Consider the following 57,671-nt stretch of genomic DNA (forward strand, 5'->3'; position numbering starts at 1 on the left):
GCTATTTTCAAGAAAATAGCCCCGAAACAGGTCGCGGGTTTTCAGGGGAGGCGTGCTCCTATCCTACTCTATATTAATAAGCACTGGCTTGGTCCAGGGCTGCAATATCTTCGTGGCTGAGTTCCAGTTGGGCGGCTCTGGTTAAATCTTCTAACTGCTCCAGGCTGGTAGCGCTGGCGATGGGGGCTGTGATGCTGGGCCTTGCCATGAGCCAGGCCAAGGATACCTGCGCTGGGTTGGCGTTGTGTTTGGCGGCAATTTCGTCCAGGGCGTTGAGAATGCCGAAGCCACGTTCGTTCAGGAAGCGTTTTACGCCGCCGCCGCGTTGGCTCTTGTTCAGGTCTTCTTCAGAGCGGTACTTACCAGTGAGGAAACCACTGGCCAGGGCGTAGTAGTTGATTACCCCAATGCCGGCTTCCAGGCACAGCGGCTCTAAGTCAGCTTCAAATTCCTGGCGGCTATAGAGGTTGTACTCGGGTTGCAGGCTCTGGTAGATGGGAAGGTTGTGCTGTTGGCTGGTTTCCAGCGCCTGCTTCAGCCGGTCGGCTTTGATGTTAGAGGCACCAATGGCCCGTACTTTACCGGCTTTGATCAGTCGGTCATAAGCTTCCAGCGTTTCCTCAAACGGGGTGCTGGCATCGTCTACGTGCGACTGGTACAAGTCAATAAAATCGGTTTGCAGGCGGCGCAATGATTCTTCTACCCGCTCAAAGATGTAGTCTCTTTTAAGCCCTTTTTTATTGGGGGCAATCTCCCAGCCCACTTTGGTGGCGATGACCACTTTGTCACGGTTGCCGCGGGACTTGAGCCAGTTCCCAATGATGGTCTCCGACTCACCGCCATTGTTGCCGGGCACCCAAACCGAGTAGCCGTCGGCGGTATCAATCAGGTTGAAGCCAGATTCGGTGAAGGCGTCCAGCAGCTGAAAAGAAGTTTTCTCGTCAATGGTCCAGCCGAAAACGTTTCCGCCGAAGGCCAGGGGGGCTACTTCCAGCCTAGATTTTCCAAGCGTACGCTTTTTCATAGTATGAGGATTTATATATGGTGCTAATCAGGGAAAACCCGCTGAGTTAACCATGGGGCAACTCAGCGGGTTTCTATAGGTTATTCTCTTTCCAGAGAGATTGGTTACGCTACAGTCACGAAAAATTCATTGGCGGGGCGACGCACCTTTTTGGCCGAGGCCAGAAAATCTTTCTCGGTATCGCGGTAGCCCAGGGCCAACAAGGCAATGCTGCGCAAGCCTTTCTCACGCAAGCCCAGCAATTCATCCAAAGCTGCTGGGTTGAAGCCTTCCATAGGAGTGGAATCTACCTTCTCAGCGGAGGCAGCTACCAGGCCGGTTCCCAGCGCAATGTAAGCTTGTCTGGCGGCCCACTGGAAGTTCTCCTCGGCGGTTCTGCTGTTGATCACCCCTTTCAGGCTTTGCGCAAAACCTTCCAAGGTCTCAATGCCTACTCCTCTTTCATCCGCGATTCTTTGCATGTACTCGGTCACCTGTGCTTCGGTAAGCGTATCCCAAACGGCGAAGATGAGCAGGTGCGATGCTTCTACAATCTGCGGTTGGTTGGCGGCTTTGGCCTGGATCTCTTTCCGGATCTCGGGGTCTTCCACTACCAACACGTTATAAGGCTGAAATCCCATAGAAGAAGCTGAAAGGCGGATGGCCTCCAGAATGGTATCCAGTTTCTCCTGCGGAATCTTCTCCCCGGTCATGCGCTTGGCGGCATATCTCCAGTTCAAATCTTGAAGTAAGTTCATCTGTTTAGAAAATATATGTTGCTACGATTGTTGTATAAACAAATTTACGTACCTTTGGTTTCAAATTGATACTGGTTTACATTTAGATACTAGTATCCCTTATGAAATCAATTTGATATGGAAGCAGTTATCAAAACCGAACGCAATCTGTGCATCACTCACATCCTGCCCATCCGGGATGCGCTGGACATTCTAAGTGGCAAATGGAAAATCCCGATTATCGTGGCCCTTTGCGTGCACAAGCGACGCTTCAAAGAACTGCACCGCGATGTGCAGGGCATTACCGCCAAAATGCTCTCCAAAGAATTGAAAGAGCTGGAAATGAACAAACTGGTGAAACGCACGGTGCATGACACCTCGCCGGTAACCGTGGAGTACTCCATCACCGAGTACGGCCACAGCCTCACCCCGGTCATCAATGAACTGCGGGATTGGGGCATGAAGCATCGCGACAAGATCATCTACCACCCAGAACCAGAAGAGGTATAAAACGTTTCGGGGCTGTTTTCTGCAAAACAGCCCCGAAACCTTCCTCCTATCCTAACACTTCCTTCGCCTTCTCCAGGTCTATCTCTTTTTCCCACTTAGACACGAAGACGGTGGCTACCGCATTACCAATAAGGTTGGTGAGCGCCCGCGCCTCACTCATGAACCGGTCTATGCCTAAAATCAGCGCCAGTCCTGCTACCGGAATGTTCCCTACTGCCGGTAAGGTGGCCGCCAGGGTAATGAACCCACTCCCGGTCACGCCGGCCGCTCCTTTAGAAGTAAGCAGCAACACTAATAATAAGGTAAGCTGGTGCCCGAAGTCCAGTGGCGTATCCGTAGCCTGAGCCACGAACACTGCCGCCATGGTCAGGTAAATAGACGTGCCGTCCAGGTTAAAGGAATACCCGGTAGGCACTACCAGCCCCACTACTGGTTTGGCGCAGCCAACCTTCTCCAGTTTCTCGATCAAACTTGGCAGTGCCGCCTCAGAAGACGAGGTGCCCAATACAATCAAGAGTTCCTCTCTGATGTAGCGCAGCAGTTTGAAGATGCTGAAGCCCATCACTTTCATTACGGTTCCCAGCACTACTACTATAAAGAGCACGCAGGTGAGGTAGAAAGATCCCATCAATTGCCCAAGCGCACCCAGGGAAGCCAAGCCATACTTGCCGATGGTGTAGGCCATGGCACCCAATGCTCCCAGCGGCGCCACTTTCATGATGATGTGGATGACGGCAAACAGCGCCGTGGAGATAGACTGAATAGCCACGTACACCGGCCTGCCCCTCTCACCTACTTTTGACAAACCAAAGCCAAACAGCACCGAGAAAAACAAAATTTGCAGCAAATCACCTTTGGCCAAAGCATCCATGATGTTGTTGGGAATGAGGTGGAGGAGAAAGCCCACTACTCCTGTGTTCTCTGTTTTTTCCCCGGCGCTGGTCATGGCCGAGAGGGCATCGGTATCTAAGGTGGCGGCGTTCACGTGCATGCCTACCCCGGGTTTCAGGATGTTGACCACCACCAACCCCAAGATAAGGGCCAGGGTGGTGAGCACCTCAAAGTACAAAAGCGCCTTCACGCCTACCCGGCCCACCTGCTTCATGTCCTGCATGCCGGCAATGCCTGTGACAATGGTGCAGAAGACCACCGGGCCAATCATCATTTTCACCAGTTTGATGAAGGCATCGCCCAAGGGTCTTAACTGGACCGCCAGATCCGGCGTGAAATGGCCCAACAGAATACCTATCACAATGGCACTGATGACTTGAAAATAGAGGCTTTTATAAATTGGTTTTCTCTTTGCGGTAGGAACCTGAATCTTTTGCGACATGTAAAAACGGCGGTTATTAATCTTTAAGAATAAGCACTAATTACGGAAGCCGCAAATGAATGGCCCCAAGAATATCCTGCTTATTTCGCCTGGAAATTATTGCTTTCCATTTTTAGATCTTTTTCTGAAAAACAGATCTAAAATGGTAGCAGGAATTCAGCGTAAAAACGTACACCAATGAAGGAGGAGGCGGCTACTTCATTGGCACCCTTTCAACTTTATTCTTGGACTCAGCAAAGAGATTTTCCTTTGGGCTTAACTTACCGCTGACACTTGTCGTAATTCTGATGACAATTGTTATCTTTGCCTTTAAATCAGTAGTTTATGGCGGCACTCAACTTTGACACAGACCTTTTTAACACTTCAGTAGACGACCGCGACATCTTGTTGCTGGTTGAGACAGTCCGCCAGGGAATCAAATTTCCACTCTTCATGAAGATCGCCAACCAAAGCCCTTTTGATTTAAGTGAGTGGTCTGTGTTCCTGAATTTATCTGAGCGCACCATTCAGCGCTACAAAAAGGAAAAGAAAACGTTTGACCCTATCCATTCAGAAAAGATTTTGGAAGTCACCCTCCTGTACAAACGCGGCACCGAGGTATTCGGCAACGCCGAAAGTTTCAATGCCTGGCTGGAAGCCAAGAACGTTGCCCTGGGCGGCATCACGCCCAAAAGCCTGCTGGACACTACCTTCGGGATTGGCCTGGTGAAAGACGAACTAACCCGCATTGAACACGGCGTGCTGGCATGAGAGTGTACCGGCTCAGCAAGGGCCAATACAAACATGATCTTTCCGGACGCGGCGCTGAGCTGGCCGGCGGACGCTGGAACAGCAAAGGCACCGCCATGCTGTATACCTGCGAGTCAAGGGCACTGTGCACCACCGAGATTGCGGTGCACACCCCCCTGGGCATTGTGCCCCTGGACTATTGGCTCATCACCCTGGAGGTGCCCGGGGACTTGCCCCTGAAAGAACTTCCCCTGGACCAGCTTCCCGAAGACTGGAAATCTTTCCCTCACCCCAACGCTACCCAACTCCTGGGCGATGCCTTTGTGCGCGAAGGAAAATACGTGGGCATGAAAGTTCCCTCGGCCGTAGTGCAGGGCGACTTCAACTACCTCTTCAACCCGCGCCACCCCCAGTTCAACCAGATAGACCTCCTCAGCACCGAGCCCTTCCCTTTTGACGAGCGCCTGTTTGTGAAGTAGTTTTCTGAAACCAGGCGTAAAACAGGAATCAACTCTCTTCTGTTTTTACACGCTCGTTTGCTGTACGATGAAGGCAAGGCAACGGCTCTAACAGTATCTAATTGAATGCTCCAAAGTCCAAGTTGGGCGCATGCGAAACCCAACACAGGCATTGGGGCAAGTAGTGGCATCTCCCACAACAATGGCCCACGCTCCCTATGAGACAGACTGCGGCGCCCGGCGTCACAAGGAATAAAGAAAGGACTGTCTAAGCATCAGCAGGCTTCTTTTTCTTCTTGATCCTTTTGGTGAGTTGGAACAGCAAGGAGCAACCTAACAAACTTTAGCAGGGCGAGTCCGGACTTCAGCGTTCTGCGTTAGGAAGTTGGAAGTAGCGGCTCAGAAGGAAATTGTGCAAGGTTTGATCAGCAGGCGGAAACATACACGTTTCCCCTTCAAAGGAGGAGGTTGCTGGTGAAGCGTTGTTCGGGTTGTTGGTGAGAACACCAACAACGGCGAAATGGCGAAACGCCTCTGGCGGCTCCTGTTCCGTGTTGCAGCCGCGCTGTTGGTGAAAACAGTAACAACGGCGTAGCCAGTGAAGTAGGATGTAGCGGCTTGAGGTAGATGGAGGCGCAGGTAGTGTTGTGGGTGAGAACACCAACAACGGTGAAACACCAACAACAGTGATGAACTACCAACAACGGGGAAGAACGGCGAAGGCAGGGAACCACCACTACGGCGAACGAAGCAGTGAAAGGAGAGCTGTTTTACGCCCATTTCTTCCAAAAATCAGTAGACCTGTTTTCACTTGCTCCTTAGGCAAATGCGCATTCCCCTCACTCGCCTCTGGCGAGTGTGCGCTATAAGGCGGCGTCTCGCCGCCGGGGGCATTCCCAAATCATTAGCGCTAGAGCCACCCAATCACCACTCCCCCCGCACAGCGGCCAGAGACCTACCCATTTCTCACACGCGCCGGAGGCGAGCGAGGGATGGGTGGAGTACCTCAAAGGCCAGCCCTCAGGCCAGAGGCGTTTTAGATGCCTTTTAAGAAAAACCGCGCTAAAACAGCCCACGCCGGTCTGCGGAGCAACAGGTCGGCGCGGGCTGTTTTGAGAATTTCCCTTGCCCTAAACCGGAACCTGGATGGTGATTAAGGTGCCTTTTCCGGAGGTGGGGGCCGAAATGGAAAGCGTTCCGTTGAGCAGCTTCACCCGGTCCTGGATAGACCGGAGCCCGATGCCTTTCAGGTTGGCCGCCACGTTCTGGATGCCCCGGCCGTTGTCCTTGGCCTGGAGCAGGACCTGGTTTCCTTTTCTGCAAAGCGATACAGAAGCGGCCGTAGCCCCGGAGTGCTTCACAATGTTGTTGACCAGTTCCTGGCTCATCCGGAACAGGGCAATCTCCAGGTAGGGCTCCAGCCTTTGCTCCAGGCCCTCCACCTTGTACTGCAGGAACAAGGCGCTGTCCTCAAACTTGCGGCACATGCTCTCCAGGGCCACCTTCAGCCCGAACTCCTGCAGCAGCATGGGCACCAGCTCATGCGATACCCGCCGGGTCTCGTTGATGGCCTCGGTGAGCAGATTTTCTACGGTCTGGAGCGGTTGGTTTTCTTCCCTGCCGCTTTCCTGGTCTTGTTCTTTGGCGCGGCCCAGGTTCAGTTTGGTGGCGTACAGGATCTGGGCCACCCCGTTGTGCAGCGACTCTGAGATTCTGCGGCGCTCTTCTTCCTGCGCCTCCAGAATGGCCAGCAACAAGGCTTTCTGCTGATTCAGCCTAATCTGCAGGTTTTCCTGCTCCAGGCGGTGTACCTCAGAAAGGTCCAGGTCTACGCCCAGCACTTTCTCCACCTGCCCCTGGTCATTGTGCAGCGCTATTCCTTTTACCTTCAGGATAAGCACATTGCCCGCAATCATTATCTTGAAGGTGTCGCCCTGCGGCGCCCGGCCCTCGCGGAGGCCCTCCACCATCTTCTCAGCGGCGGGTCGGTCTTCCTCCACTACGTACTCCAGATAGGTCTGCGGGTGCACCGGGGTCGCAAGGGGCAACCCGAACAGGCGGTACATGCCCTCTGACCACCGAAGCATGCCGGTTTCCGGTTCATATTCCCAGCTTCCCATGCGGGCTACCTCCTCGGCTTGCCGTAGCAACGCGAGATTCTCCCCAATGGCTTTTTCGGTTTTCTTTCGCTCGGTGATGTCTTCCACCGAGATAAACAATCCGTCGTCCAGTTTGGCGGCCAGCCACCGGTACCAACGCTGCCTGGGGGAGAAGTATTCCTCAAAGTCTACCCTGCCGTTCTGTTCCACAGCTTTCACATAGGCGGCAAACAGGCCAATCTTTTTTGTATACGGATATTGCTCCAGCATCCTGCTTCCTACCACATCCTCGCCCACCATTTCCTGGCCCACGGCGTTGAGCCACACGTACTCAAAATCTACAATGCGGCCGGAGGCGTTGCGGATACTTTTTACCACCACCATGCCCAGCGGCGAGGTGTTGGCGGAGGCTTCCAGCAGTTCCTTGCTTTCCTGCAGCGCCTGGGTACGCTCGGCCACCAGCTGTTCCAACTGGGCATTGAACTCCTGCAACTGCTCCTCTGCCCTGCGGCGCTCGGTGATGTCCAGGGCCATGCCCACAATGAAGCGACGCCCGTCTGTGAGCGTTCCCGGTGAGGAGGCGCTAAAGCTCCAGTGCCGCAGGTCGCCCCTGAGGGTGCGTACCGGGAAATCAAGGTCTACGGTGCGTCTGTGGCCCGTGAACAGGTGCTGCATGTGGCTGCGCACCTGATCAGCCCCTTCGCCGTAGGCCTGGGTGAGCCAATGGTCAAAGGTGGGCACCTCTTCCTGCCGGTAACCGGTCAGCTCGGTCCAGGAGTGGCTTATCTGCAGCACTTCGCCGTCCTCGGCGTGCATAATCACCGGGATGGGCGCGTCTTCAATGGCTCTCCTGAACTGCTCCTCTGATTTCTGGAGGGCTTCTTCTATCTGCTTGCGCTCCGTGATGTCAAAGTTCACGCCGGCCCCGCGTATTGGTTTTCCGTTCTGGTCAAAATAGAACCGGCCGCGGCAGGCCATCCAGTGGATGCTGCCATCGGGCCATTTTACCCGCACTTCAAAGATAAGGTGGCCGGTTTCCTGGGCGCGGGCGAACGCCTTATCAAAGATGGGCAGGTCTTCTTCCAGGATATGCCGCCTGGCAATCTGCTGCCCCCACTCCTCCTGCGGTGCGTCATAGCCAAAGATTTTGTCATGCCTGAAGCTGCGGTGACCCGATGAGTCATTGGTCAAGTCCAGGTCCCAGGTACCCAGTTGGGCAGCCTCTACGGCAATAAACAGGTTTTCCTGGGTTTCGCGCAGGCGTTTTTCGGTTTCTTTCCAGGCGGTGATGTCCAGCACAAACTCTACGTATTCGTTCTCGCTCAGGCGCTTGCCGGCAAAGAGCCCCCACCAGCGCGAGCCATCCGGACGGATATACTGCTTCTCATAAGGCGTGTTCTGGCCTGTGGTAAAGTACTCATCCCTGGATTTTAAAGTAACCTCCATAAACTCCGGCGGCGTTATTTCATCCCAGCGTACGCTGCCGCTGGTAAGCGCCTGGTAAGAATACCCGCTCATGTGCTGAAATGCTTCGTTTGCATCGTGAATGGTGCCTTCCAGGTCGAAAAATAAAACCCCAACGGTAGGGATAGAAATGGCCCGTTGCAACCGCTCTTTTGACTGGCGAAGGGCTTCTTCGGTCTTTTTGCTATCGGTAATATCCACAAAAACATTGATGGCCCCCATCACTTTTCCTGCGCCATCAAACAGCGGGTCAATGTTCACGTTGGCGATGAGACGGGTACCGTTAGGCTGCTCCAGCATTACTTCCAGGTTGCGGAAAGAGATGCCTTTTTCCACGGCATCGGCCATAGCCGTTTGCACATGCAGGAGGGGGGAACCATCGGGCTGCCAGAGCCGGAAGGCACCGCAGAATCTTTCCTGTCCATCGCCCAGCTTGGGCTCGCGGCCCCAGAGTTCAACGGCTCGTTGGTTGTAGTAGGTAATGCGGCCTTCGGCATCGCAGGTGTACACGCCGGCCGGCATGAGCGAAAGGAGCTTGCTTAGTTTTTCTTCGCTTGCCTGCACTGCTTCTTCGGCTTTGGCTCTTTCTACGGCCGCCCAGGTACGTTCGGCTGTTTCCTTAACCAGCGCGATGTCTTCCTCCGTCCACTGGCGCGCTTGCCCGTGCTGAATACCTAAATTGGCGACCCAGCGACCCGCTTTGATGAGCGGGACGCCAATGCTAGCGTACACATCGTGTGCGATGAACGCTGCCCGTACCGTTTCGCTTAACCGCTCGTCTGAAGTCATGTTGTGGATGGCGAAGGCTTCGCCCGTGCGTAGCCCTTTGCTCGCCGCGCCGAATTCGCTTGTCGGAAAACGACCGAGGAGTTGGGGATACGCTCCGCGCACGTAGTTGGCTGAGATACAATATGTCTTTCCGTCGTCTTCAACTTCGGCATACAGCACCCGGTCAACCTGCAACTGTTCGCCGAGTACGCGCATGGCTGTGCGCTGAATTTCAACCGCGTCGGAAAGCGGACGCAGCGCGTCCGCCAGTTTCAATAAATATTCCTGCTCGCGTTCGCGCTGTTTGCGTTCGGTTGTGTCTTCGAAAAGCACACCGACGAGACGGCTGCCGGGTCCGCCGATCCGAGCGTAGCTTGCCTGATACCATTTCTGGGTGTATTCGTTGTAGCTCTCCGTTAGCAGCGGCTCGCCGGTTCGTAAAACCTGGTCGTACGGCTCAAGCCAGTGCGGTTCTACATTTGGAACAAGTTCGCTGACGAGTTTGCCCTGTCCGTTAAGACCCGTGATCTGAAGGACCGCAGGGTTGACCTCCAGTTGAAGATAATCAACCACCTTCCCCGTAGAATCCAGTATCGCTTCGCTAATGCAAAAACCTTGATTGATGGATTCAAACAACGTGCGGTATTTTTCCTCACTTTTACGCAGCGCTTCTTCTGCCTTAGCTCTTTCAATTGCTGCCCAGGTACGTTCGGTAACTTCTTCAATCAGCTTCACTTCATCATTTGTCCAGGTACGTGGAGTGGAGCTTGCCGGAGCAAACGACCATATTACATTTCTTTCACCTTGACGAAGGCAGCAAGAAACAACTGCAGCCAGTTTTATGGCAGCAAAGGATGCTTTATCTAAATCTGAAAGAGTGGCGTCTGTATCCGCATTCTCAATAACAAGTGTTCCTTCCTCAATCTGCCGGACACTTTTGGGAAAATCTGACAGGCGGTAGTCTCCTATAAGAGATGGCAGCCCATTGGGATTATACTCAGCCCCGATCACTGCCCGGTTTCCCGATTTATTTACTGTAGCAATATAAGAACGATCTAGTCCAAAAAATTCGGAGATCAGTCGTAAGCTAGTGTTTTCAATTGTTTCCTTACCTGATAATGTACGCAAGGTGTCGGAGAAATTGAGTAGAAACTCCTGGTGTAGCTCCCGCTGTTTGCGTTCAGTGATGTCTTCAAACACATTGGCCACCACCCGGCTCTCCGGCCCGCCTACTCTGGTGGTGTGCGTGCGGAACCATTGGCTGGTTCCCGCATGGTAGTTTTCATGCCGTAGCGGCGTACCGGTTTTAATGACGGTGTCATAGGCATCGAGCCAGTACTGTTCGGTCGGAACCAATTCGCTGCACAACCTGCCGGCTATGTTTTTAAAGCTGGTAATTCTTTCAAAGGCTGGGTTTACCTCTACGCACCGCATATCAACCGGTTTGCCAGCATCGTCATAAATCATCTCCAATACCGAAAGACCTTCGTCAATGGAATTGAATAATGCCTGGTATTTATCGGTTGTTTTCTGGGCTATTTCATTTTTCAGGCGAAGAATTTCCTGTTCGCTTTTCTTCCGCTCGGTGATATCCTCGGTATTCATCACAAAGCCATCGCCCATCTTCACCAGGGTCTGGTGGAACCATTGGTCATGGAATTGCTCATGCGAGTAGTAATGGTCCAGGTCTATGGTGATGCCCGTTTCCGTTACCTGCACAAATTTTTCAAACAAGCCTGTTTCTACCACTGCAGGGTTCTGTTGCAACAGGCTCTTGCCAATTACATCTCAATAGTGTTCGTTCCACACACGGTTGGTGAATACCCAGGTGAAGTCTACTATCTTTCCGGCCTGGTCCCGCACCGCCTGGAAGGCCTGAATGTAGTACAGGGAGCCGTCCAGGGTGGCTTGCAGCAATTGCTGGTTCTGCTTTACTTCTTCCTCGGCTTTCTTGGGCTGAATGGCATCACGGGTGATGGCCTGTACCGTTTCCCGGCACAGGGTCAGTTCAGTCTGGTCCTCCACCTTTACCAGCAGGTACTGGAGTTCCTCGTGGCCGTTGAATCCGGGCGTGAGGTGCAGGCGCAGGAACTTTTGCCCTGGTTCAGTGGTGCCGTTGGTGCAGGGGAATTCGCTGTGGAGGTGCAGGGACAACTGGTGCGGCTTTTTGCCGGAGAGCACCTGCCGGAAGGCCCCTTCCACTTTTGCGGGGGCAAAAACCTGGCGGCCCAGGTTGCGGGGCAAGGCTACCCCCCCCCCCGAACAGGTTTTTGCCCACCCACTCTTCCCGGCCAGACCGGAAAGCCCGCAGGAAGGCATCTGAGGCGGTTAGTACCTCCAACTCAGGAGACAGCACCAGGTATAGGTCTGGCACGGTCTCAAACGCTTTCAACACTTCCAAAGGCACTACGGCAGCAGACTTCATAAGCAAGGCTGGAACTTATATCTTTTTTCTTACACAAAGGAACACAATTCTCTAAGCCGATATTCCACCATTGATTTACGAACAAATACGGTATTTTAGGAGGAAAACACGTTCTATGGCTTTGAGAGAAAACAAGTTTTTTACTTATTACTTCGCCTCAAGCCTTACAAAGTAGGCAAAAGGCCTTAAACGCGTTTTGAGGCTGATTCTGGGTTAAGAGCCCCAAATCATGATGAAAACAAGGGTAAGTAAGACCTTTCCAAAGGTAATATACCCTTTTCTTAGCAGGTTTGAAAAGCGAAGGCTCTGAATGCCATGGAAAAGGGCCTTGCCTTACGGGAATCTGGCCACCGGAGAACTGCTTACCGTGCTTCTGCCCCGCGGCTGATTTCCGCCAACAGGAAATCAGCTCTGTTTTTATGAACTTTCCGGCGGAAAAAAAAAATTGCAGCCAGTTTTCACCTGTAACTGCCCCGCATGGTCTTAGACCCCGAAACCCTCACGTTAAGCCGCATCATCTGGGAGTACCACCAGTTGCACCATACCCTGCAACCCGCCGATGCCATTCTGGTCCTGGGCAGCCATGACCCACGCGTGGCCGAACGCGGCGCCGAGCTCTTCCTGGCCGGCTACGCGCCCTGGCTTCTCTTCTCCGGCGGATTTGGCAGACTGACGGAAGGCACCTGGACCGAAACCGAGGCCGAAAAGTTTGCCCGCATCGCCCAGGAAATGGGCGTACCCACTAGCCAAATCCTGCTAGAGAACCAATCTACCAACACCGGCGAGAACATTGCCTTTTCTTACCGCCTGCTGCAGGAGAAGCACATACCGGTACGCCGCCTGATCTTGGTGCAGAAACCCTACATGGAGCGCCGCACCTACGCTACCTTTCTGAAGCAATGGCCCGGTGAGGAAATTGAAATCATGGTCACCTCCCCGCAGATCAGCTTTGAAGACTACCCCCTGGACGAAGCCTACCGCGAACTGGTCATCCACATCATGCTGGGCGATCTGCAGCGCATCCAACTGTATCCCGAGAAAGGTTTTCAGGTGTATCAGGAGATTCCAGCCAAGGTATGGGAGGCTTTTGAGCAGTTGAAACGGAGAGGATTTACCAGCCATCTGCTGCCTTCCACTTAATCAATTCCTCACGCAACCAGCGCGTTTTACGCTTGTTTTCAGAAAAGTAGATGCAAATCAAAACCTATATCATAGACGCCTTTACCAAGGAAGCTTTCAAAGGGAACCCCGCTGGCGTTTGCCTGTTGGAGGAACCCCTGCCCATCAACCAGATGCAGGCCATTGCCACCGAACTGAACCTCTCTGAAACGGCGTTCCTGGTCCCTGTGGCGCAGGCGGTAGCCACTTTTTCCATCTGGTACTTCACCCCTACCGTGGAGATCGCGTTCTGCGGCCATGCCACCCTGGCATCAGCCAAGCTGGTGCTGGAGAAACTGGCACTGGAGCAAGTGACCTTTATCACACACCACAACCTGGTGTTGCAAGCGGTCAAAGAAGCGGAGGCTATCCTCATGCAGTTCCCGCTGTTTGATTACCAGCCGCAACCTGTTTTGCCCGCGCTGTTTGAGGCCCTGGGCCTGCCTGCCTCAGAGCACCTTTATTTCTCCGATGCCCTGCAACTGCTGATCCTGGAAGTTCCCGACAAAGAAACCCTGCAGCAGCTCACCCCCAATTTTGCCCAACTGCTGAACTCCACGGAGATCGCCAAAGGCCTGGCCGTCACCACCCGCTCTCCCGACGCGGAGTTTGATTTCTATTCGCGCTGCTTCTGGCCCTGGGTGGGCATCAACGAAGACCCGGTCACCGGCTCCGCCCACAGCGTCCTGGCTAGGTTCTGGTCCGATAGACTGCAGAAAACCGAGCTCCACGCCTTTCAACTCTCTTCGCGCGGCGGATACCTGCACCTTACTATCAAAGATGCCCACACATTGGAGGTTCGCAGCCAGGCTCAGATGGTACTGGAGGGAGTACTGTACCTTGCATGATAGAATTCTGCCAAGAAGCTATACAATCATAAAGCATTGATATTTTACCACTAACATCACTTTAACCCAACCAGACCATGATTCCCAACCGGGATACACCCTCGCTCGCCTGTGGCGAGGGTGAGAAATAGGGCAGCCTCTGGCTGCCAGGCGGGCAAGTCAGGTATGGAGACACAAACTAATCCGTTGCCTAACGGCCAGAGGCTTCTCCATGACTCACCCTCGCCACAGGCGAGCGAGGATATTTTGATTATCGAAAACTCATTCTCGAACTCTAAGGAAGCACCCGTTTTAAGGTTATTTTCCGCAAAACAGGCCAAAAATGTCCTCCTCCCCTTACCTTCACTAAACGCAAACCTATACCACCCACACAAACATGAAAAGCAGACGTCACTTTCTCCGGCTTTCGGCGCTGGGTACCGCCTTTGTGAGCGGCCTCTACCCCATTCACCGGGCATTTTCGGGCACCCTTCAGAAAGACAAAACCAATAAACCGCTGGTGATCTCTACCTGGGACCACGGCATGCCCGCCAACGAAGCCGCCTGGAAAATCCTTTCGCAGAACGGCCATGCGCTGGATGCCGTGGAAGCCGGGGTACGCGTGCCCGAGGCCGACCCCAACGTGCGCACCGTGGGCTACGGGGGCTTTCCGGACCGCGAAGGAAACGTGACGCTGGACGCCTGCATCATGGACAAAGACAGCAACTGCGGCTCGGTGGCGTATCTGCAGCACATCAAGCACCCCATCTCGGTGGCCCGCAAGGTGATGGAAGACACCCCGCACGTGATGCTGGTGGGCGACGGTGCCCTGCAGTTTGCCCTCTCCAAAGGCTTCCAGAAAGAGAACCTTTTAACGCCCGAATCTGAAAAAGACTGGAAAAACTGGCTCAGGGAGTCCAAATACAAGCCGGTCATCAACATCGAGAACCATGACACCATTGGCTTGCTGGCCTTAGACGTACACGGCAACCTGGCCGGGGCCTGTACCACCAGCGGCGCAGCCTACAAAATGAAGGGCCGCGTGGGCGATTCTCCCATCATTGGCGCGGGTTTGTTTGTAGACAACGAGATTGGCGCGGCCACGGCCACCGGTCTGGGCGAGGCCGTGATCCGGATGGTGGGCAGCCATTTGGTGGTGGAACTCATGCGCCAGGGCAACTCCCCGGAGAAAGCCTGCCGGTTGGCCGTGGAGCGCATCATCCAGAAGCAGAAGAACGTGAAAGACCTGCAGGTGGGCTTCATTGCCCTCAACAAACAGGGCGAATACGGCGGCTACTGCATCCAGCGGGGCTTTAACTACGCCGTGCGCGATGCCCAGACCAACAAACTTCTGGATGCGAAATACAAACTCTAGGCAGAATGGGTAAATCAGTTCTATTGGAAATCTGCGTAGATTCGGTGCAGTCGGCCATCACGGCGCAGGAAGCAGGCGCACAGCGGGTAGAACTCTGCGATAACCTGGTGGAAGGCGGCACCACGCCCAGCGCGGGCATGATCCGGCTCTGCCGACAGCACCTGAGCATCGGGTTGCACGTGCTCATCCGCCCCCGGCGCGGCGACTTCCTGTACTCAGACCTGGAGTTTGCCGTCATGAGGGAAGACATTGCCGTAGCCAAGCAACTGGGCGCCGATGGCGTGGTGCTGGGCGTACTGCTGCCCGATGGTACGATTGATGTAAACCGCACCCGCGAACTGATAGAGTTGGCCCGACCGCTTAACGTCACCTTCCACCGGGCGTTTGATCTTACGCCAGACCCTTTCCAGGCGCTGGAAGATCTCTTGAGCGTGGGCGTAGACCGACTGCTCACCTCCGGACAGAAAGCAACTGCGCCCGAAGGTGCCGAGCTAATCGCTGCCCTGCAGAAAAAAGCGGGCGACAACCTGGTCATCTTGCCGGGCGGCGGCATTAACGAGCAGAATCTGGCCTCGCTCCTGCAGCAAACCGGGGTTACCGAAGTCCATGCCTCCGCCAGGGAGGTAAAGGAAAGCTTGATGCAGTTCCGGCGCGAGGACGTGCCCATGGGCGGAACCCCGTTGCCCACTGAATATGCCTTGATGGAAGCCTCCGCCCAAAGAATAACAGTCCTGAAAGCCATTGCCCAGAACCTAAACAACGCCATTCATTCGCTTTAAACCAGGTTTGGAAACGGCCAAAAGCTGTTTTGGACCTATTTTCTAGAAAAGAGGCCAAAAATATCCCGGAGGTCTTTTCCCACGTATCCCACGGAAATAAATTGCGAACTTGCACCGTTCGCACTGAAAACAAACAACCCATGCCCAAGATCCTGATCATTGATGATGAACGTAGCATCCGCTACACGCTCAAAGAAATTCTGGAATACGAAAACTATACCGTAGACGAGGCCGAAGACGGGGAACGCGGCCTGGAGCTGCTGCAGAAAAGCAAATACGACGTGGTGCTCTGCGACATCAAAATGCCCAAGATGGATGGCATGGAGGTACTGCAGCGCGCCGCCATCCTCACCCCCGACACTCCCTTTATCATGATCTCGGCCCACGGCACCATTGACACCGCCGTGGAGGCCACCAAAAAAGGCGCCTATGACTTCCTGGTGAAACCCCCGGACCTGAACCGCCTGCTGGTGTCGGTGCGCAACGCGCTGGACAAAGCCACCCTGGTCACCGAGACCAAGACGTTAAAGAAGAAAATCTCCAAGACCTATGAGATGGTGGGCTCCTCGCCGGCCCTGGGCAAAGTGAAGGCCGCCATTGCCAAAGTAGCCCCTACGGACGCCCGCGTGCTCATCACCGGGCCTAACGGGGCCGGGAAGGAACTGGTGGCCCGCTCCTTGCACGAGCAGAGCAACCGCGCCTCGGGTCCGTTGGTGGAGGTGAACTGCGCCGCCATTCCCAGCGAGCTGATTGAAAGTGAGCTGTTCGGGCACGAGAAAGGCTCGTTTACCTCGGCGGTGAAGCAGCGCATCGGCAAGTTTGAGCAGGCCAACGGCGGCACCCTGTTCCTGGATGAGATTGGCGACATGAGCCTTTCGGCCCAAGCCAAAGTGTTGCGTGCCTTGCAGGAGCACAAGATCACGCGCGTGGGCGGCGACAAAGACATCACTGTGGACGTGCGCGTGGTGGCCGCCACCAACAAAAACCTGCTGGAGGAGATTGAGGCCAAGAACTTCCGGGAAGACTTGTACCACCGCCTGAGCGTGATCCTGATCCACGTGCCGCCCCTGAACGAACGCCGCGAGGATATTCCGGACCTGGTGCAGAAGTTCCTGCAAGACGTGGCCCGCGACTACGGCAACAAGCCCAAGAAGATTGCCCCCGAAGCCCTCACCTACCTGCAGGGCCTGGACTGGCGCGGCAACGTGCGCGAACTGCGGAACGTGGTGGAACGCCTGGTCATCATGAGCGACGACACCATCACCGAGGAAGATGCCCGTTTGTACGCCAAATAATCTACATCTTACCCAAAACAGCGCCGCCGCTCTGGTTCATTCCGGAGCGGCGGCGCTGTTTTGGGGCTATTTTCTGGAAAAAGGACGTAAAATGGCTAGCCTACCATGAGGTTACAGCCCCGTACATCGGAGTTGTCAAACCGGCCCAGGATCTCAAAGGAGCCATCGGGGTAAAGCTTGCCCAGGTCTTTGGTTTCAAGGAAAGCACAGGAATCCACGTTGGCCAGGTCAATGACGTTCACGCCCCCGGCTCCGGCTTCGGCTGAAATGGCAAACGGATCGTTCACGTCCCGCACCAGCACCCGCAGGGTGCGCGAGGGGTGAAAAATACCCTCGCCCTGGGAGTACGCCTGCGAAAGCAGCTCGGTCATGCCGTACTCAGAATGAACGGCGGCCACTCCAAAGGCCTCTTTCAGGAGGGAATGCAGTTCTTCGCGCACCATTTCCCGCCGGCGGCCTTTCATGCCCCCGGTCTCAAAAAGGGTAATGCCGCTGAACTCCCCTGACGCCAGCTCCTCGGCCAGGTCCAGTAAGGCGTAGGTCACCCCAAACAGGTACACTTTCTGGCTTTTCTGCCGCGCGGCGGCCACGGCACTTCTCAGCTCGGCATGGTTGCGTAGGTAAAAACCCGGCTGGGTCTGCCCGGTGGCCCGGATAAAGTGGTCTACCATCATGACCAGCGAAGAATCGCCTTGTTCCAGGTAAGAGGGCAAGAGAGCCAGCACCACGCTTCCGGCCAGGGGGCCGTAGGTTTCTTCAAACAGCTGCTGGGCGTGCACTTTATAAAACCCAGAATCAGCCACCAGGTGCTGGCTCCTTTGCTGCAGGGTGGTGCCGCTGCTTTTAAAGATCACCTGCGGGGTGAACGGGTGCGACTGCACGGGGTGCGTCTTAAAGAACTCAATGGGCAGGAACGGCACCTGGCTGAGGTGCTTCACCTGATTGGGGTCTACCTTCAGGTGGGTTAAGTAGGCCTTGTACACCGGGTTACACCGGGCCTGGTACTGGAAAAGCGAAAGCGCCGCGGAATGAAAATCCCGGGGGCCTTTCTGCAGCAGGTCATTTTTATATTCTTCGGGAAAACCCATGGGGGCAGATGCTAAATAATACAACAAAGTAAACAAGTGCGCGTTAGGATTTGTACCTTAGGTGCACATAAATCTGCTATGAAGAAACGTAGACTCCTATTTGGTTTTGCCTTTGTGCTTGGTTCTCTGGGGCTAACGTCTTGTTACACCTCTCCTGACTTTCCCCTGGAGCCCAGTATTGAGTACAGAGGCTACACCCACAACTCGGCCGTGGTGGGGCTGAACGTGGTAGACACCATCCAGCACGTGATCAGGTTCAGGGACGGCGATGGCAACATTGGCCTTTCTGACGCCGACAATCCGGAGCTGCGCGATTTCTTCTCTGATTTCTACGTAAAGATTGACGGTTCATTCCGGCAAGTCTACATCCAGACGCAGATAAGGGAGGGCGACCCGCCGGTTACGCGGGTCATCTATGATCTAATCAAGTACTACAACCGCCTGCCCGAGATTTACTCCAGTGACCGCGTAGAGCCGCTGGAAGGCGACATTAAAGTAGGCGGGTTTGAGATCAGGAGGAATCAGCAGGTCTACTACAAGGTCAACGACCTGTATATTGGCAAACGCCTGGCGCAGGGAGACACCGTCAAATATGACTTTTACATCCTGGACCGCGACAACAACCGCAGCAATAAAGTAGAGTCGCCGGAGATTATCCTGAAATTTGACAAATAGCACTTATTTATAAAAGAAGAAGCCCGCAGGAAACTGCGGGCTTCTTCTTTTATAGGCGTATTCCTTTTAGAACAAGGAAGGATACGCCTGCGGATCTGTTTCGTGCAGGATGGCGTAAACGGTCTCAAAAACGTCATCGGCACTTGGCTTGGAGAAATAGTCGCCGTCTGTGGAGTACGATGGGCGGTGGTCCTGGGCCGAGAGCGTGGCGGGCTTGGAATCTAACCAGCGCCAGGCTTCCTGCTCGTCAATCACCTTTTGCATCATGAAACCGGTGGCGCCGCCAGACACGTCTTCATCGGTGAACAGCACCCGGTTGGTTTTCCGGATGGAGTCGGTGATCTGGTGCTCCAGGTCAAACGGAAGCAGGGTTTGCACGTCTATCACTTCGGCAGAGATGCCCACCAACTGCAGCTGTTCGGCGGCTTCCAGCACCACGCGGCACATTGAACCGTAGGTCACAATGGTGATGTCGGTGCCGGGGCGCAGGATCTCGGGCATGCCCAGGGGCACGGTAAATTCACCTATGTTGGCCGGAATGCGTTCTTTGAGGCGGTACCCGTTCAGGCACTCCACCACCAGGGCCGGATCATCTGATTTCAGCAGCAGGTTGTAGAAACCGGCCGCCTGGGTCATATTACGGGGCACCAACACGTGCATGCCGCGCAGGCTGTTCAGGATCATGCCCATGGGCGAGCCTGAGTGCCAGACGCCCTCCAGGCGGTGGCCCCGGGTCCGGACAATCAGGGGGGCCTTCTGGCCGCCTTTGGTGCGGTACTGCAGGCTGGCTACGTCATCGCTCAGGATCTGGATGGCGTACAGCAGGTAGTCCAGGTACTGGATCTCGGCGATGGGCCGGAGTCCTCTGAGGGCGGCGCCAATGCCCTGTCCCACAATGGTACACTCCCTGATACCGGTGTCGGTGACGCGCAGTTCGCCGTATTTCTCCTGCAGGCCAGCAAAAGCCTGGTTTACGTCGCCAATCTTGCCCACGTCTTCGCCAATGGCAAACAGGCGGGGCTCACGGGCCAGAGCGGCATCAAAGCAGGCCTGCAGCACCTCGCGGCCATCTACCATGGGGCTGTCCTCGCGGTACTCGGCTTTCACTTCCTCCACCAGCAGCGGCGATTCGTCTGACTGGCTGTAGAGGTACGAGTTGTACCGCTCGGCATTCTCGCCCTGCACCGTCTCCAGCCATTTCACCAGTTCGCGCTTGGCCTGGCTCTTTTCCTGACGGGCGAAGCGCAGGGCCTTGCGGGCCGCTTTCATTGCATCGGAGCGCAGGGGGTTGATGGTTTTCTGCAGTTCCTCCCTGATGCTGGCCACCTCAGAAGCGTTCTGCTGCATGGTGGATGCCAGGTTCTCCAACAGGATAAGGCATTGGTTATGATCTACTTGAATAGCCTCATTGAAAGCGCTCCAGGCACTGGCCCGGGCCACGCGTACGGCTTCTTTCGCCTCGGCCTCAATCTGGTTCAGCTCGGCATGGTCGGCGTAGCCGCTGGCAATGAGCCAGTGGCGCATCTGCTTGATGCAGTCAAATTCCTCTTCCCAGGCGAGGCGCTCCTTGGATTTGTAGCGCTCATGCGAGCCTGAGGTGGAGTGGCCCTGGGGCTGCGTTACTTCTTCTACGTGGATCAGCACCGGCACGTGTTGCTCGCGGCAGACCTGGGTGGCTTGCTGGTACACTTCGCACAGGCCGGCATAGTCCCAGCCTTTTACCTTGAAGATCTCGTAGCCCTGCTCGCCGGGGGCTTCGCGCTGGAAACCGGCCAAAATTTCAGAGATGCTGCCTTTGGTGGTCTGGTACTGGGCCGGCACTGAAATACCGTACCCATCGTCCCACACTGACACCAGCATGGGCACCTGCAATACGCCACCGGCATTGATGGCCTCAAAGAACACGCCCTCAGAGGTAGAGGCGTTGCCAATGGTACCGAAGGCGATTTCGTTGCCGTTGATAGAAAAATCGGTGAAAGGGTGCAGCTCAGGGTTTTCGCGGTATAATTTGGAAGCATAGGCCAAACCAACCAGACGCGGCATCTGGGCCCCGGTGGGCGAAATATCGGCGGTTGAATTTTTAGCGGTGGTTTGGGGCTTCCACTTGCCTTCCTCGTCCAGCAGGCGGGTTCCAAAATGCCCCGTCATGCTGCGGCCGGCGGTGGAGGGCTCCTGCTCCACGTCGGTGTGTGCGTACAATTGCGCGAAGAACTGCTGTACGGTAAGCTCCCCAATGGCAAACATAAACGTTTGGTCACGGTAGTAGCCGGAGCGGAAGTCGCCGGGGCGGAAGAACTTGGCCATGGCCAGCTGGGCCACTTCTTTGCCGTCTCCGAAAATCCCGAACTTTGCTTTACCCATGAACACTTCCTTCCTGCCAGTTAAACTGGCTTGCCGACTCTCGCAGGCGATGCGGTAGTCCTGCAACATCTCTTCTCTGGTTAGGGAAAGCTGGTTGATCCGTTCAACGGTTTGCATGCGGTAGGTTATAAGGTCCGAAAAGGATTTTTAAAGCCAAAGCTAATCAACTTTTGCCCTTTTTTCAAATTACCGGCCAGCCCCGTAAGGCAAATAGCACATAATTTGTAGCGTTCAGAACTAATTTTTCCTATTTTTGTTTTGCCACTAGTTGGTCTTTCACAAGAAGCAAATCTTTAAAAACATGAAAAAAATTTATCTTTTCCTTACGCTGGCACTGGCAGTGCTCACCCAGGGGATGGTTTCAGCACAAGGTGTGCTAACCTTTGAAAAAGACCTACATGATTTCGGCAACGTGACCGAAGGCGTGCAAGCCACCTATGAATTCAAGTTCAAGAACACGGGCAACCAGCCGGTGATTATCTCGCACGTGCAGGCTTCCTGCGGCTGTACTACCCCAGAGTGGCCCAAAGAGGCTATTTTGCCCGGCAAAACCGGCGTGGTGAAAGCAGGGTACAACAGCGCCGGCCGCCCGGGAGCGTTCAACAAGAACTTAACCGTTACCTCTAACGGCAACCCAGAGCAGATTTCTCTGTTCATCAAAGGCACTGTGGTTCCTAAGGCTTCTGCCCCGGCTCCGCGCTCAGCAGAGGAAGTGGCCAAATCACCAAAGGCTGACTTCACCAGCACCACCTTTGATTTTGGCAAACTGGAGAAAGGCCAAAAAGCCACCGCCAAATTTACCCTTAAAAACACCGGCAAATCTGACCTGAACGTTACCGGCGTACAGACTGCCTGCAACTGCGTGTCTTACAAAATGAGCCCTTCAGTGGTAAAAGCAGGACAATCTGCAAAATTGGAACTTATCTATAACCCGCAGGTGTTACAGGATAGAATTGAGACAGTAACATTGGTCTCCAATGACATCACTGGTTCTCCTGCCACGCTTACCCTAAAAGCAAAAGTGGTAGAAAGTTTAGCAAAACAAAGTTCGTTGAAGGTTAACAAGGCATCAGTGCCTTTCAAATAGTTTTTTCATAGTTTTATTTTGTACTAATGGCAGTAACTCAGTTGCTGCCTTTTTTTATTTATGGCCTTTTGTACTTGGGACCTTGCTCCTGTTTTCCGTCTGTTTTAACAAAAACACCTCAAAATCGGCGCGAGCCAAACAAACGTTAATTTAATTCACCTAAAGGGTTGCAAAATTGATAGAGGGTTGGTGTATATTTGCGCACTTTTTCACCACCATCTTAAAAAATCATACAATGATTATTGGTCTTCCCAAGGAGATAAAAAACAACGAAAACCGCGTAGCCCTCACCCCAGGTGGCGTGGCGGAGTTTGTAAAAAACGGTCATACCGTGTATGTTCAGGCTACTGCCGGGGTGGGCAGTGGTTTCTCAGATGAGGAGTACACAGCGGCTGGGGCTACCATTCTTCCCTCCATTGAGGAAGTGTACGGCATCGCCGAGATGATCGTGAAAGTGAAAGAGCCTATTGAGCAGGAATATAACCTTATCAAGGAAGGCCAGTTGTTGTTCACGTACTTCCACTTTGCTTCTTATGAGCCGCTTACCCGCGCCATGATTGAGCGCAAAGCCACCTGTCTGGCTTATGAGACCGTTGAACTGAAAGACCGCTCCCTGCCTTTGCTGATTCCTATGAGCGAGGTGGCCGGCCGTATGGCTCCGCAGGAAGGTGCCAAGTACCTGGAGAAACCGCTGAAAGGCCGCGGAATTCTGTTGGGCGGCGTGCCCGGCGTGAAACCAGCCAACGTATTGATCCTGGGCGGCGGTATTGTAGGAACCCAGGCGGCGAAAATCGCGGCCGGTTTCGGAGCCAATGTCACCATCATGGACATCAGCCTGAAGCGACTGCGCGAACTGGATGACATCATGCCGGCCAACGTAACCACCATGATGTCTAACCACTACAACATCAAAGCGGCCATCAAAGACGCTGACCTGATCATTGGTGCAGTGTTGATCCCCGGCGCGAAAGCTCCGCACCTGATCACCCGCGACATGCTGAAAGACATGCGTCCGGGCACCGTACTGGTAGACGTAGCCGTTGACCAGGGCGGATGTATTGAAACCTGCAAGCCAACCACCCACGAGAACCCCACCTTTATCATTGACGACGTAGTACACTACTGCGTGGCCAACATGCCAGGCGCGGTTCCCTATACCTCTACCCTGGCGCTCACCAACGCTACCCTGCCCTACGCCTTGTTGCTGGCCAACAAAGGCTGGAAGCAAGCCTGTATTGAGCGCGACGAGCTGAAACTGGGCTTGAACGTGGTAGACGGCAAAGTGGTGTACCCCGGCGTAGCCGAAGCCTTCAACCTTGAACTGACCCCAGTAGCTGACGTATTAGCTTAACCCTTATTACTTTTCTTCAAAAAGCCCTCTCCTATATTCAGGAGAGGGCTTTTTGTTTTTACACCTGCTCGTTGCAAGTACCTGCAGTTCCGGCGCCGCTCCGGTGCCATTGTTGGTGTTGTTGGTGTTATCACCAACAACCTTTTATTGGTCCATCCCCAAAAAGCGCCATGAAACGGACTACAAGAAACACTTTACTGGCTCCTACTTACGACCGCCCCCAAACTGAACCGATAAGAAGTTGTTGGTGATAACACCAACAACGGCGAAACAACTTACGGAGAAACAGCTTACGGCCAAACGGCTTAACGGCAAAAAGCGGTTTAAAAAGGTAGAAATTAGCAGAGCAAAGGAAGCAAACGTGCATTTTGGAGTACCAGATGCCATCTTGACAATAGGTGTCTCAGTTGTGATGAGTACCGTTGATGGTATCGGTGACGTTGTTGTTATCGGTGCCATTGTTGGTATCGGTGCCGTTGTTGGTGTTATCACCAACAACCGTTTAATGCCTCCTTCACCAAAAGCGCCATGAAACGGACTCGTCTGGAAGTTGTTGGTGATAACACCAACAACGGTGTAAACACCAACATCGGCGAAACAACGGCAAACACCAACCTCGGTGATAAAAAGCGCAGGACCAGGTTAGCCCAAAGCCTTGGTGACAGAGAATGTTGCTAGTTGCCAGCTTGCTCCATTTTCTGGCTGATTTCCTGAAAAGAAGGCAAAACTGAAATAGGCGTAATTTTATTGGTTATGGCCTCTACCTGCCAGCAGTAATGCTCCCGGCCGTTGCTCACCATCAGGTAAGGAGCGGCAATGGTTTGGTTGTACACGGCTACCTGGCTAACGGTAGCCTGCGTGATGGGCACGTGCGGGGCTTTGCACTCCACCAACAGCAGGGGCTTGCCGGCGGAGGAGTACACCCGCAGGTCAGTGCGTTTCTGCAGGGTGTTGTACTTGGTGCCGCGCTCCACGCTCATGAGCGCCAGCGGGTACTGCAAGTGGGCGTGTAGTAGATGGATGATGTGCTGCCGCACCCATTCCTCCGGGGTGAGGACCACATATTTGCGGCGCACCTGGTCCAGGATAAAGGTTTTCCCTTCAGAATCCTTAAGTTTGTAAGAATATGCGGGCAAGGCAAGCGGTTCCATGCCCCAAAAGTACTAACTTAAAAAGCAGAGCAGCCGTTTTATAGGCTTATTTCTGAAAATAGACTAAAAACAGACTATGAAAACCAAACAGGAGATTGTTGAAAACTGGCTGCCCCGCTACACTGGAAGGCCCTTGAACGAATTCGGGGAGTACATCCTGCTCACCAACTTCATCAACTACGTGGAAATGTTCGCCACGCAGTTTGGGGTGGAAATCATGGGGCTCAACAAACCCATGCAGACGGCTACCGCCGAAAACATCACCATCATCAACTTCGGGATGGGCAGCGCCATGGCCGCCACCGTCATGGATTTGCTCTCGGCCATCAAACCCAAAGCCGCTTTGTTCCTGGGCAAGTGCGGAGGCCTGAAAAAAGCCAAACTGGGTGATTTGATCCTGCCCATCGCGGCTATCAGGGGCGAGGGAACCTCAGACGACTACCTTCCACCGGAAATCCCGGCGCTTCCCTCCTTCCGCCTGCAGCGCGCCGTCTCGTCCATGATCAAGAAGCACGAGATGGACTACTGGACCGGCACCGTGTACACCACCAACCGCCGCGTGTGGGAGCATGACGAGGAGTTCAAGGAGTACCTGCGCTCCATCAGAGCCCTGGGCGTGGACATGGAAACGGCCACCATCTTTGTAGTGGGCTTCATGAACGACATTCCGCACGGGGCCCTCCTGCTGGTGTCTGACAACCCGATGACCCCAGACGGGGTGAAAACAGCCGAAAGCGACCTGCGCATCACCGCTGACTTTGTCACCAAACACCTGCAAATAGGCATTGACTCCCTGCTGGAACTCCGTGATTCCGGCGAATCTGTGAAACACCTGAGATATGAATAAAACATGGGGTACCCTGGGATTGTCTGCCCTGCTGGGCCTTTCCCTCCTTTCTGCCTGCAGCCGGGGCGAAAAGGCTGACCTGTTGGTGTACAACGCCAATGTGTACACCGTCAACGCCGGCTTTGAGAAAGCCCAGGCCTTCGCCGTGAAAGACGGCAAAATTCTGGAAGTGGGCACCACGGCTGACCTTCAAAACAAGTACCAGGCCACCCAGGAGGTAGACGCCCAGGGCAAGCCGGTGTACCCCGGCCTCATTGACGCGCACGCCCACTTCTACGGCTACGCCCTGGGCCTGCGCGAGGCAGACCTGGTAGGCAGCACGTCCTTCGCGGAGGTGGTACAGCGCCTGCAGGCCCACCGCCGGGATCATCCCGGGGCCGCCTGGCTCACGGGCCGCGGCTGGGACCAGAACGACTGGCCCGTAAAGCAGTTCCCCACCAAGGACACCCTGGACCAACTCTTCCCCGATGTGCCCGTGGTTATTGAGCGGGTAGACGGCCATGCCTACTTGGTGAACCAGAAAGCACTGGACCTGGCGGGCATCACGGCCCAGACCAAGGTAACCGGCGGTCTGGTGGAAGTGAAGAACGGCAAGCCTACCGGCATTCTGGTAGACCGGGCCGGCGACCAGGTGTACAGCAAGATTCCATCGCCCACGGCCAAGGAAATAGCCGAGGCCCTGAAGGAAGCGGAACAGAACCTGTTTGCCGTGGGCCTTACCACCGTGGTAGACGCCGGCCTGCCCAAAGCAGTGGTAGACATGGTAGACTCGCTGCAGCAGAAAGGCGAGTTGCGCGTGCGGGTGTACGCCATGCTCAGCCCCACGCCCGAAAACAAGAGCCATTACTTCAAGAACGGCCCCTACACCACCGACCGCCTGAACGTGCGTTCCTTCAAAGTGTACGGCGACGGGGCCCTGGGTTCCCGGGGCGCCTGCCTGCTGCACGCCTACGCCGACCGGCCCACGGAGACCGGCTTCCTGCTGCAGACCGTGCAGGAGTACAAAGACCTGGCCGCCGAGCTGTACCAGCACAACTTCCAGATGAACACCCACGCCATCGGGGATTCGGCCAACCGGGTGATCCTGCAGATCTACGGCAATCTGCTCAAAGGCAAAAACGACCGCCGCTGGCGCATTGAGCACGCCCAGGTAGTGAACCCCAAGGATGTGCCGCTTTTTGGGCAGTACAGCATTCTGCCTTCGGTGCAGCCCACGCACGCCACCTCAGACATGTACTGGGCCAGCGAGCGCCTGGGCCTGGACCGGGTGAAACACGCCTACGCGTTTAAGGCCCTTTTAGCGCAAAACAACCTAATTCCGCTGGGCTCAGATTTTCCGGTGGAGCACATCAATCCGCTGTACGGGTTCCACTCGGCCGTTGCCCGGCAAGACGCTGAGAATTACCCCAAAGGGGGCTTCCAGATGGAGAATGCCTTGAGCCGCGAGGAGGCCTTGAAGGGCACCACTATCTGGGCCGCCCACGCAAACTTTGAGGAAAAGCAGAAAGGAAGCCTGGAGCCCGGCAAGGTAGCCGATTTCGTGATTCTGGACCAGGACATCATGACCATTGAGCCAGCGGCCATCAGAGGCGTGAAAGTCCTGAGCACCTACCTCAACGGCGAGAAGGTGTACGGAGCCAACTAGCCTGCTTTAGGGCTGATTTCCCTAAACCACCCCAAAAACAAGAAGGGCTTCCCGCAAGGAAGCCCTTCTTGTTTTTGGGGTGTTGCACCTCAGGCCGCCGCCTCCACGGGGGCCAGCTTGCGGGTCCTGATGGTGAACAGGGCAACCAGACCAACAACGAAGAACACCAGCAGGGTTAAGATGCTGTTGCGCATAGACCCGAAGATCTGCTCCGTTACGCCAAAGGCCAGCGTGCCCAGGGCCAGGCCCACTTTGTCGCAGATGTCGTAGAAGCTGAAGAACGAGGCGTGGTCGGTGGTCTCGGGGAGCAGTTTGCTGTACGTGGACCTGGAAAGCGACTGCACGCCGCCCATCACCGCCCCCACCACAAAGGCCAGCACGTAGTATTGGTTGCCGGTGGTCACAAAGTAGGCGCCAATGGTAATGCCCACCCACACCACCACCGCCCACATGAGCGCCATGGTGTTCCCCACCTTGCCCGAGAGCCAGGCAAAGAAGTACGCGCCCCCAATGGCCACCGCCTGAATAATGAGCAGCACCGTGATCAGGGACTCGTCGGGCAGGTTCAATTCCTTAGACCCAAACAGGGAGGCCACGTACATGACGGTCTGCACGCCCATGTTGTAGAAGAAGAAAGCCACCAGGAAGCGCTTGAGCAAGGGCAATTCTCTTAGCATTCGCACTACTTTCCCCAACTCCTTGAACCCGTTCAGCAGGTAATTTCCCCGGGCTTCTTTCCGGTAGGGGTTATGCGGCAGGTAGGCGAAGGAATACTGCGAGAAGCCAAACCACCACAGCCCCGTCATCAGGAAGGAAATGCGGGCCGGCAAGCCCGAGTCCTCAATACCCACCACCCCAGGGAACAGCACCAGGGCCAGGGAGATGATGAGCAAGATCATGCTGCCAATGTAGCCCAGCGAGAAGTCCCGGGCGCTGAGGCGGTCAAACTGATCCTCGGTGGCAATTTCGGGCAGGTAGGCGTTGTAGAACACAATGCTGCCGCTGAACCCAATGGCCGCAATCATGAACAGCAAGACCGAGAGCGAGAAAGTCTGTTCGGTGAAAAAGAACAATCCCATACAGGCCAGTGACCCCATGTAGCAGAAGAACCGCATAAAGTTCTTTTTGTTTCCACCGTAGTCGGCGATGGCCGTGAGAATAGGACTCAGGAAAGCGATGGTGAGGAAGGCCCCGGTGAGGGCGTAGCTGTACAGTACCGAGGCGGAGATCTCCAGCCCAAAGAAATGCACCAACCCGCCGTTGTTATTTTTGGTGAGGGCCACATAGTAAATGGGGAAAATGGCGGTGGTAATCACCAGCGAATACACCGAGTTGGCCCAGTCATAAAAGCACCAGGCCCGCATCACTTTAGGGTCGTTTTTCAAAGGGGTTTGCATCATTTCGGCAATCAGGCATTTTTATAAGGCAGTTTAGGGTTCTAGTTAAGCAAAAACGGACAATAAACGGCACGCACCTTTGATTTTAAGCTGAAATTTTAGGATGCCATCAAGGTTCTTCTATCTTTGCGGTACACTTAACCAGATGCTTATGGGTACACCAATACTTACCCAAGACCAGGAATTGCACGCCCTGCTGAAGACCAACGAGGCGCAATTCATGGAAACGCTGTTCAAGCAATACTACACCCTGCTGTGTCGTACGGCTGTGCGTTTCACCAAAGACACCGAAGCGGCTGAAGATCTGGTACAGGAGGTGTTCTGCAAAATATGGCAGAACCGCGAAGTACTGGAGATCAGCACCTCGTACAAGGCCTACCTTGTGCGTTCCGTCACCAACCAGGCTCTTAATTACATAGAGAAGCAGAAAAGGTTGGTTTTGTCTGAAGATAGCACGCCGTATGAGTCCTCCCTGTCGGCCAACACCACGCTGGAACTGCTGGAGGGCAGCGAGATGGAGGGCCGCGTGCAGCAGGCCCTGGCCGCCCTTCCGCCGCAATGCCGCCTTATTTTTGAGATGAGCCGCTTTGAGGAACTCACCTACAAAGAGATTGCCGACACCCTACAGCTTTCGCCCAAGACCGTGGAAAACCAGATGGGCAAGGCCCTCCGGATCCTGCGGGAGCACCTGTTGCTGTTGTTTCTAAGCACCTCAGTCCTATGGGATTTGACCCAGGCTGGTAAAACCTTAACATTACTTTAACTTTTCTTCCGGTAAACAATAGGGGTAACACGGCCCTTGTTTGTCTTACAGATACCACGACACTAACGCACCATGACACAAACAAAACCTGACCACCATGAGAACCCTGAATGGGTTTTGATGGCAAAAGCATTGCGTGGGGAGCTATCTGACCAAGAACAACTGGAATTTTCTGCCTGGTTGAACCAAGATGACTCCCACCTGCAGCAATGGACCGACGCCCTTGAGGTTTGGGAAGAAGTTGGCGCTGAACAAAACACCACCTTCCAACCAGACGCCGAGAAGGCCTGGCAAAAGTTCTGTGCCAACGTTGACATGCCCACCGAGACAAAAGTCATCCAGCTGGTTCCCGAAGAACCGGTCATGACGGTGGAGAGGCAAGAGCCGGTCACCAGACAGTTTACCCCCTGGAATACCCTATACAAGTATGCAGCAGCGTTCGTTTTGGCGGCTGGGTTGGCTTGGCTAGGGTATTTGCAGTTTAACTCCTCCCCGGCCTGGACCCAGGTGGCCACCGCCGCCGGGCAGCGCCAACTCCTCTACCTGCCCGACAGCAGCCAGGTCTTCCTGAACGAGAACTCCACCCTGCGGTACCAGACCGCCTTTGAAGGGGCCGAGCGCAAGGTAGAGCTGGTGGGCGAAGGCTTCTTTGAGGTGCGCAAAAACCCAGAGCAACCCTTTGTCATTGAGAGCGGCAACGCCCAAACCAAAGTTCTGGGTACCTCCTTCAACGTACGGGCCATCAAAGGCGAACCTGAGGTGACCGTGGCGGTGAAGACCGGCAAAGTGGCCTTCTCTTCGCTGCAGGGCAACAGCCAGGTGGTGCTCACGCCCGGCTTTACCGGAACGCTCTCCAGCACCGGAAAACTTGTGAAGCAGCCAACCGTACAACAGGCGGGTTTGCCCTGGCAGTCGCTGGAGTTCAAGAACTCCACCCTGGTGGAAGTGGCAGACCAGCTGGAAAATTATTTCAATGTTTCCATTGAGGTTCCCAGCCAGAACGTACAGCAGTGCACCTTTACCGGGACGTTTGAGAATCCGGATCTAAGGGAAATCCTGGCGGTGCTGGTGGCTTCCTCAGATGTAAACATCAACCGTACAGAAGCAGGAACCTACACCATTGGGGGTGCTGGCTGTAAATAGTGCCTTGGGCTGGTGCAGCCCTCTGTCCCATGCGTTTGAACACCCTTTTGTCGCTTTTTTTCTCCTTCTGCTCCCTAGGCCTGCTGGCCTCCTGTGATATCTTGGGTTCTGGCCCTTGCCTGGAAGGCGGCGGCGCGGTAAAGACCGTCACCAGAGATGTGCCCGCGTTTAAGGGAGTAGACATGCGCGTGGCCGGCAACGTGATCATCACCGAGGGACCTGAAGTGGAAGTACGGGTAGAAAGCTTTGCCAACCTGTTGCCCGAGATCATTACCGAGGTAGCGGGCTCCACGCTGGTGATCCGGTCAGGGACCTGCCTGGAGTTCAACAACGAGGAAACCACCGTATACGTCACCCTGCCCCAGGTAGAGTTAGTTGAACTCAGGAGTTCTGGCCAGGTACGGGTGCAGGCGGCCCCCTCTACCCAACGGGTTAACATGAATTTGTCGGGGTCTGGGGCTATCCGGTACGTGGGAAACGCCCAGAGCGTGCACGTGCGACACTCGGGCTCAGGCGATATCTTCCTGGAGGGTTCCGCGAGCAAGCTGGAGACCAATTCCAGTGGGTCGGGCAGCATTCAGGCTTACTTCCTGCACGCTGACACGGCCACGGTGTTCTCCTCGGGGTCGGGCCACCAGCAGATTTGGGTAAACCGGGCCTTGGACGCTACCCTCAGCGGCAGCGGGAACATCTACTACCGGGGCTACCCCAACTTGATCTCCTCCCTTACCTCCGGCTCCGGCAAGGTAATCAACGACAACAAGTAACAAAACCGGTAGGCGGCCCCGCTCCCCTACCGGTTTTTTCGTTTTCTGCCCTTTGGCTGGCTCTCGTGCGCCCATCGTTTTCTGTCCATTTTCCAGAAATCAAACCTAAACCAAGTGGGAGCGTTTTACCGGAGTTTTCAGGAAAACGGCCCCAAAACAAGCTGGGCAACCTTAAAAGTCCATTCCAGGGATAGCGGAGACTGAAAGGACCAAGGCCTTTATTCAATTACAAATACAGCTAGAAGATGTAAAATCCTTCCGCTTCGGTCTCACGCGGCGCATAGCCGCTACAAAAAGTGACGAATCTGGAGCAGATCTATTTACATTTTAAGGGTACAGCTTTGTAAATATTCCTGAAATACTGATCTTAGCAAGTTCAAAACGGCCTCTGGTGGGCATCCGCAACTTACAAGATTCAGGCATTGCCAAGACTTACATTCATATTTCTTTGTGCATTCTTCCTGATGCTCACCTCCCGGAGATCAGCGGCGCAAGAATTGGTGGCTGATAGTCCTGTGTCCTTCCATTACCGGGGCGAGTCTCTGGAGCAGGCGCTACAGGACCTAGCCAGGCGGTATTCCCTTAATTTCTCGTACAGCAACAGCCAGTTACCCCTAAACCAGCGCATTACCTGTACCGGCACCTCGCTGCCGCTCAGGAAAGCCCTAGAGGTCTTCAGCAGCTGCGCCAACCTCAGTTTCCAGATCATTGGCGAGCAGATTGTGCTCAAGCCCAAGGAGGAGAACCCTGCGGCCCCCAGCCTGAAAAGCTACACCCAAACCCTGAGGGGCACTGTGAAGGATGGCGGGCTGGGCACCCCGCTCATTGGCGCTACTGTGATGCTGGTCTCCGTAAACCCCATGCGGGCGGTGAGCACCGGGCTAGACGGTTCCTTCTCCCTGGAGAAGCTGCCCATTGGGCGGCATAGCCTGCGCGTGACGTACCTGGGCTACAAAGAGGGAGAGGTTTCCAACATCATGGTGGTCTCTGGCAAGGAAACGGTGGTGGCCGTGCAACTGGAAGAGAGCTTTATCCAGGAATCTGAGGTCCTGATTGAAGCCGAACGCGATAAGTCCTTGCCCCAGAACCTGCTTATCTCCTCCAGCGTGCACACCCTGCGGGCCGAGGAAATCAACCGCTTTGCCGGTTCCCGGCAAGACCCCAGCCGCATGGCTGCCAACTACGCTGGGGTTTCCAGCGCCTCTGACCAGCGCAACGACCTTATTGTGCGGGGAAACTCGCCCTTGGGAGTGTTGTGGCGCCTGGAGGGCGTGGAGATTCCCAATCCCAACCACTTTACCTTCACGCCCAACACCGGGGGAGCCTTCAGCCTCCTTAACAACAACCTGCTGGCCAACTCTGATTTCCTGACCGGAGCCTTCCCCGCCGAGTACGGCAACCGGATTGGGGCCGTGATGGACGTGCGCCTGCGCGAGGGCAACAACAAAAAGGTAGAGAACACCCTGCAACTGGGCCTGAATGGCATGGAAGTGGTCACTGAGGGGCCGCTGGTGAAGAAGTGGGGCGGCTCTTTCTTGGGCAGCATGCGGCTTTTCACCTTACGGCCGCTGGAACGGCTGGGCGTGAGCATTGGCTACCAGGGACTGCCCCGGTTTCAGGACGGTTCGTTCAAGGTGGTACTGCCCACCCCCAACGCCGGTAAAATCTCGGTCTGGGGCATTGCCGGCAGCAGCAACGTGACCATCTATGACATAGACGAGGACACCACCACCTGGGGCAAGGTGCGGTACCGGCTGGAGCCCACGCTCAACAACCAGATGTACGCGTTCGGGCTGAACCATACCTATACCAAGATTCCCAAGACCGTGACCGAGCTGATCATCTCTACCGCAGGTAGCCAGGTGGAGGCCACCAGCATTGCCACCTACCGCAACCTGGTCTCCCTCCTATTCTATTACCTGCGCAATTATGAGCAGCAACTCATCACCCGGTTCAACGTCACCCACAAGACCACCAACCGGCTGCTGCTCAAAACCGGCCTCACCTGGCAGAAACTGTATTACAACAACCAGGAGATCATGTACCGCGACTCTCGCGACGTGTACGAGATTCCGCTGGACGCCCAGGGCTCTGCCACGCTGGCGCAGGGCTTTTTCCTGGCCAAGTACTCCGTCACGCCCCGGCTAGACGTACAGGCGGGGCTGTACTCCCAGACGTTCTCCATCGGGAACCGGTCGGCCTATGAACCCCGCGTTTCGGTGGACTATTACCTCACCGATGCCCAGAAGGTGTACTTATCGGCGGGGCTGCACAGCCAGACGCAGCCCCTGGTATACTATGAATACCGGTTCTTTTCGCAGGAACGGCCCGAATTCAACCAGCCCTACAACAAACTGGATTTTACCCGAAGCAAGCAGGTGGTGGCGGGCTACAACCTCAACCTCAACGCTTCCTGGCGGTTCAAGGCCGAGGCCTATTACCAGTATCACTTCAGGGTGCCCGTGAGCAAACGCGCCGGCGAAGAGGCCTTCTCCATGCTCAACCTGGGCACCGATTACAGCTTCGTGACGGTAGACAGCGTGGTGAGCACTGGCACGGGCAGAAACTACGGCCTGGAGCTGACCGCCGAGCGGTTCCTCAAAAACGGGTTTTACACCCTGGGCAACGTGTCCTTGCTGCAGTCCTGGTTCTCGGGCGGCGACGGCAAGGTACGGCCCACGGCGTTCAGCATCGGGTTTATCTCCAACCTGCTGGTGGGCAAGGAATTTAACCTGGATGCCGAGAAACGCCACCACCTCTCCCTGGACCTCAGGGTGAATTACGCCGGCGGCAGGAGAATCATCCCCATTGACGAGGAAAAGACCCGGAACGAACCCACCGACAAGATTTACTATGACGTGGAGAACGCCTATCTGCGCAAGCTGAAAGACTACTTCAGAACAGACATCAGGGTGTCTTACCAGCTGAACACCAGAAAAACCACCCACTGGGTGTTTGTGGCCGCCGACAACGTGTTTGACACCCAGAACGAACTTAGCTACGGCTGGGACCTGGAGGAAAACCGGGCCAAGGGCTTCTACCAACTGGGCATTTACCCGTACCTTGGTTACCGCATACAATTCTGAAAACGGCTCCAAAACGCATGTCTCGCCTATAAAAAAGAGGCAGCCTTCTTTCTACCCATAGAAAGAAGGCTGCCTCTTTTAATAAACTTCTTTACCTGGAATACACCGAGCTCAGCCTTATTTTCTCCAGGATCAGCTCCCACAGGTGCTCATACGGGATAATCTCAATCTCGGCGTAGGCATCGCCGGGAGGCGGCGTTTTCTGCAGTTTGTTGTACAGATATTGGCCCTTTTTCTGGGTGGTGCCACCGTCAAAATCTGAGCGCACCAGCGTATTTAGGAGTTTGAAGAAGATGCGGCTGCGCTCACTGAAACTGTCTTTGAAGTGGTGCTGCGCGTACTTCTTAAGCGACTCTACCCGGTACTCCAGGGCCTCAAAGTCCCCTATCTCCAGGAAGTACATGACCTGCAAGATTAGAATGGCCACGTTAAAGCCTTCTTTGTCTTTGCTGTAAATGGGCGCATTCTGGGCCAGGGTGTGCCATTTTAGCGGCTGGTCTTTCAGGGGCGCCACAAAGTGGAGGTAAGACTCCATGAGTACCCATCTTTCCTGCGCGAATTTGTTGATTTTCTTGATAAACGGGTTGGTCTGTACCTGGTGCAGCAAGAGGTGGGCGGCCTCGTACCGCTTGGCGTGGATGGCCAGCAGGGTATAGTTCTCCATGAAGGCAAACCAGTTGTTGCTGGAGGGATTAAAGGAACTGAGGTATTTATTGGCCAGCACCATTCCTTCCTCCAGTTTCTTCGCTCTCAGGTGCGCGTACACCTGTATGAATTTGTTGAACCTGGAGTCAAACCTCTTCTGGATTACCTTGTTGTCCTGCAGTTCGTTTTCAATCATGCTGGTTAAGAGCACAATCTTCTCAAAATCGCCGGTTAGCTCGTGCAGCCAGATAAAAAGCCGGTAATAGTTGTTGAAAGACTCAAAGGTCTGCGCCTTTTCCCAGAGCAATTTCATCTTGGGCAGTACTTCATCCAGCCTTTTCAGGAAATTCTTGCGGGCCGCCACCGAGTGGCTTAGCTCTATGTTGGCCTGCCAGAAAAGCATCTCAGACTCCTGGTCGGCGGCCAGCTTCTCGTTTACCGCATTGAGCTGGTCAACGGCTTTGTAAAAGAAAGACCTTTCCTTCAGGTTCACGTAAGACTGTACCAACGTCCTGATGCACAGGGAGGAAATGTAGTTGAAGTCGTATTCGGTGGATTTTGCCAAAACCTGCTTTAAAATAGGAAGGGCCAGGTCATTGGCGCCGGAGTCAATTAAGATGCGCGCCTGGTAGAATTTAGCCAGGCAGGCCTGCTCCACCGCGTGCGACACGGGAATGCCTTCGGGGTTCTCGTCCAGAAAAAACAATTGGTTCATCAATTTCTTTCTGAGACGTGATTTGATCATTTTTAATCCGTCTTTTTTAGTATCTTTTGAGTACAGAACCTCCCGGGCAGAATCATCGTCGGTGATGGTGCCCGCCAGGATCTCTTGGTACAAAAGTTTCTCTTTTGAGTGATTGGTAAAGATCTGGGAAGTTCCTCCTACTCTTTTCTGCACTATTTGAATCAGCTTCTTTAGCTCCTCCATTACTGTTTTTTTCTTTCCGGCAAATAAATCGGGTCAATTCTTAGGTGAACTTCTTCTACTGCAACAACTTACGGCCAAAAGCCGCGTATAAAGCACTCAAATCCCCTTCTACGTTCAGCACCAAAAAATACTACATTAATCGTTAACTACCTTTTACTAGTCCTTAAAATGAAATAAATTATTATTTTATTATATTTAAATTGGGTAAATTCCTAGTTACATATCACCTATTTCTTTCCTTTAGAAACCGCATGAGTAGTATCACCTTTGTTTAAACAAATTTAAACAACCAAAGCCATGATAGAATTACTTCTCGCTCTGCTCCTCCAATTGACTGCAGTAACCGGAACCACTACTGCCACTTCTGACAAAGACAAGGCTGCTCCTACTATGAGCACCTTCAGCACTACCTCAACCAGCAGCACCAGCACCACCACGGGCGGTACTACCACCGGGGACCAGGGATCTGGCGAGACTGGCTACGGTGGATCTGGCACCTGGGACACCAGAGACTAACCCAAGCTGGTTAGACAGCAAAGAAGTTTCAATTCTAACTGCTATATAATCATACACAGGGCTAAGGCTTATTGGGGCAAGTTTTGTAATATTGAGCATGGTGCAAACCCGCACGCAACGCTTACTATGAAAAAAAACTGCGCTATAAGCCTTAGCTTCTTTTTTATATGGCTTCTGTCCTGTTCTTCCCCCACCCAACACCCCTCCATTAGAGTACGGCTAGCGCAAGACCCAGAATCACTGCACCCGCTCAGCTACGGCAACGCCACCGCCCTGCAACTGCTTAACCTGGTGTACCAAAGCCTGCTTACCGTTGACATCAAAGACAACTCCATCCAGCCTCTGCTGGCCGCCGGCCTGCCCACGGTTCGGCGCGACGATTCCAGCTCCTATTTCACCTATCAGATCAGGCCTGAGGCCCGCTGGAGCAATGGTTCCCGGGTAACGGCGGCAGACGTGGCCTTCTCCCTGAAGCTACTGCACAGCCCCCTGCTGGACAATGACCGCTGGCGCGCCCAGTACAGCTTTATCCAGAACATTCAACTCTCTGAGGACAACCCCGCAGTGTTTACCATTGTTTGCTCGGGCTACACACCCGAGATGAACCTGATGACGGGCGATTTCTTTGTGCTGCCAGCCTACCAGTTTGATCCCAAAGGCGTACTGGCCTCTGTGCCGTACAGCGTGATCAGGCAGAAGTTTGATTCACTGGCCCAGACACCCGCCTTCAAGGCTTACGCCAGCTTCATCAACCACCCGGCCCTGGCCAGAGATACCGCCCTGGTAAAAGGGAGCGGTCCCTACCAACTCACCTCCTGGGCCTCGGGCCAGGCCCTTGTGCTGGACAAAAAGCCGGGCTGGTGGGCTGAAAAGGCCACCACCAACAGGCAAGCGCTCTATGCCAATCCTTCCAGGCTTGTCTTTCAGGTAATCCCAGACCAGGCGGCGGCCGTGTTGGCGCTCAAAGCCCGGCAAGTAGACCTGGTAGACAACCTTCCCTTGGTGGCCTACCAGGAAATGAGAAAAGACCAGCAGTACCAGGCCTGGTACAACTTCTACTCGCCTTCTTCTTATGACTTGGTTTTCCTGGGGCAGAACGGCCGCCATCCCTTCTTGCAGGACAAGCAAACCCGGCAAGCCCTGGCCTACCTGGTCAACATTCCGCAGGTGATCAATCACCTGCAGGGCGGTCTGGCCACACCTACCGTGGGTCTGGTGCATCCGCAGGAGAAAGACTATTACCACGGCAAGTTGGCACCGCTCCCGTATGACCCCGGGAAGGCGAAAGCCCTCCTGGCGGCAGCGGGCTGGCGCCAGACCGGGTCCGGGTGGCAGAAAAGCATCCACGGAAAGCCCCAGACGCTTGCCCTGGAACTGCTCCACCGGGCCGGGAACACGGACTTTGAGAACTTCGCCCTGCTTTTTCAGCAGAACGCCCGGGCCATAGGCGTGCCCATTACCTTAAAAGCCATGGAAAGCAGCCAGATTACCGACCGGCTGCAAAGCAAGGAGTTTGACCTTTACCTGAGAACCCTGGTGGGAAATCCGTTCTCCTATAACCTTATTCCCATGCTGCATACCTCCAATTCCGCCCAGGGCGGAGCCAACGTGACCAGTTTCGGTACGCCGGAAACAGACAGGTTACTGGAGCAGATTGCCCGCGAAGAGCGTAAGGCGGAGAAGGGAATTCTTCTAAAGCAACTTCAGGAGAAAATGCGGGAAGAAAGCAACCTGGTTTTTCTTTATTTCCAGCAGAACAAGCTAGCCATATCTAAACAGATTGACTCGGTGGTGGTGTCAAGCCTGAAGCCCGGCTACGACCTGCTGCGGTTCACCAAACAAGAGTAAGAACGGATGAGCTTGCCTACTTGGAGCCTGCAGGCCCTGAAGTTCCTGGTGACCCTTTGGCTTACCATCTCCTGCGTTTTTGTGGTGAGCAGGCTGCTCCCCAATGCGAATACCCCGCTGGGCCTGGCCGACGCTGACCTGGCGGTGTACGGCCTGTCAGATGCCGCCACCCTGGAGCGGGTCAAAGCCGATTACCGGCAGCGGAGGGGCTATCACCTACCTTTGTTTTACGTTGGTTTGGGAGCACGGGGCAGCGGCCTGGCTGAGCAACTAGAGAGCCCCGGCTCCCCAGACTACCCTTGGGCAGAAGCTGCCGTGCTGCGCCACGGCCTGGAACCTACGCGTCAATTCAGGACTCAATGGCACGCCTGGGAACAGCAAGCCAGCCCAGAGGAAAGAAGCACCCTCCGCTCCCGCCTGCTTACCTGGGCCCAGGCAGCGGAGACAGGGCAGGCGGTTGCTTCCTTTTTGCAGGAATCTGCCACTTCAGCCTCTAAAACCCTGCTGGCGTCCTGGAATGCCTTGCTCCAGAAAAGGGCTCCCCTCCATTACCACCTGCCCGTTCTGCAATGGCATGGCACAGACAACTTGTATCACACCTGGTTAGGCAAAATCTTGCAAGGCGACCTTGGCGCCTCCACCCTGGACTATCAGCCGGTGCTCAGCAAAATTGGGGAAGCCGTAGGTCTGTCGGCCATGTTAGGGTGCCTTGGCTTGGCAACGGCACTGTTGGTTTCATACCTTGCGGGCATGCACCTGGCGCAGCACCCAGCCAGCCTGTTTGCGGCAGTTGGCCGGCACTTCCTGTACTTGTTAGACAGCATTCCGGCTTTTGTCATTACGCTGGGCGTTTTTGGCCTGTACCTGTTGTTGGGCGGAGCCTTGGATTCGCCTTACCTGGCGGCTCCTGGGGAAAGCTCCCCTTTCACCCCTTCCCTGTTGTTAGGCGGCCTGTGCGTAGCGCTTTTTCTGGTGCCGCACCTCACCTTACAGTTTTACGGCACTCTGGTACACCAAAACAGCCAGTTGTACTACCGAACGGCCCTAGCCAAGGGGCTTTCCTCGGCCACGGTGCTCCGCAGGCACGCGTTGCCCAACGCCCTTATTCCTTCCCTCACCCTGTTGAGCGAGGTAATCATAGGGCTTATCTCGGGAGTACTTGTGGTGGAAGTCACCTTTTCACTGCCGGGCCTGGGGAGTTTACTGGTGAAATCCATTCTGGCGGCCGATTACCCCACCGTGGTGGGCATCACCCTGCTGCTCCTGCTGTTCAGGTTAGGCGTGACCCAACTGACCGACCTGGCGCTGGCGTTGGCAGACCCCAGAATTAAAAGCGTTTAACGGAGAGCATGGACATCAGGCAACTGGCAGAACGGATTAGCGGAAAGGAGAAACTTGCCTTGGCCTGGCTCTTTTTGTTCACGGCGGCGGCGGTTATTGCCCAGGTACAAGTGGGGCAAGGGCAGCAGTTGCTGGCCACCCCGGAAGCAGCCTACCTTCCTCCCTTCGTGTCAATGGACCACCCCTTGGGTACCGACCAGTTGGGCCGTGATGTGTTCCTGTACTTGCTGCACGGCTGCCGCACCAGCTGGCTCCTGGCCATTCCGCCCCTGTTGGGGGCCACCGCAATGGGAATAGTAGCCGGCACGGGGGCGGCCCTTCTGGGGAACACCGGGCTGAGGATTTCCGTGACCCGGCTCCTGGCGGGCGGAATGGCCCTCACAGTCTTGGTCTATCTGCTGCCGGTAATAAAGTTCTGGTGGCAAGACTGGCCTACTTATCTCCAGATAGCCCTAAGCGCCGCCGGGGCGCTGGTCCTCCTAAGGTTGCTTTTTTCCGCTAAAGGGCCTGAAAACAAGAAAAAGAGAAAAGAAATCGCCCTTCCCGTAGACGAGGCTTTGCAGAAGCTGATTGGCGTGTGGGCCTCTTTCCCGAAACTCCTGTTGCTGCTGCTGCTCACCCTTTTTACTCCGTTCTCGGTGGTCAGCCTCATGGTCTGGATTGCCGTCACCTATTGGATCTTGCCCGCCCGGGTAGCACGCGCCATGGTGCTCCAACTCCGGCAGGAACCTTACTATGAAACGGCCCAGGCGCTGGGCATTCCGTTCTGGCGTACGTTCACCCACTATCTCTGGCCTTCCCTCCAGGGAACCCTGCTTACCAACTTCTGCTTTGCCGCCTCGGGCCTACTGGGCATTGGCTCCACGCTGGCCTACCTGGGCATTGGCCTGCCGGCCGATGTGCCCTCCTGGGGCAAGATGCTGGCAACCGCCCGTTTCTCGCTGGAAGCCTGGTGGCTGATTGCTTTTCCGGCTCTGTTCCTGCTGACAAGCATCTTTAGCCTGCAATCACTGGGTCACTTTTTTTCCTCTACTAGCCGCTCCAATTCTGTTACAAAATAGCCTACTCTGCTTCTATTTTAAGCAAAGGAGATAGCTATTTAGTTTAAACAGGACACTACGCTAAGTATTATCCTGTAACTTATCAAATATAGTCAAGTTATAACACTCTACTACGTTTCCTGTTTTATGAGCCAGGCGCCCGCTAATATTGTATCATCATTAAGAGCAAAAGGAAATGAATATGAACGGGTTAAGTCTTACAGCTGCTGTTAACAAGCAATTCAATGTTAATGCAGGCCTGGCGGAACCCAAGCTTCCCGGAGGTCAGACTTCCCTGCTCCTGAACTCCCAATTAGAGAGTATTGCTTCTTGCTTTACCGCAGCAGACCCGAAAGATGGGGTTGCCTCTGAGGGGTTTGTGCTGGATGGCTTCTTTCTGGGAACCTTTGAATTTGACTCACTCACCGGGCATCCGGGGATTAGATATTAAAAGTAGTTGTGTTTTCTTCCGCATCCCCCCGTGCAGAAGATTGTTTCTTGTTTCAGTTTTTTTGTTGTTTGTCTGTTTGCCTGCCGGCTTGTCACCGGCAGGCATTTTTTCTTTATGCCCTTCATTCCTTAAGCGGTAACCTTGTGCTGACGCAGGCTGCCTCGGGTCTGTTCGCTGTTCTTGCAAACTAATATAGAAGAAAACATATACAAAGTCAACCCCTCCCGTAGCGGTTTTACGCCGGTGAAATTCCGCTTCTTTCACTTCCCTGTTTTTAGCCCCTTTTCAAGAAAAGGCCCCTAAAACAGAAGCTTTTGGATGAACGTTAACCGGCTTGGATGCAACCCGATTTCAACTCAACCTCAGTAAAACTTTCAGAATAAGGGATAACTAACGCTTTTAAGTATCCGGGCCTGATTACAGGCTTCCGGAACTAAGCGAAACCCAATGCAAAAAATTTTGGGTCAGCTATAACCTACCCGGGAACGCTCCGTAAAATCAGGTACCATCATATTTAAGCTCAGAAGTAATTGTCGTTATCCGCTTGCGCTCTGACGGCAGATCACTTCTGAGCTTATTTTTTATCAATCCTGTTTTGGGCCGAATTCACAAAAAAGGGCCTCAAAACCGCGCTTTGAATCTTGGAACCCGTCGGCAGTGGCTCCAGTAAATATTACAGTATTGGGCCCTTAGCCTAACCTGCCCGGTAACCAGAATCTAGTTTAATCTCCTCATGAATGGCATGCGACTGTTCCAACACCGGGCTGCCATCCCTTACTCTATCGGCTCAAACCAGCCTTTCTCCCTTACTCTCAGAGAGGAAGAACAGGGAAAAAGCGCCCACGGCCATAACGGCATCCCTGACGGCGACATCAAAGTACTGGCCGGTAAGAAACAAGTTCAACGTAATGCCGAGCAGCCACAGCCCCACCACCAAGGCGCCCAGTCGGGGCCTGATGATGACCAGGACTCCAGCCAAGATCTCAATTACTCCTACCACGTACATGAAAACATCGGGCGAGAAGGGAAGCAGGTCCCGCACCGCCGGGGCCAGGTAGTTGTTCCAATTGGTGAGCAGGTGCGTAAACTTGTCCACGCCGGCCACAATGGGCACAAGGGCATACGTGTACCGCAACAAGTGGTAGGCTTTGTCTACGCTGCTAAACTTAGTGCCTGTTGCAGAAAATGCGGTGACTGAAGGTGTGTTCATGGTATCTCTCCTTTCTGTTTGGTTTTTCTGGTTAGATGAAAAAGCTCCAGAAACGTTACAAAACAGAAAGAAGAAATAAATGCCCCTAATTGTAACGTCTGGTGCGTTTGTGCATCTAACCCATACCTAACCCCAGTTCCCATGGAGTCCATTACCACTACCACTGCCCCAAGCGCCAGCCAGCACCCTAGCCCCGACGCCGCAATTGTGGCCCGGGTTCTGGGCGGCGACAAGGAAGCTTACGCCCAGTTGGTGAGGCGGCACAACCAGAAGCTGTACAGAACCATAAGAAGCTACCTGCGGGAAGAGGACGAGGTTGAAGATGCCATGCAGGACACCTACCTGCTTGCCTACCAAAAATTGCCCCAGTTGAAAAGCAGGGCATTCTTTTCTACCTGGCTCATTCGGATTGGGATAAACGTGGCCTTGGGCAAGCTGCGGGAAAAGAGAACAAGAACCGTGGGGCTGGCCCTAGACGGTGACGAATATGGCAGCCTTCCGCTTTCCAACTCCAGATCAACGCTTATTAACCCAGAAGAAATGGCCATTCACCAGGAAATAAAACTGCTCTTGGAAAAGGCCATTGACCACCTTCCTGAGAAGTACCGTATTGTCTACATCCTGCGGGAAGTGGAAGGAATGGACCTCCCAGAAATAGGCCAGTGCCTGGGCTTGTCTGAGAGCAACACCAAAGTACGGCTGCACAGGGCCAAGGAAATGCTGAAGGAAACGCTTCAGGCGCTCAGCGTGCATCAAGGGGTGTTTGGGTACGGAGCCCATCGCTGCGACGCCATGGTGGCCCGGGTAATGGCGATCCTGCGGGCAAACGCCTGACGGTTTTTCCAGGCCCCACCCGGCCGACGGGAGTTCAATCCTGCCAACCCCAATGGCTGACCTGCTCACCCATGAAAGCGGCGCCTGTTTGTCTAGAAACCCAGGTGGAACTAGGCCACATCCAGGCGAGAATCGGTGAGGATGTTCTGGATGACTCCCATGATGATGAGCAGCACCCCAACCGCCAGGTTCAGGGTCATGTGCTCCCCAAAGACCACCACGCTAACGCAGACCGCCACGATTGGCTCAAACGCCCCCATGATGGAGGTAGAGGTAGACCCAATCAGTTTAATGGCATAGACCAGGGCAAGGATAGAGAAGGCCGTAGAAACAAGGGAGAGCAGCACCAGGTTAGAGAACACCACCGGGTTGGGCATTGAGAAAGGATCCTGCAGAACCAGTCCTTTCACCCCGAAATACACCGCCGAGAACACCAGGGAGTAGAACGTCAGCTTCAGCTCAGACACCCTGATGCCTGATTTGTTCACTAGCACGATGTACAGCGCGTAGAAAAAGGCACTCAACAGAGAAACCGTTACCCCTGGCACATTCACCTCAAGGCTGGAGCCCTTCAATCCCAGCACCACAATGCCCACGGAGGTGATCATCAAAGAACAGATGGTTGATTTGCCCATGCGCTCCCTGAACAGGGTGCTCATGAGTAGGGCTACCATCACAGGAAACGCATACAGGATGGTAGAGGCCACCCCCGGCGACACGTACTCATAGCCCAGCATCAGGAAATCGGTGGAAAGGGCGTACAGCGTACCCAAGGCGACTAACACAGCCAGTTCTCTGCCGCTAACCGAAAGGTTTATTTTTTTGTAAACCAGAATACCCAGCACAATCAGGGCAGAAAGCAGGAACCTCCCGAATAGGAAGGCGCTTAAAGGGTAATCGGCCTGTTTGATGGGCAGAATAAAAAGGGGCAACAAGCCATAGAAAGTAGCCGAAATAATGGCCAGGGAATATCCTTTGAACTTCACGGGAACACGCAGAAAGATAGAAAGGACAAAGGTACCACAATTGACGTTCAGAGCAGGCAAGCCTCCAGAGATTGGTGCACCACTTTTGCCTGAATAGGGCTCTTATTCAGGGGAAAGCCGCCAGAAAGTATAATTGGTGGAGGTGCGTTTTTCCCCCATTTTCGGAAAAACGGCCCAGAAACTCAACAAGCCGAGCAATGCAAAAAGGCCCATCCGGTCTGGCCTGAAGCCTTTCCATAGAGCCCTTTTGCCTCAAAGCACAAACTACTGCCCACGGGGTTGTTGCCTCAGAACTCCAGTCTCCAGACCTGGTTTACAGGAGTAGGTGAACTACCTCCCAACGTGGCCCCGCCTGCCAGATACACCTCATTCCCGAGGGCGATGATGGATTTGTTGACAATGCCATCTTGGGGCAGTACCCCGATGGACCAGGTGCCGGTACCCAGGTCAAAGATGTCGAACCGGTGGACATCCTCCCCTCCGCTCCGGAAGAGGAGCAGCTTGTTGTCCTTCACCACGGCATTGTTCAGCATAAATTCGGGGAACGCGGGCTTGAACAATTGACCGAGGGAGATTTGCCCTGTCTTGACGTTTCTCCTCTCCATTGTGCAGCCTCCCAGCCAGAAGATGTCATCCCCCACCGCGAGGCCGGCCACGTACCCCATGGGATAGCGCAAAGAGGCTGTGGACCATGAGCCAGTAGTGCCGTCGTAGACATCAATCCGGTCAGAGAAACTGGGGTTCCAAATGTCTTCCTTGAACCCACCCGCAAAATACACCTTGCCCCCAACGGCCACGGCGGCGGCAAGTCCCCGGGGCTCGCTCAGGGAGGCCGTGGACCATTGGCCTGTGGACAGTTCGTAAATGTCTACCCTGTCGGAGGGAAAATGATCCCCGCCCCTCTCCCCGCCGGCGAAGAACACCTTTTCGCCCAAGGCTGCCGCCGCGACGAACGCCCGCGGCTGACTCAGCGAGGCCACCGACCACGCACCTGTTGCCGCATCGTAGATGTCCACCGTAGAGAAAATCACGTCAGGTGCGCCGTTGCCGCCGCCGTGCAGCCTGCCGCCGGCGAAAAACACCTTGTTCCCGGCCGCCACCGCGCCAATGGCGGAGCGTGCCTCACTCAGGCGGGCCGTTGACCATTGGCCTGTGGCCGTATCGAAGATGTCCACCCTGGAGGAACCGTACCCGTTAACGCCCGCACCTGACCAGTTGGCGCCCGCAAACAGAATTTTAGAGCCGGCCGCCACCGCCGTCATCCCGGCCCTTGCCTCTGAGAGGGTCCCGATGGGAACGAGCCGGGCGTTGACCACGGGCCGGTCAATATTGTTGCAGAGGGGCTCGCCCCCCGGGTTAACGGTCACCTGCACGGTGTCGCTCGCCACCCTGCCTGCTGCATCCCTCACGGTCAGGGCAAACCCGTGGACGCCCGAAGCAAGGTTGTATACCTCAGTCCTGACGGCTTTTGCGTTTTCTATCCGGAAGGTGTCGGGGCCGTATGCCCTGGTCCACTCATAGCTTGTGATTCGTAAGTTGCTCATAGAGTTGCTGCCATCTAAGAGTACCGGGGCAGGTTGCGTGATGGTCTGATCGGGTCCGGCGTCTGTCATGAGTGCAGAGCCTGACCCGGTGCTTTCGTCATCGTCATTGCAGGAGGCAAAGGGCAGCATGACGAGCACCAAGGCAATGGATGCTATCAGCGGTGATTTCATAAAGTCGGCTAGTATAGAATGCTTCGGTTGTGGTGACAGGCAGGGAGCAAGCCAACCTTGGGGGATGCAGAATGGCATTTCAGGGAAGCCGACGGGTACACCAAGGGCAGGCCCGGAGCAGAAGCGGTGCTATTTGCCGATATGTCCGTCAACGTGGAGGGAGGAGGCAGCTTTTAGCTTCCTTGGGGGAACAGATAACGTCTACTTCCTTACATATACGTTTTCACCGCAAAACTTACCATGAAATACCAGGGAAAATGCTGTCTGTGAACACTCCACGCATCAACAGAAAGTACTCCAGGTTAAGCCAGGTGTGCTTGTCGGGAGCTTACAATTCACCGGAGCCCGATGGACCGTTTCCCTACCCAGCGCATGACCTTCAAGGAAAGCCACTCCGCCTCCTATCTATTCTGTCACACCGGTTTTTAGAACTTGTGACAAGTTGGAGTGCCAACTGGTGCGCCATGATCGCCCTGCCACTTCTGCTTACTGCCATGACACAATAGCAAACTTTCCTCCTATTATGAACATAACAGGCATTATTAGCCAACAAGTTAGAATATGTTAAACAATGGTACCGGTATTCAACTTTCCTAAGTAGCATTAGCCTGTGTTACTCCAGCTCAAACGAAGCATTAAAGCCGGCTGAATGATGATCCTCCGTTGAGCCTTTGTTCCTCGGTTGCTATTGCACGGCAACAGGCAGAAGTAAATTTATTTGCTGTTCACAAACTCAATGGCCTTCTCCAGTACTTCGTCCCTCCCGTCTATGATCCCCTGGATTGTAGGGCTGGCCTCAATGTCTATTCTCACCCCTTTCCTCTGGGTTTCCGTGCTGTCGGGGTAGAAGATGCCGATGCCGCTTATCACTGTTTTGTACCCGCCCACCATCTCGATGGTGCTAACATTTCCGTCGGCCCCTGAGGTCTGACTGCCTATCGTGGTCACGTTGTCGCCCGTCTGCAAACACATCGCCGTGAATTCGGCATGGCTCTGGGTCCTCTCGTTTACCAGCAGGACAACTTTGCCCCTGTACCTCAGCTCACCGCTCTGCCCGCTCTGGCGGCCGCTTTTCCAGATGAATCTCCCGGGATAGTCCAGGTCGGGATAGGTGACCCTATAGAAGTCATTGCTTTTCGAGCTGATGTAATCCGCCACGGCGTATAGGGTTTGCTTTGGATAGTTCCTGATGTCGAAGATGATGGCTTTCGTGTTGTTCAGTGCCCCCATCGCCTCAGCCACGTCCTTGGTTTCCAGTACACCCATGTTGACATAGCCGATATTGCCGTCAAGTATCTTGAATATCTCGCTTTCCTGCTTTCCTGGCTTAAGCTCACTTGCCAGATATCTCTTTATGGTTTTGGAGGATGTTACGCCGCCCCTGGTGTATTCAACCCTTACCGAATCAGAAGGCCCGTTGAAGATGGAGTAATACGCGTTAGATTTCTTCTTCGGGATATTTGAGCCGTTTATGTATTTCTCGTTTTCCCTGAAGATGGTACCGATCTCTCGGCCGTTGACTTTGGTGATGGCATCGCCAATCCGCAGGTCGTCTTTTTTCGCCAAGGCCTCATCGTAAAAGCCCGTGATAACCGCTTTCCCGTCTATTAGATTGAAGTTCGCCGGTATCCAATAGAACCCGAAGTGGGCTCTTGTCCGGTCAGTGGAGAACCCGGCATGGCTATCATTCACGCTTACGATCAACCCGAGCATCGCCAGATGGTAATCTGATTCGTTTTTGGCGTACAGGAATTCGGGAATCATCCTGTCCAGAACCACATCCCAATCCGTGTCGGCCTGGTATTTATAGGGGAAGAAGTATTCAACGATATTCCAATACCGAAACAAAGAGAGCAACCTCAGGCTGGCATCGCTCCAATCCGAACCCACATACGTTGTTTCATTGGTGACAATGACATTCCTGGCTATATTGGCCGAGGACACATAGAACTTCTTCCCCTGGTGCCTGTTCCGCTCAATGAACCTAAGCCTTTCGGAGAGTCCGGCCGTGAAAACCTTACCATCATCCAGCCAGCTTAGATCGAAGTTGTTGTCGAAGTAGTCATGGTTGCTGTTTTGGCTGCAACCCTTGCATTCTTTTACTTTCCCCAGACCGTCCAGCCAATCCATATAGACCCGGGAGAGTTCTTCCCTGGTGGATACCTCCTTGACTTTTGGCAAAACCCTGAACAGTTCTTCATCCCAGTTGTATTTTCCGGCAGCCACAGTCGGATGATAGTATTTCAGGAAGCCCCAAACCTTTGCTGTCGCCGCAAGTTTTTCGGTCTCGGTTAAGCTGTTTTGGGCAATCGCGGCCTTAAGGCAGACAAGAATGAGCAGAACAATCAGAATCGGGTTTTTCATCTTATTAGCATTGGTGCCGAATGCAGTGTATAGGGGGCACATCCGGATATTGGCGCTTTGGCTCAAATCAGGAATACTGTAAGCTTCCGTACCTGGACTGCTGTTTGATTAAGTATCAGATAGTTTGGTCTTCGATATCGTCGCTAACCTCCACATCAAACGGGTGACTCTTGCAGTTGGTCCTTTGTATGGAGTCATCCATTCCCTAATCCTGCCAACGAAAAATGGGTAAACGGTACCGGGCTAACGAAAGTACTATATTCATCTTTGTGAATGCATTTCACACCCTGGATTTTTGCTTCAAAATAATCCCTGCTTCAACTACTGCCTAAACTCCTTGTTTAGGGAGTTTCCGACTTTTGCTTTCGGTCAAGTCTAGCAAATGCTAGTGGTGCAGTCTATGTTTAACCTGAATATGAAACATCTACCTCAACCACGTAGATAATGACTAAGAGCATTCAAGTACGCTAAATTAGGTTTACTTCTCCCCAGTAAACCCACGTAAGTCCCAAATGAGGAATGTATCCCTTGAAAGTCAAAGTGCATACCCATAAGCAGACCTTTCCCTACTTATACAAGCTTATAGAAAATAAGGGAAGCGTAAATGGGGCCGTGATTGCCGTATATGCAGGCAGTTCATGCTTCTGTTCTGAAAAGGCTCCTCTAGCAGCTAAAGGAGGCATTACCGGCGGAGAACGGGATTAGCCTTAATCTATAAAGGGGTATCTCAAGCACAAAAACTGGTCAGACCACACTACTGTGGGTGGATTAGCCTAAAAATGCCAAGAACTTGATCATAGATCAGCTACATTTGCCTCACGTAAACCTAATATGAACAGAAAGAGCTGTCTCCCCCCGCCAAGATTTTAATATTTCCCTAGGGATTTCTGAGGAGGTATAGCACCGAAAATGTCTGTCGCCTTCCTTGCTATGCCTCATATTTCCACTCAAATGTAAATGTTCAAACCTCGTCCCTTTCCGGGGCGGGCAGGTAGTTCTATATGAAAAAATCTTATTATCTATTACACCTCGCCGTAGTGCTGGCGGGGTTCACCGGCGTGTTCGGCAAACTCATCTCCCTGAACGAGGGCCTTCTGGTCTGGTACCGGCTTTTTTTCTCCTTTCTCATCCTTTTCTTAATCCTGAGGCTGCCCGGTCGGCCCGCAAAGGTTGCCCCCTCGGAGAAGTTCTCCATTGCCAAGATCGGAATGCTCCTGGCGGTGCACTGGGTATTCTTCTACGCCAGCATCAAGTACTCCAATATCTCCATCGGGGTGGTGTGCTACTGCCTGGTGAGTTTCTTCACCGCGGTCTTCAAGCCGCTGCTGGGGAGGACTAGGTTCGAGGTCTCCGAGTTGCTGCTGAGTGCGCTCACCCTGCTGGGCATCAGCCTGATTTTTCATTTCGACACCTCCTACCAATTGGGGATCGCCCTGGGTGTGGTCTCGTCGGCTTTCGCTGCCCTCTACACCATCTACAACGAACGGCTGGTGCGGAACTACGACAGTAAGGCCATCAACTACTACCAGATGCTGGGCGGAACCGTGGGGCTGGGTGCCCTGATGCCTGCCTACCTGTATTTCTTCCCGGTGGAGAGTGTCATCCCCGGACTGCAGGACACCGCTTACCTTCTCCTGCTGGCACTCTTCTGCACGGTCGGCCTGTACGTCACCTTTGCCGAGGTGCTGAGGAAGATACCCGCTTTCACCGTCAACCTCAGCTTCAACCTGGAGCCGATCTACGCCATCATCATGGCGTTCCTGTTCTTTGGGGAGAGCAAGGAGGTGAACGCCTCTTTCTACGTAGGGCTGCTGTTTGTGATGGCATCGGTCATCCTGCAGACCTTCATCTCCGTCAGGAAAGGAAGGCAGACCCCGGTCAACGGATAAGCCGCAATGCAAATGCTCCGGTACACGAAAAAAACTGAGGGGGAAGAGGCAATTACGTCACCGCGCGCTACAAACAGTCAAAAAAGGGCTGACACCTAAATCCAAGTGTCAGCCCTTTTTACAGTGATTCAATTGCAGCAGTTAACCTACTCCTGCAAACTGTTTGCATTGCCCCCCTTCAAACACCAAAAGCTTTTGCGGAAAAGAAGAGATGGGTAGTTCTATATCGCCTCAAACCATGGGTACCTCGTTCTCCACAAATCACGTGGCCGCGCTGAAAGCGAAATCAATTGAACCAGCACCCGATATTTCAATCCCATCAACTGCCTCCCGCTTCTTATCCTTTACAGAAACGCTTCCGCTAACGATCCTTTTCTTTCTGGACATAGGCGGCTCTCTCCTTCTCCCAAACCTGCCCAAGTGAAATCTCGCGTGCTGGTAAACCCAGGGGCTACTCCCTTGCATTAACAGACCCACCTGTTCGTACCTATAATGTTTCACTTTTAGTAACATATACCCCATCCCTCAAATACAAGCCACAGATACCTAGTTTTCCTTCGGCTATGAGGATTATTTTATCCCTCGTTACCATATCAGGCATTAAGATTCATAGTACAGTGGCCCCGCTAAGGTCTACCTTTCCTTAATTACCCCCTGCCCTGTTCACTTCTTCTAAGTCTATCTGGCGCTTCTTCACATCGATCTTCTCGCCTCTGCTGAAACGGTAGCGTATGTTCACTCTGAAGCTCTGGGTACCGTTATATTGCTGTGAGGTGATTGAATTTCCATTGATAGAGGTTTCACCAGCTATTCTTTTGGTCCTGAAGATATCTGTCACGCTCAGGCTCAGGTCCAGTTTTTCATTTATAAAGGAGCGTTTCAAGCCAGCATCCACCCACCAGTTAGCCTCCAATTTATAGAGACCATAGGCAATCGGGCCCTGATACCCTGCATTTACCTCCATGCGAACCCCTGCGGGCAGTAGTAGGTTATGGTTGGTATGTGCCAGAAAAGTCACCTGCTTGTTCCGCAACACCTGATCATTTCTGTTTTGGGCAAAGCTTTGATAGAGCAGGGTGGCATTGTTACTCATTTCCCACTTCGCCGATACCCGCACCGGAGCAACCAAGGTGGCACCCATGCTTTTCATATCATCTATGTTCTGCTGCTGAAGTACGGTGACTTTATCAGACGAAATCTGGGCCGGAACCTCAGCTATGAAATCCTTTGTAAGGGAGTAGTCCAACACCAGGTTATAACGCTGCCTGAAAGTTTGAGCAAGGGAGAAAGAGTGCGTGTACTGGGGCTTCAGGTAAGGGTTACCCTGTACCAGCGAATAAGGGTCCAGATAGAACATGAACGGATTAAGCAACTCATATCGCGGCCGGTTTATTCTCCGGTTGTAGCTATAGCTAATCTGATAATCAACATGCACGTTCTGTTGTAAAAACAAGCTAGGAAACAGGTCCAGGTATCTCCGGGCGGTGCTTTGGTTGAGGGTCTCAGAACGGCCCTTTGTTAAGGTCTGCTCTGCCCTTAAGCCTCCCTGCAAGTTCCACTTCTTACCAAGTTGAGCAGCGTAGTTAACATAGGCAGCAACAATGTTTTCCTTATAAATAAAGTGGTTACTTCTACTCTCGTCTAGTTGTTTACTATCGCCAGTTGCTGTATAAAAGCGGAGCTCATTGTCTGATAGGACATGGCTCGCCTTAGCTCCCAGTTCCAGTTTACCTGCCTTTCCAAACAGTTTTGTAAAATCAGTTCTTGCTGAGTAAATATCATAACTGGCGGGGTTTTCAGAAAGCAACAGATCTGTTCTGACCGGCGATTCATTGCCCAGGCTGTCATACTTATTCAGAAAGGTGCCCTTGTCGTCACTCATCAACCGCACAAAGTCTACATCAGCCGACAGTGTGGTGCCCAGCGTATCTAGTTTGCCCAAGTAGTGCAGGTTTAAGGTACTGTTGCTATACCGGGTTTTTGATCTGTTTTTGGCATTTACATACAAATCCTTTAAGGGGTTGGCATGGTGCAAGTATGCGTTTGCCTGCACCTGGTCTTCGGTCTTGTAGTGGGAAACACCCCCTAACATTCCAATGCTATGTTGGTGATTGAGGGAATAGTCAGTTCCCATGCGTATAGCAGGCACAAAACGGGACCCCTCTTCTTCCAGCTGCTGGTTTAGCCTCAGGTCTTTGTTTTGAGAAGAGGTACGCTGCATGTGGTTGACGCGGAAACTTGTGCGCTCCGCCACATCCAGGCTGGCAAAGGAGTTCCACCTACCTTGCTTGTAGTTCAGGTCGGCGCCGCCGGTATAGCCGTGCAACTCAGCATACTGATAGCCGGCATACACACTGCCACTCATTCCGGCTTGGGCATTCTTCTTCAGGTTAATGTTGATGATGCCGGAAGCACCCTCTGCGTCATATTTGGCGGAAGGATTGGTGATGATCTCCAACTCCTTTATATTTTCAGCCGACATGCTCTGCAGCAGGTTCTGCAGCTCTTTACCACTCAGGTAAGACGCCCTGCCATCAATCATTACCTGTACCCCCGCCTTCCCGTTCAGCTTTACATTACCTTCCTGGTCTACCCCTACTCCCGGGGATTTTGTAAGCACTTCATAGGCCGTGGCACCTCCTGCCATGGCAGTGCCTTCCACCATCACTACCATCTTATCAGCTTGGGTTATCACGGTAGGGCGCATGGCTTGCACCACCACCTCTTGCAGCGTTTCCGTATCTTCCTGTAAAGTAAGGGTGCCGAAGTCTTTGTGCATACCAGACCCGGGCATCTCAAACGTGGCGGTTTCTAGAGGCCTGTAGCCAATGAAGGTGAGCCGGAGTTTATACTTGCCAGCACCTGGCGCCACAACCTGGAAATTGCCTTCCGCACTGGCTGCTGTTCCGGTCACCACGGCCCCGTCGACCTCCTTCAGCACGGCCACATTGACAAAGCCCAGTGGCTGCCCGCTTGCATCACGAACAGAGCCGGAGAGCACTCCTTGGGCCTGTAGGCTCTGGCTTAAACATATTGACAGGAGCAGAAAAAGAAAGGTAGAGAGTTTCATAGTCTTGTTCATCTTTAAGTTGTCTTCTTTCATCATCAGCGTTGCGCTGTTGGTAGATCAAAGATTTAGAGACAAGGTAGGCTATGAAACCTCATTCCATTGAATCGGGCTTTTAGGGGAATGAATCGGGAGAGAACCTCAATGAAAAAGAAAGGCTATGGGATGGAACACCTAACTGGTGTGTAAACAATTGATGTTTTGCATTTCCTATTTGGAGGGATCATCGGGTTCATCGTCTGCTAGCACTGTCGTTTTAAGGTTATTTATGTAAAAACAGCCCCAAAACAAAAATCTACCCCATCATAAAGACACAAGCGAACTATTAGGCAAGTGATGAAAGGAAAGCTCTAAACTACTTCCCGATGGGGATGCAAAGTCAGTCTCCTGTGCTTGCAAAATAGCAGGAACTTGCAGTAATTGGCTTTTCTCACCAATACCTATTTACCCAACCTCCTGCCCCGCAGATGCGCTTTCATCGTAACCTTTTACTGACAAGAATTGGTACAGCTGCCTTCACATCAGTATTCTTCTACTACACGTTTGTCTTTATCAACCTGGGTACCATTTTCTGGTATGAGGCTAGTGCCTTAAGAGAATTGCTGCTGGTGTTCCTGTTCCTGCTTTCCACGTTCTGGGTACACGGTAAAATTGCGACCCTTTTCAATGCTCCCCCCTTTACCCAACTGCCTGGTTATAGCAAGGCCTTTATAGAGGCCGCTTCTGTTATTGTAGTCAGCCTCTTTTTGTGTCTTCTTTTTGTCTACGTACCAACCTTTATTCTCCTGCCCGACACTGAGGTGCTGCCCATACGGGTAAGGTTGGGCTTTGTGGTAGGAGCCATTATTTCCCTCTTCTTCTATTATTTTGTAGAGCGCGAACGGAAAATAAAGCAGCTGCAGGCAGAGCATTTACGGGCAGAGCAACTGCAAAAAGAGAGTTATCAGGCACAACTGGAGGCACTGAAAAACCAGGTAAACCCGCACTTCCTGTTCAACAGCTTAAACGTGCTTAATTCGCTCATCTATGTAGACCAGGACAAGGCTACCCAGTTCCTGAGCCAGCTTTCAGAAGTTTACCGTTTCCTGCTTGACAATAGCAGCAAACAACTGGTGCCATTGAAAAAGGAGCTTGAACTGGTACATGCCTACATCTACCTGTTGAAGACACGGTTTGGTGAAAATGTGCAGTTTAAAGTACAAGTGCCTGATGCATACCAGCAGTTGGAGCTCCCGTCTACTGCGGTGCAAATGCTACTTGAGAACGCAATCAAGCACAATGGTTCCACTCCTCAAAAGCCGCTTCTGATTTCTATTTTTGTGGCAGAAGGCAAGCTGGTGGTTAAAAACAACCTGCAGCCGCGGCTAGAGGAAGTGAATTCAAACGGAATAGGCTTAAAGAACATTGGCACCCGGTACAGCTATCTCACAAAACATAAAGTGGAGATAGAGCAAACGGAGGAGGCATTTACAGTGCGTCTGCCGTTACTAAAAGTAGAGCAACATGAAAACTCTGATTATTGAAGATGAGCAACTGGCCGCCGATGCCCTTGCTGCCATCATCACCCGGCTCAGGCCCGAAGCAGCCATTGTAGCCAAAATTGGTTCTGTAGAGGAGGCGGTAGAATGGCTAACATTGCACCAGAGCCCGGATCTGATCTTTTGCGACATTCACTTATCAGACGGCAGCAGTTTTGAGATTTTCAAACTGGTAGAGGTAAAATGTCCCGTCATCTTCACAACGGCCTACAACCAGTATGCCATAGAGGCCTTCCAGGTGAACAGCGTTGATTACCTGCTCAAGCCAATAAAGCCCATGGAGGTAGCAAGGGCTATAAAGAAGCACGAAGATCTGAAACAACACCATGTCTCCCAGGAACTAAGCAACCTTCGCCAATTGGTTCAGTCGTCACAGCCACAGGCCGCCCGTTCACGGTTTCTTGTAAAAAGCGGGCAATCTATCAAAGCTATACCTGTTGAAGAAGTATCTTATTTCTGGGCCGAAGAAGGCGTGGTATTTCTGGTAACGCAACAAGGTAAACGGTACATCATCAATTACACCCTTGACCAGTTGGAAGAGCAACTGGGTAAAACAGCTTTTTTCCGTGCCAACCGGCAACTCATTGTTCATATACACGCGGTGCGGGAAGTTAGGCCTTATTTCAAAGGTCGTTTGCACCTGTTGCTTCAACCTGCTCCAGAAACAGACATTATCGTGAGCAATAGCAAAGCCAATGCTTTCAAAGAATGGCTGGACCAGTAGTAGCGTTTGTAGGGCATCAATAGGCTTATCAACTTTCTAAATTGCTCATCCAAGGGTTTCTTAAGGCTGTCTAGTGTTCTACTACTATCTCCAAGAGTGATAAAATGAACTGCTTTATAATAAACCTGAAACTCATGTATTGAAGAAGAGCTATAGAAACTTGGAGAGTACTTTCCCCTAACCACGGGCAACACCAGTCACTTTCAAATAAGCGAATACCTGCTAAGAAGGCCCTCTATAATTCTGCAGTTAACGGATGTAATGCTGTTGGAAAAGGATGTGGTATGGCTGAAATACCATATGAATTTTTAAGTTTACAACCTCATTGCAATGCCACCATCCAGAAAGCCGTTCCTACCTTTTGGGAGACCTCTTCTTCCCAGTAGCACAGACAGCATAAGAACCTCTTAATGAAAAGAAAATACATTTTAAGTTTTTTTGCCATAGCCCTGCTCCTCGCTTTAGGCGTAACCGGTTGCTATGTCAATAACCAGCTTGGCAAAGTAGACTCCCAAAAGGAGCGCAAAAGTGAATATTCCAAAATCCCCTATTATTCACCTGGGAAAGATGAATTCGTTAGCCCCAAAGAGATAGTCTATTACGCTGAAAAGGTAACCGGGGGAAACTCTGGTTTTGCGAGATTTTTCAAAACCTCTCCCAATGCCCCAAAGTCTGAGTTGCCCAAACGCATGCTCACAAAAAGGATTTCCCTGAAGTGCCTTCTTCTTATGCTGCCTATTGGTTAGGGCATTCCACAGCTATCATTGAGCTTGACGGACACCGTGTTCTGATTGACCCGGTGTTTGGGAACGCGGGCCCCTTACCAATGATTGCCAAAAGGATGAGTGTATCCCCATTGATAAGGGAGGAACTCCCGGACATTGATGTTGTCATCATCACCCATGACCACTATGATCACCTGGAAGCGGAAACCATGAAGTTTTTAGCCGATAAAGACATACAGTTCATCGCACCGCTAGCCGTGGGAACCAGGTTACAGGGCTGGGGAGTCCCGAAAAACAAAATAACGGAACTGGGTTGGTACCGGTCTGTGACCCACGGATCACTGAGTATTACAGCCTGCCCTACGGTGCATTACTCCGGGAGAAGTTACAATGACAGAAACAAGACCCTTTGGGCTTCCTATGTAATTAAGGGGAAAGAGAAGAACGTATACTGGAGCGGCGATACGGGCTATGGAGAGCATTTCAAGGAAATAGGCAGCAAGTACGGCCCCTTTGATCTGGCCTTTATGGAGATTGATGCTTGGAACAATGGATGGCCAAACACCCACCTTTTCCCGGAACAGGTTATCAAAGCTTGCCAGGATGTAAATGCCAGAATCCTGTTCCCGATCCATTTCTCCACCTTTGATCTGGCATTACATCCCTGGGATGAATCTATCAATATGGTGGCTGATTTGGCCGCACAGAACAACTTAGAACTAATAACACCGGTGATGGGGCAGAAGGTGATACCGGGAGAAACCAAGACAACAGAATGGTGGATGCTGAAATAAATGTGTCAGAAAAGTAAGTTTGCCTATGGGTGAGAGGTTCCAGAGATTAGGATAACGGCGCTGGTAGACTTCTGCACAGGCATTTTTCTTCAAAACAATCCTACTTCAGCTATCCCGTTTGCTGTTTGTTTGCCGAGGTTCTGTCGTTAACTTTCGCTTCAAGTCTAGCAAATACTATCATTGAAGTAAAATAAAAAGGTGTCTCACTCTGGGGCCTGCAACTAAAGATTTTAAAAAAGGCCTCACCCGTTTTGCGGAGAAAGAGCCTGCAAAAACAGCTTTCGCGAGGGTTGCACTTCATGCATATACTGAACTGTTGAACTCACCCAAATAAATAGCCACGCAAAAACCGGCTCTACCTGTCTGCCCCAAGCGTTTCATTCAGGTTAACATATCCTCTCCCATCATATACAGGCTACCATGCATCCCCCTTTGCTGCGTAAAAAGGAAGGCGCGTAAAAAAACACGCACTTAAGATCAGAATATATAACTGAAGAATTTCCGGGGAAGGCAGAAGTCGTACGTATATGGATGCCCATGTAGTAGAAAGCCTGTAGGATGATGTCTTGCAGGCTTTCTACTACATAACAGAGTACAAGTAGGGAGCGAACCCCAATAGTGTCAAGCAAGAGCCACTACTTACTTTATAGAGCTAAATGCGGTAAGCTATGGCTTTGTTTCACCTTTCCAATTACTAGAAGCTAGAAACAGAGTCGCATCCAAAAGGGTCCGGTG

The 57,671-nt window shown here is 53.3% G+C and carries 44 protein-coding genes; 28 read left to right on the forward strand and 16 right to left on the reverse strand.

The window, feature by feature from the left end:
- Positions 1-73 precede the first annotated feature (73 nt).
- Complete coding sequence (locus JT718_RS16310) at positions 74-1,024, reverse strand: aldo/keto reductase (RefSeq protein ID WP_205503850.1); 951 nt, start codon at positions 1,022-1,024, stop codon at positions 74-76.
- A 104-nt stretch (positions 1,025-1,128) separates the two neighbouring features.
- Complete coding sequence (locus JT718_RS16315; RefSeq protein ID WP_205503852.1) at positions 1,129-1,761, reverse strand: NAD(P)H-dependent oxidoreductase; 633 nt, start codon at positions 1,759-1,761, stop codon at positions 1,129-1,131.
- Positions 1,762-1,878: 117 nt separating this feature from the next.
- Between JT718_RS16315 and JT718_RS16320 the strand changes: the two genes are divergently transcribed.
- Positions 1,879-2,250, forward strand: coding sequence for a winged helix-turn-helix transcriptional regulator (locus JT718_RS16320; RefSeq protein ID WP_205503854.1), 372 nt, complete (start codon positions 1,879-1,881; stop codon positions 2,248-2,250).
- Between the two features lie 46 nt (positions 2,251-2,296).
- Here JT718_RS16320 and JT718_RS16325 read toward each other — a convergent pair whose 3' ends face one another.
- Positions 2,297-3,583, reverse strand: coding sequence for a dicarboxylate/amino acid:cation symporter (locus JT718_RS16325; RefSeq protein ID WP_205503856.1), 1,287 nt, complete (start codon positions 3,581-3,583; stop codon positions 2,297-2,299).
- 324 nt (positions 3,584-3,907) lie between these two features.
- Here JT718_RS16325 and JT718_RS16330 point away from each other — a divergent pair, with 324 nt between their 5' ends.
- Together JT718_RS16330 and JT718_RS16335 are read left to right on the forward strand one after the other, a co-directional pair.
- Positions 3,908-4,333 carry an Xre family toxin-antitoxin system antitoxin gene (locus JT718_RS16330; protein WP_205503858.1) on the forward strand — a complete coding sequence of 142 codons (426 nt, stop codon included), beginning with the start codon at positions 3,908-3,910 and terminating at the stop codon, positions 4,331-4,333.
- Positions 4,330-4,791 (forward strand): RES family NAD+ phosphorylase, encoded by a 462-nt coding sequence (locus tag JT718_RS16335; RefSeq protein WP_205503859.1) that lies wholly within the window; start codon positions 4,330-4,332, stop codon positions 4,789-4,791. The genes JT718_RS16330 and JT718_RS16335 overlap by 4 nt, the downstream gene beginning before the upstream one ends.
- Positions 4,792-5,900: 1,109 nt before the next feature.
- Here JT718_RS16335 and JT718_RS16340 read toward each other — a convergent pair.
- A complete protein-coding gene (locus tag JT718_RS16340; RefSeq protein WP_205503860.1) occupies positions 5,901-10,835 on the reverse strand; it encodes a PAS domain S-box protein in 4,935 nt (1,644 codons plus the stop codon).
- A 54-nt stretch (positions 10,836-10,889) separates the two neighbouring features.
- The gene (locus tag JT718_RS16345; RefSeq protein ID WP_205503861.1) at positions 10,890-11,345 is read right to left on the reverse strand and encodes a hypothetical protein; all 456 of its coding nucleotides are present in this window, start codon (positions 11,343-11,345) and stop codon (positions 10,890-10,892) included.
- Positions 11,346-12,003: 658 nt separating this feature from the next.
- Between JT718_RS16345 and JT718_RS16350 the strand changes: the two genes are divergently transcribed.
- From JT718_RS16350 to JT718_RS16370, 5 genes are all read left to right on the forward strand, one after another.
- On the forward strand, positions 12,004-12,666 hold the full coding sequence (locus JT718_RS16350) for a YdcF family protein (protein WP_205503862.1): 663 nt from the start codon (positions 12,004-12,006) through the stop codon (positions 12,664-12,666).
- Between the two features lie 50 nt (positions 12,667-12,716).
- Positions 12,717-13,532, forward strand: coding sequence for a PhzF family protein (locus JT718_RS16355; RefSeq protein WP_205503863.1), 816 nt, complete (start codon positions 12,717-12,719; stop codon positions 13,530-13,532).
- A 376-nt stretch (positions 13,533-13,908) separates the two neighbouring features.
- The gene (locus tag JT718_RS16360; RefSeq protein WP_205503864.1) at positions 13,909-14,886 is read left to right on the forward strand and encodes a glycosylasparaginase; all 978 of its coding nucleotides are present in this window, start codon (positions 13,909-13,911) and stop codon (positions 14,884-14,886) included.
- 5 nt (positions 14,887-14,891) lie between these two features.
- The gene (locus JT718_RS16365; RefSeq protein ID WP_205503865.1) at positions 14,892-15,665 is read left to right on the forward strand and encodes a copper homeostasis protein CutC; all 774 of its coding nucleotides are present in this window, start codon (positions 14,892-14,894) and stop codon (positions 15,663-15,665) included.
- Between the two features lie 140 nt (positions 15,666-15,805).
- Positions 15,806-16,960, forward strand: coding sequence for a sigma-54-dependent transcriptional regulator (locus JT718_RS16370; protein WP_205503866.1), 1,155 nt, complete (start codon positions 15,806-15,808; stop codon positions 16,958-16,960).
- 95 nt (positions 16,961-17,055) lie between these two features.
- Here the strand turns inward: JT718_RS16370 and JT718_RS16375 are convergent, their stop codons facing one another.
- Positions 17,056-18,048, reverse strand: a complete 993-nt coding sequence (locus tag JT718_RS16375) for an acyl-CoA synthetase family protein (RefSeq protein ID WP_205503867.1) — start codon at positions 18,046-18,048, stop codon at positions 17,056-17,058.
- 78 nt (positions 18,049-18,126) lie between these two features.
- Here JT718_RS16375 and JT718_RS16380 point away from each other — a divergent pair, with 78 nt between their 5' ends.
- Entirely contained in the window at positions 18,127-18,723 is a 597-nt protein-coding gene (locus JT718_RS16380; RefSeq protein WP_205503868.1) for a hypothetical protein, read from the forward strand.
- 66 nt (positions 18,724-18,789) lie between these two features.
- On the opposite strand, the gene JT718_RS16385 is transcribed toward JT718_RS16380, so the two are convergent.
- Positions 18,790-21,201: an alpha-ketoacid dehydrogenase subunit alpha/beta gene (locus JT718_RS16385; protein ID WP_205503869.1), complete on the reverse strand. Its 2,412-nt coding sequence runs from the start codon at positions 21,199-21,201 to the stop codon at positions 18,790-18,792.
- A gap of 184 nt (positions 21,202-21,385) precedes the next feature.
- Here JT718_RS16385 and JT718_RS16390 point away from each other — a divergent pair, with 184 nt between their 5' ends.
- The 3 genes from JT718_RS16390 (at position 21,386) to JT718_RS16400 (ending at position 24,054) form a co-directional block, all read left to right on the forward strand.
- Positions 21,386-22,171: a DUF1573 domain-containing protein gene (locus JT718_RS16390; protein ID WP_205503870.1), complete on the forward strand. Its 786-nt coding sequence runs from the start codon at positions 21,386-21,388 to the stop codon at positions 22,169-22,171.
- 235 nt (positions 22,172-22,406) lie between these two features.
- Positions 22,407-23,522 carry an alanine dehydrogenase gene (ald, locus tag JT718_RS16395; protein ID WP_205503871.1) on the forward strand — a complete coding sequence of 372 codons (1,116 nt, stop codon included), beginning with the start codon at positions 22,407-22,409 and terminating at the stop codon, positions 23,520-23,522.
- A gap of 241 nt (positions 23,523-23,763) precedes the next feature.
- Positions 23,764-24,054 (forward strand): hypothetical protein, encoded by a 291-nt coding sequence (locus JT718_RS16400; RefSeq protein ID WP_205503872.1) that lies wholly within the window; start codon positions 23,764-23,766, stop codon positions 24,052-24,054.
- Positions 24,055-24,196: 142 nt separating this feature from the next.
- Here JT718_RS16400 and JT718_RS16405 read toward each other — a convergent pair whose 3' ends face one another.
- Positions 24,197-24,673: a type I restriction enzyme HsdR N-terminal domain-containing protein gene (locus JT718_RS16405; protein WP_205503873.1), complete on the reverse strand. Its 477-nt coding sequence runs from the start codon at positions 24,671-24,673 to the stop codon at positions 24,197-24,199.
- A gap of 76 nt (positions 24,674-24,749) precedes the next feature.
- Between JT718_RS16405 and JT718_RS16410 the strand changes: the two genes are divergently transcribed.
- Positions 24,750-25,520: an AMP nucleosidase gene (locus tag JT718_RS16410; RefSeq protein WP_205503874.1), complete on the forward strand. Its 771-nt coding sequence runs from the start codon at positions 24,750-24,752 to the stop codon at positions 25,518-25,520.
- On the forward strand, positions 25,513-27,165 hold the full coding sequence (locus tag JT718_RS16415; RefSeq protein ID WP_205503875.1) for an amidohydrolase: 1,653 nt from the start codon (positions 25,513-25,515) through the stop codon (positions 27,163-27,165). Before JT718_RS16410 ends, JT718_RS16415 begins: the two co-directional genes overlap by 8 nt.
- Before the next feature lie 89 nt (positions 27,166-27,254).
- Here JT718_RS16415 and JT718_RS16420 read toward each other — a convergent pair whose 3' ends face one another.
- On the reverse strand, positions 27,255-28,565 hold the full coding sequence (locus JT718_RS16420; RefSeq protein ID WP_317195519.1) for an MFS transporter: 1,311 nt from the start codon (positions 28,563-28,565) through the stop codon (positions 27,255-27,257).
- Between the two features lie 148 nt (positions 28,566-28,713).
- Here JT718_RS16420 and JT718_RS16425 point away from each other — a divergent pair, with 148 nt between their 5' ends.
- From JT718_RS16425 to JT718_RS16440, 4 genes are all read left to right on the forward strand, one after another.
- Positions 28,714-29,325 carry an RNA polymerase sigma-70 factor gene (locus JT718_RS16425; RefSeq protein WP_205503876.1) on the forward strand — a complete coding sequence of 204 codons (612 nt, stop codon included), beginning with the start codon at positions 28,714-28,716 and terminating at the stop codon, positions 29,323-29,325.
- A 120-nt stretch (positions 29,326-29,445) separates the two neighbouring features.
- The gene (locus JT718_RS16430; RefSeq protein WP_205503877.1) at positions 29,446-30,468 is read left to right on the forward strand and encodes a FecR family protein; all 1,023 of its coding nucleotides are present in this window, start codon (positions 29,446-29,448) and stop codon (positions 30,466-30,468) included.
- Between the two features lie 29 nt (positions 30,469-30,497).
- Entirely contained in the window at positions 30,498-31,235 is a 738-nt protein-coding gene (locus JT718_RS16435; protein WP_205503878.1) for a head GIN domain-containing protein, read from the forward strand.
- A 500-nt stretch (positions 31,236-31,735) separates the two neighbouring features.
- On the forward strand, positions 31,736-34,321 hold the full coding sequence (locus JT718_RS16440; RefSeq protein WP_205503879.1) for a carboxypeptidase regulatory-like domain-containing protein: 2,586 nt from the start codon (positions 31,736-31,738) through the stop codon (positions 34,319-34,321).
- Positions 34,322-34,412: 91 nt separating this feature from the next.
- Here the strand turns inward: JT718_RS16440 and JT718_RS16445 are convergent, their stop codons facing one another.
- Complete coding sequence (locus JT718_RS16445; protein WP_205503880.1) at positions 34,413-35,804, reverse strand: hypothetical protein; 1,392 nt, start codon at positions 35,802-35,804, stop codon at positions 34,413-34,415.
- Positions 35,805-36,191: 387 nt separating this feature from the next.
- On the opposite strand from JT718_RS16445, the gene JT718_RS16450 reads away from it, so the two are divergent.
- The 4 genes from JT718_RS16450 (at position 36,192) to JT718_RS16465 (ending at position 40,660) form a co-directional block, all read left to right on the forward strand.
- Entirely contained in the window at positions 36,192-36,410 is a 219-nt protein-coding gene (locus tag JT718_RS16450; RefSeq protein WP_205503881.1) for a hypothetical protein, read from the forward strand.
- A 126-nt stretch (positions 36,411-36,536) separates the two neighbouring features.
- Positions 36,537-38,258 (forward strand): ABC transporter substrate-binding protein, encoded by a 1,722-nt coding sequence (locus JT718_RS16455; RefSeq protein WP_205503882.1) that lies wholly within the window; start codon positions 36,537-36,539, stop codon positions 38,256-38,258.
- A 6-nt stretch (positions 38,259-38,264) separates the two neighbouring features.
- Complete coding sequence (locus JT718_RS16460; protein ID WP_205503883.1) at positions 38,265-39,599, forward strand: ABC transporter permease; 1,335 nt, start codon at positions 38,265-38,267, stop codon at positions 39,597-39,599.
- Between the two features lie 8 nt (positions 39,600-39,607).
- On the forward strand, positions 39,608-40,660 hold the full coding sequence (locus tag JT718_RS16465; RefSeq protein ID WP_205503884.1) for an ABC transporter permease: 1,053 nt from the start codon (positions 39,608-39,610) through the stop codon (positions 40,658-40,660).
- Positions 40,661-41,057: 397 nt separating this feature from the next.
- Here JT718_RS16465 and JT718_RS16470 read toward each other — a convergent pair whose 3' ends face one another.
- Both JT718_RS16470 and JT718_RS16475 read right to left on the reverse strand, forming a co-directional pair.
- The gene (locus JT718_RS16470; protein ID WP_205503885.1) at positions 41,058-41,354 is read right to left on the reverse strand and encodes a hypothetical protein; all 297 of its coding nucleotides are present in this window, start codon (positions 41,352-41,354) and stop codon (positions 41,058-41,060) included.
- A gap of 523 nt (positions 41,355-41,877) precedes the next feature.
- Entirely contained in the window at positions 41,878-42,300 is a 423-nt protein-coding gene (locus JT718_RS16475; protein WP_205503886.1) for a DoxX family membrane protein, read from the reverse strand.
- 141 nt (positions 42,301-42,441) lie between these two features.
- Here JT718_RS16475 and JT718_RS16480 point away from each other — a divergent pair, with 141 nt between their 5' ends.
- On the forward strand, positions 42,442-43,134 hold the full coding sequence (locus JT718_RS16480; protein WP_205503887.1) for an RNA polymerase sigma factor: 693 nt from the start codon (positions 42,442-42,444) through the stop codon (positions 43,132-43,134).
- 110 nt (positions 43,135-43,244) lie between these two features.
- Here JT718_RS16480 and JT718_RS16485 read toward each other — a convergent pair whose 3' ends face one another.
- From JT718_RS16485 to JT718_RS16495, 3 genes are all read right to left on the reverse strand, one after another.
- On the reverse strand, positions 43,245-44,120 hold the full coding sequence (locus tag JT718_RS16485) for a DMT family transporter (RefSeq protein WP_205503888.1): 876 nt from the start codon (positions 44,118-44,120) through the stop codon (positions 43,245-43,247).
- A 287-nt stretch (positions 44,121-44,407) separates the two neighbouring features.
- The gene (locus tag JT718_RS16490; RefSeq protein WP_205503889.1) at positions 44,408-45,835 is read right to left on the reverse strand and encodes a Kelch repeat-containing protein; all 1,428 of its coding nucleotides are present in this window, start codon (positions 45,833-45,835) and stop codon (positions 44,408-44,410) included.
- 714 nt (positions 45,836-46,549) lie between these two features.
- Complete coding sequence (locus JT718_RS16495) at positions 46,550-48,199, reverse strand: S41 family peptidase (protein WP_205503890.1); 1,650 nt, start codon at positions 48,197-48,199, stop codon at positions 46,550-46,552.
- 1,001 nt (positions 48,200-49,200) lie between these two features.
- Here JT718_RS16495 and JT718_RS16500 point away from each other — a divergent pair.
- Positions 49,201-50,088 (forward strand): DMT family transporter, encoded by an 888-nt coding sequence (locus JT718_RS16500; RefSeq protein WP_205503891.1) that lies wholly within the window; start codon positions 49,201-49,203, stop codon positions 50,086-50,088.
- A 643-nt stretch (positions 50,089-50,731) separates the two neighbouring features.
- Here the strand turns inward: JT718_RS16500 and JT718_RS16505 are convergent.
- A complete protein-coding gene (locus JT718_RS16505; protein WP_240337139.1) occupies positions 50,732-53,194 on the reverse strand; it encodes a TonB-dependent receptor in 2,463 nt (820 codons plus the stop codon).
- 428 nt (positions 53,195-53,622) lie between these two features.
- Between JT718_RS16505 and JT718_RS16510 the strand changes: the two genes are divergently transcribed.
- The 4 genes from JT718_RS16510 (at position 53,623) to JT718_RS16525 (ending at position 56,936) form a co-directional block, all read left to right on the forward strand.
- Positions 53,623-54,678, forward strand: coding sequence for a sensor histidine kinase (locus JT718_RS16510; RefSeq protein ID WP_205503892.1), 1,056 nt, complete (start codon positions 53,623-53,625; stop codon positions 54,676-54,678).
- Positions 54,659-55,417, forward strand: coding sequence for a LytR/AlgR family response regulator transcription factor (locus tag JT718_RS16515; protein ID WP_205503893.1), 759 nt, complete (start codon positions 54,659-54,661; stop codon positions 55,415-55,417). Before JT718_RS16510 ends, JT718_RS16515 begins: the two co-directional genes overlap by 20 nt.
- Positions 55,418-55,827: 410 nt before the next feature.
- Positions 55,828-56,163, forward strand: a complete 336-nt coding sequence (locus JT718_RS16520) for a hypothetical protein (protein WP_205503894.1) — start codon at positions 55,828-55,830, stop codon at positions 56,161-56,163.
- Positions 56,133-56,936 (forward strand): MBL fold metallo-hydrolase, encoded by an 804-nt coding sequence (locus JT718_RS16525; protein ID WP_205503895.1) that lies wholly within the window; start codon positions 56,133-56,135, stop codon positions 56,934-56,936. Before JT718_RS16520 ends, JT718_RS16525 begins: the two co-directional genes overlap by 31 nt.
- The last annotated feature ends 735 nt before the right edge of the window (positions 56,937-57,671 follow it).

This window comes from Rufibacter psychrotolerans (assembly GCF_016924645.1).
Classification (GTDB): domain Bacteria; phylum Bacteroidota; class Bacteroidia; order Cytophagales; family Hymenobacteraceae; genus Nibribacter; species Nibribacter psychrotolerans.

Coding starts and splice junctions, on each gene's coding strand:
- JT718_RS16480 (WP_205503887.1), top strand. CDS start 42,442: ATGGAGTCCATTACCACTACCACTGCCCCAAGCGCCAGCCAGCACCCT.
- ald (WP_205503871.1), top strand. CDS start 22,407: ATGATTATTGGTCTTCCCAAGGAGATAAAAAACAACGAAAACCGCGTA.
- JT718_RS16360 (WP_205503864.1), top strand. CDS start 13,909: ATGAAAAGCAGACGTCACTTTCTCCGGCTTTCGGCGCTGGGTACCGCC.
- JT718_RS16425 (WP_205503876.1), top strand. CDS start 28,714: ATGGGTACACCAATACTTACCCAAGACCAGGAATTGCACGCCCTGCTG.
- JT718_RS16365 (WP_205503865.1), top strand. CDS start 14,892: ATGGGTAAATCAGTTCTATTGGAAATCTGCGTAGATTCGGTGCAGTCG.
- JT718_RS16495 (WP_205503890.1), bottom strand. CDS start 48,199: ATGAAAAACCCGATTCTGATTGTTCTGCTCATTCTTGTCTGCCTTAAG.
- JT718_RS16355 (WP_205503863.1), top strand. CDS start 12,717: ATGCAAATCAAAACCTATATCATAGACGCCTTTACCAAGGAAGCTTTC.
- JT718_RS16330 (WP_205503858.1), top strand. CDS start 3,908: ATGGCGGCACTCAACTTTGACACAGACCTTTTTAACACTTCAGTAGAC.
- JT718_RS16375 (WP_205503867.1), bottom strand. CDS start 18,048: ATGGGTTTTCCCGAAGAATATAAAAATGACCTGCTGCAGAAAGGCCCC.
- JT718_RS16490 (WP_205503889.1), bottom strand. CDS start 45,835: ATGAAATCACCGCTGATAGCATCCATTGCCTTGGTGCTCGTCATGCTG.
- JT718_RS16515 (WP_205503893.1), top strand. CDS start 54,659: ATGAAAACTCTGATTATTGAAGATGAGCAACTGGCCGCCGATGCCCTT.
- JT718_RS16410 (WP_205503874.1), top strand. CDS start 24,750: ATGAAAACCAAACAGGAGATTGTTGAAAACTGGCTGCCCCGCTACACT.
- JT718_RS16385 (WP_205503869.1), bottom strand. CDS start 21,201: ATGCAAACCGTTGAACGGATCAACCAGCTTTCCCTAACCAGAGAAGAG.
- JT718_RS16325 (WP_205503856.1), bottom strand. CDS start 3,583: ATGTCGCAAAAGATTCAGGTTCCTACCGCAAAGAGAAAACCAATTTAT.
- JT718_RS16390 (WP_205503870.1), top strand. CDS start 21,386: ATGAAAAAAATTTATCTTTTCCTTACGCTGGCACTGGCAGTGCTCACC.
- JT718_RS16315 (WP_205503852.1), bottom strand. CDS start 1,761: ATGAACTTACTTCAAGATTTGAACTGGAGATATGCCGCCAAGCGCATG.
- JT718_RS16505 (WP_240337139.1), bottom strand. CDS start 53,194: ATGATGAAAGAAGACAACTTAAAGATGAACAAGACTATGAAACTCTCT.
- JT718_RS16320 (WP_205503854.1), top strand. CDS start 1,879: ATGGAAGCAGTTATCAAAACCGAACGCAATCTGTGCATCACTCACATC.
- JT718_RS16430 (WP_205503877.1), top strand. CDS start 29,446: ATGGCAAAAGCATTGCGTGGGGAGCTATCTGACCAAGAACAACTGGAA.
- JT718_RS16500 (WP_205503891.1), top strand. CDS start 49,201: ATGAAAAAATCTTATTATCTATTACACCTCGCCGTAGTGCTGGCGGGG.
- JT718_RS16405 (WP_205503873.1), bottom strand. CDS start 24,673: ATGGAACCGCTTGCCTTGCCCGCATATTCTTACAAACTTAAGGATTCT.
- JT718_RS16350 (WP_205503862.1), top strand. CDS start 12,004: ATGGTCTTAGACCCCGAAACCCTCACGTTAAGCCGCATCATCTGGGAG.
- JT718_RS16465 (WP_205503884.1), top strand. CDS start 39,608: ATGGACATCAGGCAACTGGCAGAACGGATTAGCGGAAAGGAGAAACTT.
- JT718_RS16310 (WP_205503850.1), bottom strand. CDS start 1,024: ATGAAAAAGCGTACGCTTGGAAAATCTAGGCTGGAAGTAGCCCCCCTG.
- JT718_RS16450 (WP_205503881.1), top strand. CDS start 36,192: ATGATAGAATTACTTCTCGCTCTGCTCCTCCAATTGACTGCAGTAACC.
- JT718_RS16435 (WP_205503878.1), top strand. CDS start 30,498: ATGCGTTTGAACACCCTTTTGTCGCTTTTTTTCTCCTTCTGCTCCCTA.
- JT718_RS16510 (WP_205503892.1), top strand. CDS start 53,623: ATGCGCTTTCATCGTAACCTTTTACTGACAAGAATTGGTACAGCTGCC.
- JT718_RS16460 (WP_205503883.1), top strand. CDS start 38,265: ATGAGCTTGCCTACTTGGAGCCTGCAGGCCCTGAAGTTCCTGGTGACC.
- JT718_RS16370 (WP_205503866.1), top strand. CDS start 15,806: ATGCCCAAGATCCTGATCATTGATGATGAACGTAGCATCCGCTACACG.
- JT718_RS16520 (WP_205503894.1), top strand. CDS start 55,828: ATGAAAAGAAAATACATTTTAAGTTTTTTTGCCATAGCCCTGCTCCTC.
- JT718_RS16455 (WP_205503882.1), top strand. CDS start 36,537: ATGAAAAAAAACTGCGCTATAAGCCTTAGCTTCTTTTTTATATGGCTT.
- JT718_RS16475 (WP_205503886.1), bottom strand. CDS start 42,300: ATGAACACACCTTCAGTCACCGCATTTTCTGCAACAGGCACTAAGTTT.
- JT718_RS16380 (WP_205503868.1), top strand. CDS start 18,127: ATGAAGAAACGTAGACTCCTATTTGGTTTTGCCTTTGTGCTTGGTTCT.
- JT718_RS16415 (WP_205503875.1), top strand. CDS start 25,513: ATGAATAAAACATGGGGTACCCTGGGATTGTCTGCCCTGCTGGGCCTT.
- JT718_RS16420 (WP_317195519.1), bottom strand. CDS start 28,565: ATGATGCAAACCCCTTTGAAAAACGACCCTAAAGTGATGCGGGCCTGG.
- JT718_RS16335 (WP_205503859.1), top strand. CDS start 4,330: ATGAGAGTGTACCGGCTCAGCAAGGGCCAATACAAACATGATCTTTCC.